General features: G+C 31.6%; 44 protein-coding genes. 36 read left to right on the forward strand and 8 right to left on the reverse strand.

Annotation, left to right across the window (positions count from 1 at the left end):
• From N4A57_RS01725 to N4A57_RS01760, 8 genes are all read left to right on the forward strand, one after another.
• On the forward strand, positions 1–461 hold a 461-nt coding region (locus tag N4A57_RS01725), incomplete at its 5' end, for a transposase (RefSeq protein ID WP_293655674.1).
• Between the two features lie 47 nt (positions 462–508).
• A complete protein-coding gene (locus N4A57_RS01730; RefSeq protein WP_293655676.1) occupies positions 509–1,279 on the forward strand; it encodes an inositol monophosphatase family protein in 771 nt (256 codons plus the stop codon).
• A 140-nt stretch (positions 1,280–1,419) separates the two neighbouring features.
• Positions 1,420–1,563, forward strand: a complete 144-nt coding sequence (locus N4A57_RS01735) for a hypothetical protein (protein ID WP_293655678.1) — start codon at positions 1,420–1,422, stop codon at positions 1,561–1,563.
• Between the two features lie 243 nt (positions 1,564–1,806).
• The gene (locus N4A57_RS01740) at positions 1,807–2,325 is read left to right on the forward strand and encodes a peptidylprolyl isomerase (RefSeq protein WP_293655680.1); all 519 of its coding nucleotides are present in this window, start codon (positions 1,807–1,809) and stop codon (positions 2,323–2,325) included.
• A 602-nt stretch (positions 2,326–2,927) separates the two neighbouring features.
• Complete coding sequence (locus N4A57_RS01745; protein ID WP_293655682.1) at positions 2,928–3,821, forward strand: phosphate ABC transporter substrate-binding protein; 894 nt, start codon at positions 2,928–2,930, stop codon at positions 3,819–3,821.
• A 40-nt stretch (positions 3,822–3,861) separates the two neighbouring features.
• A complete protein-coding gene (pstC, locus tag N4A57_RS01750) occupies positions 3,862–4,725 on the forward strand; it encodes a phosphate ABC transporter permease subunit PstC (RefSeq protein ID WP_330671420.1) in 864 nt (287 codons plus the stop codon).
• Positions 4,726–4,740: 15 nt separating this feature from the next.
• Positions 4,741–5,586: a PstA family ABC transporter permease gene (locus N4A57_RS01755; protein WP_293655684.1), complete on the forward strand. Its 846-nt coding sequence runs from the start codon at positions 4,741–4,743 to the stop codon at positions 5,584–5,586.
• Positions 5,555–6,292 (forward strand): phosphate ABC transporter ATP-binding protein, encoded by a 738-nt coding sequence (locus N4A57_RS01760; RefSeq protein WP_293655686.1) that lies wholly within the window; start codon positions 5,555–5,557, stop codon positions 6,290–6,292. Before N4A57_RS01755 ends, N4A57_RS01760 begins: the two co-directional genes overlap by 32 nt.
• A 227-nt stretch (positions 6,293–6,519) precedes the next feature.
• Here the strand turns inward: N4A57_RS01760 and N4A57_RS01765 are convergent, their stop codons facing one another.
• Positions 6,520–6,906, reverse strand: coding sequence for an NUDIX domain-containing protein (locus tag N4A57_RS01765; RefSeq protein ID WP_293655688.1), 387 nt, complete (start codon positions 6,904–6,906; stop codon positions 6,520–6,522).
• Between the two features lie 252 nt (positions 6,907–7,158).
• Here N4A57_RS01765 and pssA point away from each other — a divergent pair, with 252 nt between their 5' ends.
• The 3 genes from pssA (at position 7,159) to N4A57_RS01780 (ending at position 9,860) form a co-directional block, all read left to right on the forward strand.
• The gene (gene pssA / locus N4A57_RS01770; RefSeq protein ID WP_293655690.1) at positions 7,159–7,674 is read left to right on the forward strand and encodes a CDP-diacylglycerol--serine O-phosphatidyltransferase; all 516 of its coding nucleotides are present in this window, start codon (positions 7,159–7,161) and stop codon (positions 7,672–7,674) included.
• 99 nt (positions 7,675–7,773) lie between these two features.
• Positions 7,774–9,126, forward strand: coding sequence for an RsmF rRNA methyltransferase first C-terminal domain-containing protein (locus N4A57_RS01775; protein WP_293655692.1), 1,353 nt, complete (start codon positions 7,774–7,776; stop codon positions 9,124–9,126).
• A gap of 8 nt (positions 9,127–9,134) precedes the next feature.
• Complete coding sequence (locus tag N4A57_RS01780; protein ID WP_293655694.1) at positions 9,135–9,860, forward strand: pseudouridine synthase; 726 nt, start codon at positions 9,135–9,137, stop codon at positions 9,858–9,860.
• Positions 9,861–10,039: 179 nt separating this feature from the next.
• On the opposite strand, the gene N4A57_RS01785 is transcribed toward N4A57_RS01780, so the two are convergent.
• Entirely contained in the window at positions 10,040–10,867 is an 828-nt protein-coding gene (locus tag N4A57_RS01785; RefSeq protein WP_293655696.1) for a hypothetical protein, read from the reverse strand.
• Between the two features lie 154 nt (positions 10,868–11,021).
• On the opposite strand from N4A57_RS01785, the gene N4A57_RS01790 reads away from it, so the two are divergent.
• A complete protein-coding gene (locus N4A57_RS01790) occupies positions 11,022–11,294 on the forward strand; it encodes a hypothetical protein (protein WP_293655698.1) in 273 nt (90 codons plus the stop codon).
• 70 nt (positions 11,295–11,364) lie between these two features.
• Here N4A57_RS01790 and N4A57_RS01795 read toward each other — a convergent pair whose 3' ends face one another.
• Entirely contained in the window at positions 11,365–11,895 is a 531-nt protein-coding gene (locus N4A57_RS01795) for a hypothetical protein (RefSeq protein ID WP_293655700.1), read from the reverse strand.
• 133 nt (positions 11,896–12,028) lie between these two features.
• Between N4A57_RS01795 and N4A57_RS01800 the strand changes: the two genes are divergently transcribed.
• The 6 genes from N4A57_RS01800 (at position 12,029) to N4A57_RS01825 (ending at position 18,348) form a co-directional block, all read left to right on the forward strand.
• A complete protein-coding gene (locus N4A57_RS01800; protein ID WP_293655702.1) occupies positions 12,029–12,997 on the forward strand; it encodes an RluA family pseudouridine synthase in 969 nt (322 codons plus the stop codon).
• Between the two features lie 12 nt (positions 12,998–13,009).
• The gene (locus N4A57_RS01805) at positions 13,010–13,816 is read left to right on the forward strand and encodes a hypothetical protein (RefSeq protein ID WP_293655704.1); all 807 of its coding nucleotides are present in this window, start codon (positions 13,010–13,012) and stop codon (positions 13,814–13,816) included.
• Positions 13,817–13,852: 36 nt separating this feature from the next.
• The gene (lepB, locus tag N4A57_RS01810) at positions 13,853–14,383 is read left to right on the forward strand and encodes a signal peptidase I (RefSeq protein WP_293655706.1); all 531 of its coding nucleotides are present in this window, start codon (positions 13,853–13,855) and stop codon (positions 14,381–14,383) included.
• 154 nt (positions 14,384–14,537) lie between these two features.
• Positions 14,538–16,199, forward strand: a complete 1,662-nt coding sequence (locus tag N4A57_RS01815; RefSeq protein WP_293655708.1) for a nucleoside kinase — start codon at positions 14,538–14,540, stop codon at positions 16,197–16,199.
• A 26-nt stretch (positions 16,200–16,225) separates the two neighbouring features.
• A complete protein-coding gene (locus N4A57_RS01820) occupies positions 16,226–17,053 on the forward strand; it encodes a deoxyribonuclease IV (RefSeq protein WP_293655710.1) in 828 nt (275 codons plus the stop codon).
• A 206-nt stretch (positions 17,054–17,259) separates the two neighbouring features.
• The gene (locus N4A57_RS01825) at positions 17,260–18,348 is read left to right on the forward strand and encodes a hypothetical protein (protein WP_293655711.1); all 1,089 of its coding nucleotides are present in this window, start codon (positions 17,260–17,262) and stop codon (positions 18,346–18,348) included.
• A gap of 218 nt (positions 18,349–18,566) precedes the next feature.
• Here the strand turns inward: N4A57_RS01825 and N4A57_RS01830 are convergent, their stop codons facing one another.
• Positions 18,567–19,010 carry an SMI1/KNR4 family protein gene (locus tag N4A57_RS01830; protein WP_293655713.1) on the reverse strand — a complete coding sequence of 148 codons (444 nt, stop codon included), beginning with the start codon at positions 19,008–19,010 and terminating at the stop codon, positions 18,567–18,569.
• 172 nt (positions 19,011–19,182) lie between these two features.
• Positions 19,183–19,587, reverse strand: coding sequence for a RusA family crossover junction endodeoxyribonuclease (locus N4A57_RS01835; RefSeq protein WP_293655715.1), 405 nt, complete (start codon positions 19,585–19,587; stop codon positions 19,183–19,185).
• Positions 19,588–19,730: 143 nt separating this feature from the next.
• On the opposite strand from N4A57_RS01835, the gene N4A57_RS01840 reads away from it, so the two are divergent.
• Positions 19,731–22,076: a Lon protease family protein gene (locus N4A57_RS01840; RefSeq protein ID WP_293655717.1), complete on the forward strand. Its 2,346-nt coding sequence runs from the start codon at positions 19,731–19,733 to the stop codon at positions 22,074–22,076.
• A gap of 53 nt (positions 22,077–22,129) precedes the next feature.
• On the opposite strand, the gene N4A57_RS01845 is transcribed toward N4A57_RS01840, so the two are convergent.
• The 3 genes from N4A57_RS01845 to N4A57_RS01855 all read right to left on the reverse strand — a co-directional run bounded on the left by N4A57_RS01845 (position 22,130) and on the right by N4A57_RS01855 (position 27,114).
• Positions 22,130–22,711, reverse strand: a complete 582-nt coding sequence (locus N4A57_RS01845) for a TetR/AcrR family transcriptional regulator (protein ID WP_293655719.1) — start codon at positions 22,709–22,711, stop codon at positions 22,130–22,132.
• 170 nt (positions 22,712–22,881) lie between these two features.
• Entirely contained in the window at positions 22,882–25,989 is a 3,108-nt protein-coding gene (locus tag N4A57_RS01850; RefSeq protein ID WP_293655721.1) for an efflux RND transporter permease subunit, read from the reverse strand.
• 12 nt (positions 25,990–26,001) lie between these two features.
• Positions 26,002–27,114 (reverse strand): efflux RND transporter periplasmic adaptor subunit, encoded by a 1,113-nt coding sequence (locus tag N4A57_RS01855; RefSeq protein ID WP_293655722.1) that lies wholly within the window; start codon positions 27,112–27,114, stop codon positions 26,002–26,004.
• A 142-nt stretch (positions 27,115–27,256) separates the two neighbouring features.
• On the opposite strand from N4A57_RS01855, the gene N4A57_RS01860 reads away from it, so the two are divergent.
• From N4A57_RS01860 to cbiT, 17 genes are all read left to right on the forward strand, one after another.
• Complete coding sequence (locus N4A57_RS01860) at positions 27,257–27,538, forward strand: DUF503 domain-containing protein (protein ID WP_293655723.1); 282 nt, start codon at positions 27,257–27,259, stop codon at positions 27,536–27,538.
• Positions 27,539–27,868: 330 nt separating this feature from the next.
• Entirely contained in the window at positions 27,869–28,516 is a 648-nt protein-coding gene (gene nth / locus N4A57_RS01865; protein WP_293655724.1) for an endonuclease III, read from the forward strand.
• A gap of 160 nt (positions 28,517–28,676) precedes the next feature.
• Positions 28,677–30,539, forward strand: coding sequence for a cell division protein FtsA (locus N4A57_RS01870; RefSeq protein WP_293655726.1), 1,863 nt, complete (start codon positions 28,677–28,679; stop codon positions 30,537–30,539).
• Positions 30,540–30,755: 216 nt separating this feature from the next.
• A complete protein-coding gene (locus N4A57_RS01875; RefSeq protein WP_293655728.1) occupies positions 30,756–32,165 on the forward strand; it encodes a VanW family protein in 1,410 nt (469 codons plus the stop codon).
• Between the two features lie 55 nt (positions 32,166–32,220).
• A complete protein-coding gene (locus N4A57_RS01880) occupies positions 32,221–33,567 on the forward strand; it encodes a lipase family alpha/beta hydrolase (protein ID WP_293655730.1) in 1,347 nt (448 codons plus the stop codon).
• A 261-nt stretch (positions 33,568–33,828) separates the two neighbouring features.
• Entirely contained in the window at positions 33,829–34,383 is a 555-nt protein-coding gene (gene cobU, locus N4A57_RS01885; protein ID WP_293655732.1) for a bifunctional adenosylcobinamide kinase/adenosylcobinamide-phosphate guanylyltransferase, read from the forward strand.
• A 12-nt stretch (positions 34,384–34,395) separates the two neighbouring features.
• Complete coding sequence (cobS, locus tag N4A57_RS01890; protein WP_293655734.1) at positions 34,396–35,145, forward strand: adenosylcobinamide-GDP ribazoletransferase; 750 nt, start codon at positions 34,396–34,398, stop codon at positions 35,143–35,145.
• 11 nt (positions 35,146–35,156) lie between these two features.
• The gene (gene cobC, locus N4A57_RS01895) at positions 35,157–35,744 is read left to right on the forward strand and encodes an alpha-ribazole phosphatase (protein WP_293655736.1); all 588 of its coding nucleotides are present in this window, start codon (positions 35,157–35,159) and stop codon (positions 35,742–35,744) included.
• A gap of 99 nt (positions 35,745–35,843) precedes the next feature.
• Complete coding sequence (locus N4A57_RS01900) at positions 35,844–37,220, forward strand: cobyrinate a,c-diamide synthase (RefSeq protein WP_293655737.1); 1,377 nt, start codon at positions 35,844–35,846, stop codon at positions 37,218–37,220.
• A 4-nt stretch (positions 37,221–37,224) separates the two neighbouring features.
• The gene (locus N4A57_RS01905) at positions 37,225–38,739 is read left to right on the forward strand and encodes a cobyric acid synthase (protein WP_330671423.1); all 1,515 of its coding nucleotides are present in this window, start codon (positions 37,225–37,227) and stop codon (positions 38,737–38,739) included.
• A gap of 1 nt (position 38,740) precedes the next feature.
• Positions 38,741–39,679, forward strand: a complete 939-nt coding sequence (gene cbiB, locus N4A57_RS01910) for an adenosylcobinamide-phosphate synthase CbiB (RefSeq protein WP_293655738.1) — start codon at positions 38,741–38,743, stop codon at positions 39,677–39,679.
• A gap of 12 nt (positions 39,680–39,691) precedes the next feature.
• A complete protein-coding gene (gene cobD / locus N4A57_RS01915) occupies positions 39,692–40,768 on the forward strand; it encodes a threonine-phosphate decarboxylase CobD (protein ID WP_293655740.1) in 1,077 nt (358 codons plus the stop codon).
• Positions 40,758–41,630, forward strand: a complete 873-nt coding sequence (locus N4A57_RS01920; RefSeq protein ID WP_293655742.1) for a GHMP family kinase ATP-binding protein — start codon at positions 40,758–40,760, stop codon at positions 41,628–41,630. The genes cobD and N4A57_RS01920 overlap by 11 nt, the downstream gene beginning before the upstream one ends.
• A gap of 10 nt (positions 41,631–41,640) precedes the next feature.
• Entirely contained in the window at positions 41,641–42,261 is a 621-nt protein-coding gene (locus N4A57_RS01925; protein WP_293655744.1) for a precorrin-8X methylmutase, read from the forward strand.
• A gap of 8 nt (positions 42,262–42,269) precedes the next feature.
• Positions 42,270–43,382, forward strand: coding sequence for a cobalt-precorrin-5B (C(1))-methyltransferase CbiD (cbiD, locus tag N4A57_RS01930; RefSeq protein WP_293655745.1), 1,113 nt, complete (start codon positions 42,270–42,272; stop codon positions 43,380–43,382).
• Positions 43,383–44,012, forward strand: coding sequence for a precorrin-6y C5,15-methyltransferase (decarboxylating) subunit CbiE (gene cbiE, locus N4A57_RS01935; RefSeq protein WP_293655747.1), 630 nt, complete (start codon positions 43,383–43,385; stop codon positions 44,010–44,012).
• A gap of 46 nt (positions 44,013–44,058) precedes the next feature.
• Positions 44,059–44,580, forward strand: coding sequence for a precorrin-6Y C5,15-methyltransferase (decarboxylating) subunit CbiT (gene cbiT, locus N4A57_RS01940; protein ID WP_293655749.1), 522 nt, complete (start codon positions 44,059–44,061; stop codon positions 44,578–44,580).
• Positions 44,581–44,776 lie beyond the last annotated feature (196 nt).

Here is a 44,776-nt window from a genome sequence, read left to right on the forward strand (position 1 = left end):
AACCCCCTATACTAGAGAAAAATGCTTCACATACTGGTCTAAATATAATAGGAGCTACTGAAGTTTTAAAAAATCATGACACTATAGTTGATGTCTACCCATCTACAGAATCAATTAATTCTGAAAAAACTATAACATTTTTAGAGAATCTAATTAAAATAAATCCATGTAAAAAAGTATATGTGGTTTGGGATAATGCTGGAACACATACTAGTAACAGAACTATAAAGTTTCTTCAAGATAACAAAGATAAAATAGAAGTTATCTGGCTTCCTAAATATTCACCAACAATGAACCCCCAAGAAAACCTATGGAATGACTTAAAAGCTAAGCTATTTAGACCATCTGCTAGAAGTTCCTTAGATGAATTTGTGTATGACATATATAATATATATACCGAATATAGTGAAGATCCAGATAAAGTTTATTCGTTAACAAATGTTAGAAATTTCCTCACATAAAACAAAGTCTTTACCACGAAATCTATAAATAAATAGAGGTGAAAAAGATGGTAGTATTAAAGGAAGTATTAGAAAATGCAAAGAAGTGGGCTAGGGAAATTGGTGAAATACAGAGGAAAAATTATAATAGGGCAGATTTAAAATATAGCACTAAATCAAACCATTCAGATTTTGTGACGGAAGTGGATGAACTTTGTGAAAATGAATTGATTAAATTAATACAGACCACCTACCCTAACCATGGAATTTTAGGAGAAGAGACGGGAAAATCTCCTATAGAATCTGATTATGTGTGGATAATAGATCCTATTGATGGAACTACTAATTTTTTATATGGATCACCTAGATTTTCTGTATGTATTGGCCTTAGATATAAGGATGAGGGTGTACTAGGAGTAGTATATTTTCCTATCCTTGATGAAATGTTTTGTGGGGTAAAGGGGGAAGGGGCCTATTTAAATGGTAAAAAAATTAAGATAGGTACGAAGAAGAAATTAAAGGAATGTGTGGTGGTCACAGGATTTTCCTATGATAAGGATAAAAATCCTGAGAATAATGTGGAATATGCTTCTAAGATAATTCCGAAGGTGAAGGGAATTAGGAGAATGGGAGCTGCTAGTTACGATATAGTTAATGTGGCCTGTGGAAGGATAGACGGCTACTGGGAGATGACTTTAGGCCCTTGGGATGTGGAGGCTGCTAATGTGGTTTTGAAAGAAGCTGGAGGCTCTGTTGAATTTTTAGATAGGAGGCATATATTCGTAGTAGTAGGAAATGAACATGTGGTAGATGAGATATTGAAGGAAATTAAGGAATAGATTAAGAAGACTGCACTAACATGGAGAAATCATGGGAAAAAATCTTTTTTTTGTAAAGAAAATACAAAATAGTTGAAAAATTAATTCAAATTTTGTAAAATTGAATTAATACATTAGGTCTCAACAATAGGGAGAGTGATATGGAGAAGAGCTTTATGATGGCTAATATAGCCATGGGGATTATGATTTTCTTTTTGTTAGGCAAGCTACTAGGTTTGAATGTTATATTTCCAATAAGTTTTCTTATTGGTATCTTGTACAATGTAAGAAAGATAAAAGGTTAGGCATATGAGTATCTGAGAAAAGGGCAGTTATTTAGGAAGACTGTCTTTTTTAGTGGAAAAAATGGAATTAATCCCGGGATTATATTAAATACTAATACTAGTTTACTTGGGGGAGTTGATTTTAAGTGTATAACATATTACAATAAATTAGGAATGAAATATATATCAATATTAGGAAAGTTAGGAAACTTAACTAGTACTATTGAATATAAATTAAAATAAGAGATAGAGAGGAATGTAATTATGAAAAATCCAATAGTAACTATTGAAATGGAAAATGGGAAGGTAATAAGGGCAGAACTTTATCCTGAGGTTGCGCCTAATACGGTGAAGAATTTTGTATCTTTAGCTAAAGAAGGATTCTATGATGGATTAATATTCCATAGAGTAATCTCTGGATTTATGATCCAAGGAGGTTGTCCACAGGGATTAGGTATGGGTGGACCTGGATACAGTATTAAGGGTGAATTTTCAATGAATAATTTTAAAAATGATTTAAAGCATGATAAGGGAGTATTATCAATGGCAAGATCTGGACACCCAGATTCAGCAGGTTCCCAATTCTTTATTATGCACGCAAGATCACCACACTTAGATGGACAATATGCAGCCTTTGGAAAGGTAGTGGAAGGTATAGAGGTAGTTGATGCGATTGCTGGAACTAAGACTAACTTCCAAGACAAACCAAAAGAAGAGCAAAAGATGAAAAAGGTAACAGTTGATACTTTTGGAGAAGAATACGAAGGTCCAGAGAAGATTTAGGCATATGAAAGAAATAAACTAGTCAGTCCTCTGAGGAATTTGGATTATTTTCAAGGCATGGTGAGCGAGCATATTAAACATATGTAAGGGATTCCATAACGAAGAAAATAATTCAAATAACCAGTGAAATGACTAATTTGTTTTTTGAATATGCCTTAATTAAAGATTGAATTATAAAGTATAGATTTCGTAATGATAGATTAGCTTTATGTGAGCCTACTTCAGGAAAATATATTGAAAATTTTTTCCACCCAAGTCCTTGTCACATGCTAAAGTGTGAATATCCGTAGATAGGTTCATGCGTCATGTTCAAGTAGCATAGGATGTTGTGACGTTCCTCAATTCCAAAAATTTTCAATATATTTACCTTCGTAGGCAAATTACTGTATAAAATAATTTTCAAATCAAGAAATCTATATACCAATTAAGATAAATGAAAGCAAAAACATACCTTTATAGTACTTTAAGGGGTATGTTTTTTTTGAATTTTTATTTTAATATTCTATAGATATTATTTAATCATAAAAAAATATTATAATTAATGTAATTAAATGGAATAAATGCTACAATGAACCAGTTATTTACACTTTAGGAGGGAAAGTATGAAAAAAAATATTGCTAATTTATTAATTGTAGTATTAATGGCCATGTTACTTGGTGCATGTGGAGAAAAGGCCCAGGTTGATACGGCAGAATCAGTAGGGCAAGTTATGTTTAAGGGATCATCTACTTTAGCACCAGTAGTTACTACCATAACTAAGGAGTACATGGAAGCTAATGGAACTTGGGATAAGGTAAATGAAGATTTTCCTAAGGAAGAAATAGACATAGCCATAGGGGGCGGTGGTTCTGGAGCAGGAATCAAGGCTCTTTTAGACAAGAGTGCTAATTTTGGTATGGTATCAAGAAATGTAAGCGAAGATGAAAAAAAATCCATAGAAGGATACAAAGAGTATAAACTGGGAACAGATGCTTTAACAATTTCTGTGAATCCAAGTAACAAAATATATGAGATTAAAGATGGACTTAGTACAGAAGAACTAAAAAAAATATTTTCAGGTGAATATACCCATTGGAATCAAGTAGATTCTAGATTATCTAATGAAGAAATTGTCCTAGTAACTAGAGATGTGGGTGGTGGTGCCCATAAGGTATTTAAGAAAAAAATCATGGGAGATGTTAAAGTAAGTGATAATGTGATCCAATCACCATCTATGGGTGCATTAGTTAATAAAATTATTGAAAATAAAAATGCTATTGGATATGCTTCCTTTGGTGTGGTAAATCAAAATAAGGATAAGATCATACCCCTTAATGTGGATGGAGTTAGTCCTAGCGTAGAAAATATTAAAGATGGAAAATACAAAATATCCCGTCCTCTTTTAGTAATAAAATCAGGGGAGTTAAATCCTTATGAGAAAGCAATTATAGATAAATTACTATCAGAAGATGGCCTTAAGGTAGTAGAACAATTAGGTTTTGTGCCACAAAAATAAGTCAGAGAATATTCTCTGACTTTTCTATGGAGGTGGTATTTTGGTTCTGTACAAGGCTATAGATAAAATATTTAGAGCTTTAATTAAGGGGATTACTTCTTTAGTCTTTATGATACTTCTTTTCATAATAATATTTTTGTCAAAGGAAAGTATGGTTTTATTAAAAGAGATTTCCATTATGGATTTTATATTAGGACATGAATGGAATCCAGTAGGAGAGAGTATAAGTTTAGGAATTTCTCCTATGATACTAGGCACATTATATGTATCATTTTTAAGTATAATAATAGGACTTCCTGTGGGAGTTGGAGTTAGTATTTTCATAAGTATAATAGTTAAAAAAAGTACTAGAGAAAAAATTAAGGCCCTAATAGATTTAATGGCGGGAATTCCTTCTGTAGTATATGGATTTGTAGGTCTTTTATGGCTAGTTAAGTTCATAGAAGAAAATTTTAAAATAGGATCAGGTGAATGTATACTAGCTGGAGGAATTGTATTATCTATAATGGCACTTCCCTATATAATAAGCACCTGTAGTGAAACTATGACTAAGGTCTTTGAAAAATACAGTATTCATTCAAGGGCATTGGGTGTTTCTAAATATTATATGATAAGAAATTTAATACTGCCTGGGTCTAAAAAAGGTATACTAGTGGGAACTTTATTAGGAGTTAGTAGAAGTATAGGGGAGACTATGGCCGTTATGATGGTCATAGGTAATAGTCCAATGTATCCTAGTTTATTAAAAAAGGGAGAAACTATACCAGGACTTATAGCCTTAGAAATGTCTAGTGCTACCTTGGGAAGTTATCACTATCATAGCCTTTATTTAGCAGGTCTAGTATTAATACTCATATTGATGCTCATAAATATTATTTTTTATTTTATAAGAAAGTTTATTTAGAAAGAAGGCGCAGGGGTGAAAGATTTAGTAATTAAGCTTTGGTGGAGTATAAGCACCGTTTTAGTAATATGCATAATATTAGGTATGTTTGGATTTGTTTTTATAAATGGATATGAGGGCATTAGTCTGAAATTTTTAATTGAAAGTCCTAGTGGTACTCCCATAGGTAGTGAAGGTGGTATATATAATTGTATTATAGGAAGCCTATACTTTACTACACTAAGTACTTTCATAGGGCTTTTATTTAGTATATGCGTAAGTGCCTATTTAGCATTTTACAATAGAAATAAGAGAATAAAGAGTATAATTAGATTGGTTATAGGGGTTATAGGTGGAATTCCATCTATTGTACTAGGTTTATTTGGATATGGCTTTTTAGTAGTATATATGAAGTTGGGAATAAGTATTATTGCAGGAAGTATAGTTTTAGGTACTTTAATATTTCCATTTATGACCTTAAGGTTTGAAAAAATATTTGGGGAAGTGGATAAATTATTATTTTACAGCTCCTTAAGTTTAGGAATAGATAAGACATATACCTTTTTCAAAATAATATTACCCATAACATATAAGGAAATAACAAGGACAATTTGTCTAGGTGCAAGTTTTAGTATGGGAGCCACCGCACCTATTTTACTAACAGGAGCTGTTTATTATGCTAAAGTACCCCGTAGTATATTTTCACCAGCCATGGCATTGCCTCTTCAGTTGTATGGACTAATATCAGAAGGAATATGTGTTGAAAATGCTTATAAAACTGCATTGGTTTTAATAGGAATATTATTATGTTTAAATTTCATACCCATAATATTAATGAGGGAGGATTATTATGGAAAGTATTTTAGAAACAAGAAATCTTAAGGTATCTTTTAATGAAAAAGAGGTTTTAAATGATGTTAATTTATCCTTTGAGAAAAATAAAATAACTGCCATAGTTGGGCCTTCTGGTTGTGGTAAGTCTACCTTGTTAAAGTGTTTAAATACCCTTTTAGAAGAAGAACCTAGTAGCAATATAGGGGGAGAAATATTATTTAAAAATAAAAATGTTAATAATATGGAAAGGGAACACATAAGAGAAAAAATAGGAATGGTTTTTCAAAATCCATCCCCTTTTCCCATGAGTATATATAAGAATATGGACTATCCTCTAAAATATTATAAAAAGAATAAAAGAGATGAAATAATAAAAAAGAAATTAGAAGAAGTATGTCTTTATGAAGAAGTAAAGGATCGGTTAAAAGATAGTGCACTAAATTTATCCGGTGGACAGCAACAGCGTTTATGCATAGGGAGAGCTCTTTGTGTTGAGCCTGAGGTATTACTCTTAGATGAACCTTGTTCATCTTTAGATATTAAAAATAGTAAGCATATAGAAGACTTATTGGTAAATTTAAAGGAGAAATATACCATAATAATAGTTACCCATAATTTGTTTCAAGCAAGAAAAATAGCAGATAATGTGATATTTATTTTAGATGGACGAGTAATAGAGAGTGATAAGACTGTAAATATATTTAATAATCCTAAGCATATGGAGACTAAAAATTATATAAGACATGAATATTAAACATAGATTCTTCATGGGGAGTTCTTTTGTGTGATCCTACTTTAGGTAAATATATTAAAATTTTTTCTGTTGAAGTTACCTGTCACATGGGGAAATATGAATTTTCGTAGATAAGATCACACTTCATGTTAAGGTATTATAAAATGCTGTGACATTCCACAATTTTAAAAATTTTAACATATTTACCTTCCTAGGCAAGTTATTGTGTAAGGAAAGCTTTAGGTAGATTAATCTATTTGATTTTCTACTATTTTAAAGGCTCTTTCAAAAATTTCTACTTTAGGGGAAACTACCTTTGGTAGTTCATCTAATGAAAACCATCCTCCATCTAAACTTTCCTTATCAAAGGATAGCTCTCCAGATATGTATTTGCAAACATATACACTTATATAAGAGTTATAATAGGCATCGCTGTATATAAAGTCATGAATCTTTTCTATTACTTCACACACTATTTCAGTTTCTTCAAATATTTCCCTTTGTACAGTTTCCATTTCACATTCTCCCTTGTCCATAAAACCACCAGGAGGGCCCCAAGTACAAGGAGGCCATCTTCTATGTATAAGAAGGCATTTATCTTTATTTATTACAATTCCCAATACAGCTTTATCCATGAGCATCACCTCTTTTGTTATAATATAATTCTTTCAAAACTTCTGTTTATATAATAATAACAATAGTACCATAAAATTACAAATCTTAAAAAAGGATTAAAAAATATAAAAAAACTTCCATTGTGAAATGTTTTACTGTAAAATATTATTATAGACAGATTGCTATGTTATTTTTTACACAAATGGAATTATCATATTGATATGAATATAGCTTAAGGTTTTAGTAAAGTAACAGGATTGAGGAGGATTAATGTGAAGTATAAAAAGCAAATCCCAAATATGTTTACCTTGTTAAATATGTCTTTGGGTATATTGGCCATTATATATACCTTTTCTGGTCAATACAGTAAATCAGCACTATTTATAATTGCAGCCACAATGCTCGATAGGATGGATGGTCAGCTAGCTAGAAAACTAGATGTGGTTAGTGAGTTTGGAAAAGAGCTAGATTCTTTGTGCGATTTAATTTCTTTTGGAGTTGCACCAGCACTTTTAATGTGGAATTTAAGTTTAATAAAAATGGGAACACTAGGAATTTTAGTAACATTAATATTTGCCCTATGTGGAACAGTAAGATTAGCAAGATACAACATAACTGAATTTGAAGGGGTGTATATGGGTATACCCATAACGGCTTGTGGTGGATTAGTTGCCTTAATGGCTCTTTACTCTACTAAATATGCCACAAATCTTATGTTAGTATTTGGAATGATGATATTTTTATCTTATGCTATGGTTAGTAAAAAAATAAAATTAAAAAAGAGATAATTTTTTAAGCCCACCTATTATAGGTGGGTATAGTTTCGTTTAAAGGGAAAGATTATGGAGATGGTTCATATATATTTAATGAAGAAAGGAACATAGTAGATGAATTTACCTAAGATATATTTAGATAAGATGAAAGAATTATTAAAGGATGAATATGATGAATTTATGGATTCATATAATTATGGAAAAATACAGGGGCTGAGGGTTAATACTTTAAAAATATCTGTGGAGGAGTTTTTGAAGATAAGTCCCTTTAAATTAGTTAAAATTCCCTGGTGCGAAACGGGATTTTATTACGAAGAAAATGAAAGGCCTGCAAAACATGCCTATTATCATGCTGGACTCTATTACATACAAGAGCCAAGTGCCATGTTATCAGCAGAAGTTTTAAAGGTAGAACCGGGAGATAGGGTACTAGATTTGTGTGCTGCTCCTGGAGGAAAAACTACCCAAATAGGAGGAAAGTTAAAGGGAGAAGGAATACTTATTACTAATGATATAAAGCATAGTAGGACAAAGGCCCTCTTAAAGAATGTGGAACTTTGCGGTATAAAAAATGCCATAGTCATTAATGGAGTCATAGAGGACTTAAACAACAGTTGTAAAAACTTTTTTAACAAGGTTTTAATAGATGCTCCCTGTTCTGGAGAAGGTATGTTTAGAAAGGATCCGTCCATGGTGAAGAGTTGGGAAAAAACTCCTACTAGTGAATATAGTAATATTCAAAAGGATATATTATCCCATGTGGATAAAGTTATGAGTGGAGATTCAAGGCTTGTTTATTCAACTTGTACCTTTTCTCCAGATGAAAACGAAGAAATAATCCACCACTTTCTAGAGGAAAACACGGAATATGATACGATAGAGATTGAAAAAAATCATGGTCTTATGGATGGATTAAGTGAATTTGTAAGTGGTGATAAGAGGATAGAAAAATCTATTAGATTGTGGCCCCATAAGTTAAAGGGAGAAGGCCATTTTGTAGCAGTACTTAAAAAGGATAGTAATGAAGTATGGAAGGTAAAAAATAAAGATAAAAAACATAAACCATTAGAGTCCTTTAACAAGTTTGTGGAAGATAATCTCAATTGTGAAATTAATGGTGAGTTTAGAGAAATAAATGAAAATCTATATATGGTACCTGATAATATGCCTAATTTAGCAGGTATAAGAGTAATTAGATCTGGATGGTTATTAGGTAAATATAAAAAAAATAGATTTGAACCATCTCAGGCCTTTGCCATGGGCCTTACATGGAAAGATGCTAAGAGGGTAGTAAATTTTAGTTGTGATGATCCTAATACAATTAAGTACCTAAAGGGTGAGACTATAAATGTGGAATCAGAGAAGGGTTGGACCCTAGTGTGTGTAGATAACTATCCAATAGGTTGGGCTAAACAAATGGGAAATACTTTAAAAAATTATTATCCAGCTCCTTGGAGATGGATGTAGGAGGAGAAATGTTGAAAAAACAAAGGATAGATAAGGTACTATCTAGTATAGGCTATGGAACTAGAAAGGAAATAAAGGAATATTTAAAAAGGGGATATATTACAGTTAATGGGGAAGTGATAAAACAAGGGAAAACCCATGTAAACCCCTATGAAGATGTGATAAAGGTAAATGATGAAGAAATAAATTATAGGGAATTTGTATACATAATGTTAAATAAGCCTGGGGGAGTAATATCAGCTACCTATGACAATTTACATGAAACGGTGGTAGATTTATTAGAAGATGAATTTAGAGTATTTGAACCATTTCCTGTGGGCAGGTTAGATAAGGATACGGAGGGACTCCTTATTATTACTAATGATGGTAAATTGTCCCATGAAGTTCTATCTCCAAAGAAACATGTACCTAAGACCTATTATGCCCATATAGATGGATATGTAAGGGATGAGCATGTGAAAAAGTTTAAAGAGGGAGTTTATATAGATGAGGACTATAAAACTCTTCCTGCGGACTTGAGGGTCTTAGAAACAGGAGATACTTCTAAAATAGAGGTTACCATATATGAAGGGAAATTTCATCAAGTTAAGAGAATGTTTAAGGCCATTGGTATGGAAGTTGTTTATTTAAAGCGCATTCAAATGGGTAGATTAAAAATTGATGAGACTTTAGAATTAGGCCAATATAGGGAAATAACAAAAGAAGAAATAGAGATTTTAAAGGATAGGGATTAAGGTATATGAAAAAAATAAACTAGTCAGTTTCCTGAGGAATTTGGATTATTTTCAAGGCATGGAGAGTGAGCATATTAAACATATGCAAGGGACTCCATAACGAAGAAAATAATTCAAATAACCAGTAGAATGACTAATTTATTTTTTGAATATGCCTAATCCTTTAAAGGCTCTATTTTTCATTGTGATTCCTCAATATCCTTTATGGTACTCAGCTTTTCAAAAATGTCATCATGGTCCATATCCTCCATACTATCTGTAGGAATTTCTTCTTGGGAACTTTCTAGTTCTTTAAAATCTTCTTCAACTTCTATTTCATCATCTAGAGTTGAAATGTCCACATGAGTATCAGCGGCTAAATCGTCCTCCTCCTCATCATCATCCATATTTAAAGCTGACATGACCTTCATCATTTGGGCCATCCTTCTAATGTTATCCACATTTTTAAATTGTTGCTTAGAAAGCATTGGTTTTATAGTTTCAACTACTGTATTCATTTGGTCATTAAAATTAGCTGAATCTGATGTAAATACTTTTTTCAAATTTGCAATATTTTTTATGTCTCTAGCTCTGTCCATTAAAGTGACTATGTTAGATACACTTTGCATAACTTCCTTTGATTGGCTTCCTCCTAATATGTCCACAGCTTCTTTTACGAAGTTAAAATTAGTTTTATGGGTTTTGTTAGCTTCCTTTTTTGCATCGTTTAAGGAAGAAGCCTTTTCAAGGGTATCTAATAAGTAAGATACTTTGTCTATTGATTTTTGGTCAAGTATACTTGCGCGCTCCTTTTTAACCTTTGGTCTAGGTTTTCTTTTTCTACGTTCACTTCCATTATTAGATCTATTAGGACCCTTTATATTTTTATTAAATGCCATGAAAGCAAAGGGAATAAGGACCAAAGCGGCAGGATTTGAAGCAGCTATAGGAAGTAGGCGAGTTAAGCTAACTTCTTCCTGGATGGGAGCAATTAATTGGTTATTTTCCCTAGGAACAATATTGTTCATAATAAGCCTCCTATAATAAACTCTTGATTTATCATATGCTATAGAAGAAATTCTGTTACTAGGTTGTTATGGCATATGAAAAAATTATAAGTAATAAAAATTAAGTAAAAGTCATAAGTTGTAATGAACTTAAATTTATTAAGGAGGCCTATTGATGGATAAGAAAAAAATGCAAGCAATGATGAAAGCAATGAAGAATGCAAAGCCAGACGATGATCAAATGAAAATGCTAAGTGACTTATCTGATAAATATAAAGATAAAAGTGAAGAGGAAATCATGAAAGAATTAAAGAAGATAAAAAATAGTATGATGAAAAATACTAGCAAATATAAAAAGCAGATGAAGGCCATAGAAGAATTGAAAGGATTTTTAGATGATGAACAAAGGAAAAAATTAGAGAAGGTAATGGAACATTTAAAAGACTAAATAAAAAGAGCCATGAACCCAATAAGGGTTTGTGGCTTTTTTCAGTGGATATGCCCAATTTGGTTTTATACTATCTTTTCTTTCCAGCAATGATGTAAATCATATCATCAATAGAATGGGATGTATTTATTGTATAAGTACCTGATTTTAATTTAGAGTCCATTTTTAGTTCGGATACTCTTTTTACAAAATCACTACTATCCTTTATTAATCCAGAGTTTTTTAAGATATTTGCAATTTTAACTCCAGGACTTCCACTAGGAATGGTTATCTTAACATCCTTAGAAACAGGTTTTGGTGGAGGAGTCTCCCTTTTAGGTTCTTCAGGAGTGATTTGGATTTCATCACTAGGAGTATTGTTTTCTTCCACTATGATAGAAGGTTCTTCTACGGGTTTTTCTATTGTTTCTTCCACTGGTTCTGTAGATAGGGTTTCAGTAACAGGTTGTTTTTCAACAGTAATTGAATTTGCCTGTTCCTTTGAAAATGCCAGAGTGTCTGTCACTTGCCATACTATGACTCCACTAACTAGGATAACTATTAGGGTGGCTACTAGTATGTCACTAATTTCATATAGTAAATCTTTTAATCTATCAATCATCTAAGCACCTCTTTTCTCGTGTATAATAAGGATAGTTTTAGGATATCATAATAGATTGTTATTTTAAAGATAGAAATAGAAAATAATGCAAAATAACTAGGTATTATGGCATAATATAAAAAGAGGTGAAAAAATGAGAGAAATAGTTATAAAAGAAAACGAAGAAGGACAAAGGGTAGATAGATTCTTAAAAAAATATTTAAACAAATCATCCTTAAGCTTTTTATATAAAATGATAAGAAAGAAGAATATAAAAGTAAATAATAAAAGGGTAGAAAAAAATTACATATTAAGCAAAGACGATAAGATTCAATTATATTTAAGTGAAGATACTATAGAGAAGTTCATGGAAAAAAAGGAAATATTCCATTTAAAAAGGGATTTTAAGATAGTATATGAGGATGATAATATTCTCATTGTAAGTAAGCCAGATAATTTGTTAATCCATGAAGATAAAAGTGAAAGTAAAAATACATTAGTTAATCAAGTACTTAGTTATTTACACGAAAAGGGAGATTATAATCCAGATAGTGAGAAGACCTTTGTACCTGCCTGTGTAAATAGACTAGACAGAAATACTAGTGGTTTAGTGATTATTGCTAAGAAATACGAATCCTTAAAAAACCTAAATGTAATGATGAGAAATAAGGATTCTATAGAAAAATACTATATTACAATTGTAAAAGGAAGTATAGTGGGAAAAAAAGAATTAAAGGGATATTTAGTAAAGAATGAAAGAAACAATAAAACTACTTTTACAAACAAAAAAGTAAATGGGGCAAAGGAAATACATACGAAATACAGTGTAATAAGAACTAATAAAAATTATAGTTTAGTACAAGTAAAGTTAATTACGGGAAGAAGTCATCAAATTAGGCTTCATTTATCCTCTAATAACACACCTATAATAGGAGATAGAAAGTATGGAGATAAAAAAATAAATGAGGAATTTAATAAAAAGTATAAGCTCAAAAATCAATTTTTACATGCTTATAAAATAGGTGTTACCCACACTGTAGGGAGTTTAAAATATTTAGAGGGAAAGGAGTTTATAGGAGAGCTTCCTTCAAAGCTTAAGAAGATAGAAAAATCATTGTTTTAACGGGGGGACATTATGGATTTATCAGACAACAGAATAATAATGGAAAGACTTATTGAAAGATATGATTATGGAGGGGCTATAGAAATGATGGAAATAGAAGGGATTCTAAACCATAAGGCCCTAAATATATTATATTCATGTAAACATAGGTTGAATTTTGATTTTAAATCTGCAATGGAAGAAATAGAGAAGATTAAGCCAAATTCTAGGGATAAAACTATTAAAACCTTAGAAGCCTATATAAAGTTATTAGAATATGGTAGTGCAGAAGAAATCTTTTCAGAGTTGATAGAAAATACTAAAATACAGCTTTTAAGTAGTAGATATATAGATTTTTTAAGTAGAGTATATAGATTAAAGGAAGCCATATTAAAATATATATTCATAGTTAATCATACGGGAAAAGATAAATTTTCTTTCATGGATGAGGGAGTTCAGAAAAAAGCCATATTAAAAATATTGAAAAAAAGATATAAGATATATAATCCTAATTTAAGTTTAGGAGTAACTCAATATATAAATAAGCACTTATATTCAGATAAAAGATATGTGAAGGTTTTGAGTATTTTAAATTCAACTAAGATGAATAATATTATAGAATTAAGACATAACAGCATATCTGGACATGGTTTTTTTGGAGTAAGTAGACATTTGTTAAATGATATATATGGAGATCCCTTCGAAGTTATAGATGATTTCATATATATATTAGATTTATTAAATGTAAGGATATATAAAAACCAATTTCATAGGGTAAATAGATATTTAATCAATGAAATAGAAATAGATATGTATTATAATTGTTTAAGGGCTAAATAAGTGCTAAAATTAATATGGAAATGATTTTCAGAGGAGATGGGGAATTTGAGAGAAGAAATATATGAATGGTTAAAGACAATTGTCATTGCAGTTGTTATAGCTATGGTAATAACAGCCTTTGTAAGACCTACTTTGGTGAAAGGATATTCCATGTACCCTACTTTGAATCCATATAATTATTTAATAATAAATAAAGTTCCATATATGATTCATAATCCTGAAAAGGGGGACATTGTAGTTTTTAAGTCCCACTTAAAAACGGATAGGGGTGGAGAGAAGGACTTAATTAAGAGGGTTATAGCTGTAGAGGGTGATCACATAGCTGTTACAGATGGAAAAGTAAGTGTAAATGGAGAAATCCTAGATGAAAACTATATAAATGGAGAATATACATCTGGTGAAATTGACCTAACTGTACCAAAAGAGACCATATTTGTAATGGGGGATAATAGGGAAAATAGTTTAGATAGTAGGGATGAACGAGTAGGATTTGTACCAATAGATACGGTAAGGGGAAAGGTTTTAGTTCGGTTGTATCCTTTTAACAAAATAGGAACAGTGAAGTAGTATAAGGGATGTGACTTGGTATAATCCACTGTCACATCTTTTTAATATGGATCTATAAAGAAAAAAATATAATAAAAAAATTAAAATTATAATTTTATGTCATGTTATTTTGGGTATAATACATATAATTGACTAAAAAGTGGGGGATGTATAAATGACTGACAATAAAAGGATTAATGTTGAATATGAGGGAAAAGTGATAGAAGTAAATAAGGGAACTGAAATATTAGATATTATAGAAAAAATAAAACCAGAAAAAGAATCTGTAATAGTGGTAGCTAAAATAGGAAATGAACTTAGGGAATTAAACTATAGATTAAAAGAATCCTGTGAACTAAAATTATTAGATTTGACAGATTCTGATGGTTATAGAATATATAGAAGAAGTTTATCCTTTGTATTTATAAGGGCTGCTAAAGAAATTTTGTCAGGAGCAAGGATAAGTGTAGAACATTCACTGAGTAAGGGATTATACTGTGAGATTCACTATAAAAGATCTATTACTGAAAATGATGTTTTAAGAATAGAAAAGAGAATGAAAGAGATAGTAGATGAAGGTGTGCCAATTAAAAAGGATCGTGTATCCCTTAATAAGGCTAAGGATATATTTAAAAACCTTGGAATGGAGTCAAAAATCAAATTATTTGAGTTCCAAGATAGGACTGAGTTAAATATATATACCTGTGGTTGGTTACAAGATTATTTCTATGGATATATGGTGCCTAATACTTCTTATTTGAAAAATTTCCAACTAAAATTTTATGAACCAGGGGTAATAATAAGCTATCCAGAGAAGGAAAATCCAAATGAAATTCCTGAGTTTAAGGAACAAAAGAAGCTTTCAAATATATTTAGAGAATCGGAAAAATGGGGAGAAATATTAGAAGTTGCTTATATAGCAAATTTAAATGCCCATATAAAAGATAACACCTATCCTGAATTAATAAGGGTGGCAGAAGGACTACATGAAAAGAAAACTGTGGAAATAGCGGATATGATAAAGGAACAAAATAAAAGGATAGTCCTTATAGCAGGGCCTTCCTCGTCGGGGAAAACTACCTTTGCTAAAAAGTTATCTATTCAACTTAAGGTAAATGGATTAAGACCTATAGAATTATCTGTAGACGATTATTTTGTTAATAGGGAAGATACACCTATTGATGAAAATGGAGAGTACGATTTTGAGGCTGTAGAGGCCGTAGATTTGAAATTGTTTAATGAACACTTAAATAAACTTGTAAAGGGAGAAAGGGTAGAAATACCTACCTTCAATTTTAAAACGGGAAAAAGGGAATATAGAGGTAAGTTTTTACAAATAGATGATGACCAAATAATAATAATAGAAGGTATCCATGGCCTTAACAACAAATTAACAGAGGCAATTTCAGATGATAAGAAATTTAAAATATATATTAGTGCCCTAACACAATTAAATATAGATGGACACAATAGGATTCCTACAACGGATACAAGGCTTATTAGAAGAATAGTTAGGGATTCTAAATATAGGGGACACTCTGCTAAAACTACCTTAGGTCTTTGGAAATCTGTAAGAAGGGGAGAAAAGAGAAATATATTCCCATATCAAGAAGAAGCAGATGTGATGTTTAATTCAGCCCTATTTTACGAATTGGCAGTACTTAAAAAATATGCAGAACCACTACTTAAAGAAATAACTAAGGAGGATAAAGAATTTGTGGAAGCTAAGAGACTTCTTAAATTCTTACACTACTTCTTATCAATAGAAAGGGAAGAAGTAATACCTCAAACTTCAATCCTGAAGGAATTTGTAGGAGGAAGTTGTTTTAGAGAATAATATACAGTGGGAAAAAGGAGAAGAATATGTACATAGGATGTCATTTATCCACTTCTAAGGGATTTAAAAATATGGGGAAGGTTGCTTTAGAAATAGGAGCTAATACCTTTCAGTTTTTCACTAGAAACCCTAGGGGTGGTAAAGCTAGAAAATTAGATTTAAAGGATATAGAAGGATTAAAAAAGATAATGGAGGAAAATGATTTTGGGCCATTGCTGGCCCATGCTCCATATACTTTAAATATGTGTTCACAAAAGGAAGAAACTAGAGAATTTGCAAAGATGATATTTACAGATGATCTAGAAAGATTAGAACAATTACCATGTAGCCTATATAATTTCCACCCTGGTAGCCATACGGGTCAGGGGGTAGATAAGGGGATAGAGTTAATATTAGAAATATTAAATGATGTGGTAAAAGAAGAACATACTACTACTATCCTATTAGAAGCCATGGCTGGAAAAGGTACTGAAGTGGGAAGGTCATTTGAAGAATTAAAAAGAATCATAGATGGAACTAAGTATCCCCAAAAGTTTGGAGTAGTATTAGACACATGCCATATATACTCGGCAGGATATGATATAGTAAATGATTTAGATGGAGTATTAGAAAAGTTTGATGAAATATTAGGATTGGATAAATTAAAGGCTATCCACTTAAATGATAGTAAGATGCCCTTTAATAGTAACAAGGATAGGCATGAATGTATAGGAGAAGGAACTATAGGATTAGATGGAATTATTAACCTTATTAATCATCCTAAGTTGAAAAATATTCCATTATTACTGGAAACCCCAAATGAATTGGAAGGATATGAGAGAGAAATAAAGTTATTGAAGGATTTAAAAAAATAGTAGATAAAATGTAGAGGGATAGATGATTTTTCATCTATCCTTTTACATTATGTTTTGACAATATATTACAAAAATGTTATGGTTTTCGTATGTATAGTGTTTTAGAAATGATACTTCAAAGGAAGAAATAAATACTTAGTTTTTTAAAATTTAATTCTCATGTTCATGGGGTATACGGTGGCATGATTATGACAAGGAGTGATAGTATGAGTAGAATGATAATCCCTTGTACTAAATGTGGCAGGGAAAAGTATTTTGAGGGACTGTGTTATTATTGTAAAATAAATGAGAGAAGATTAGAAATTTCCATGTTAAGTCATGAAGTAGTACAACAAAAAATACAAATCATCATAAATGAAATAAGAGAAGGTAATTTTGACCAAGTAGAAGAACTACTAATGAGTCTTATTTCTATTAGGAACATCAATACGTCTTATATAGCTGAAGCTTGTTTAGAACAGAATATTTTTTTACAAAGTATCGTTTACAAGGATGCCAGTGAAAAAACCCGTGACACACTAATTCATAAATTATTGACTACGGATAATAGCTTAGAGGCAAGTCATTTACTTTGCTGTCTTGCTATGATTGGCGATGATTATGTGCAACAAGTTTTTAAAGAACTCCAAGCTAATCCTTTACCTTGGAGAAAAGAATTATATGTGGATCCTAGTGTGTATGCCCATAATGGTGGCTGGGCATTTAGGGAAGATGGTAATAAAGAGGCACTTATCTACGAGGAATGTCGTACATTTGTAACAGGGGAACGAAAACAATATCCTATCCTAGTTGGGGAGATGAATGGTGGACATTGCCCAAGTTGCGGATGTGATTTACTTGATATATTGACAATTGATGGTAGTGATGAAAAACTTAAGTTTCTAAACTTAGAAGGTATAGTGAAAGTGACAATTTGTCCCAATTGCATATATTACGAAGAAGCAATTTTTTGTAAATATGAGCTAAATGGTGAAAGTCATCTATTAAATATGGAATCTAAGGAAGAGAATATGCTTACACATGATGACGTGAAAAAAATGACTACAAATAGATTAACCCTGAGTCATAAACCAGTCAGTAAATATTATGGCATTACAGATGAAATAAACACTATTGGTGGTATGGCTGAATGGATACAGGATTTTCAATATCTCAATTGTCCAAAATGTAATAAAATCATGAAGTATTTTGCACAAATACACTGGAATACAATTGATGAATATGCAGATGGGACACTTTATTTTGAGATATGCCATGAATGCCAAATTATTGCTATACATCACCAGCAAACATAATAAATATATTCGTAAGAGTGATTTGAAATATTAAGCTATCTCTAATACTATGAAATATATTACGTAAATCTTCATTCATATATTACTGATAGCTGATTAAATATTAAATCCCAATCTGCATAATTTATATTCTATTTCTTTTATATTTGGAATATATTTCAGACTTAACAACCTCATATTTGACTATATTTAATGGTTTTATATGAATATCTTAATTACTAAAACTCATCCCAATTATCCAATGCGTCTTGTAGCCTATCGTAAAAAAAATGATAGAAATTTTCATATTTTTCTTCTATACCTTCAATCCTATTCCATAAGACTATAGAGCAATCCCCATCCTTCATATGTCCTGTATCTAAACAATACACGAATTCTCCAGAACTCTCAATTACAACTAATTTTTCTGGCAATCCAATTTTCCTATATTTTTCAGTTGCCTTTATACAAGAGGGAATTTTCCCTTTTGAGACTCCATAAATTTCAATGCCCATTGTTAATATATATCCATAATTTTTAATAAACCACTTATAACTTTCTGATAGAGTGACATTTAAAGAGTTCTCGATTTGCATTATATTAATGTCATCTACTCCTCCTGTAAAATTAGTGAATTCTTTTTTACTAGAGATAATGTTAATAATTTCTTCTCTTCTAATCATTTTAATCCTCCTATAAAAATACTATATTAGATTGTCAATTTACTATTATCATATCCTAGTAATTTGGATTGTCAACATTTGTTAGAACAACTATAGATAAAATAGAAAGAATAGGGATGAAATTACTTGGCTGAATATAAAAGGGTAGACGAAAATTAAATTGTCTACCCTTTTACTTTTTCTTTATTTCATAGGAAATATCATATTTATCCTTTTCATACAATTCTATTTCTATTCGTGGATTTTCCTTGTCTATGTGGTCAAATATTAAAACTGGTTTTAGTTGTTTATCATTCAATATTATTCCACTTTTTTCTATACCATCACAAATACTTTTAGGGTAATTGTGTATATCTCCCATTCTTCTATCTGAAAAATATAAGTTTAGGATAGTTATTATGTTTCCTTCTAGGGTAGGCCCTGAGTATTGCTTATTTATATGACCTGCAATTGTATTTTCATAGGCAACATATTTACTATGCTTACCTGACTTAGGCATCCAAAAATGACCATGAACGTTTTTAAGTTTAAAATTAGATTTACTAATGGGCTTTCCTGGAACAACTATTTTAATCATTTTTTCACCTCCAAACTTATTTTAGCATATATTAATTTAATAGAAGAGAAAAATTAAAAGGTTAAAAGGAAATTTTATGTAGAAAAAGACAAGGAACTTGAATAATATGGATTAAAAGTCTTTATACTACAAGGGGGATTTTTATGGGATACAAAGAATTAAGTTACAACAAATTAAAGAAAACATATAACCCCGAACATTTTCAATATAGTAAAATAGGTAATTTAGATATGGATTTAGATATTATAGGCCAAGAAAGGGTAGTAAGATCAATGGAATTTGGCCTTAAGGTTAGAAATCCTAAATATAATATATTTGTAATGGGAAATGTAGGAACTGGTAGGAAAACATATGTGAAGAAAATAGTTGAAAATTATGCTAAAACAGAGAATGTAGCCGATGATTGGTGTTATGTATATAATTTCGAAGATCCTTTTTCACCTATGTCCATAAGTATGCCACCTGGAATGGGAAATATGTTTAAAGATGATATGAAAGAATTGTTAGAGGATATTATAGAAAAGGTAAATAGGGCTTTTAGCAAAGGAGAATATGAAAAGGAAAAAACTGAAATAATAAAAGTTTACCAAAATAAGGGTGACTCTTTAATGGAATATTTAAAAGAGTACTGCTTGGAAAATGGATTTTTGCTAAAGAATAGCACTAAAGGATTTACCTTAAGACCCTTAGTTGATGGAAAGCCCATAGATGATGAAGAGTATGAAAAGCTGGAAGATGAAAAAAAGAAACAAATAGAGAGAAAGGCTGTAGAAGTTGAGCTAGAGGCAATTGAATGTGTAAAGAAAATAAAGGTATTAGAGAATGAAGCTAAAGACAAAATAATGGAGTTAGATGATGAAATAGTTAAAAGTATAGTATCTCCTCTTATTAATCATATGAAAGATAAATATAATGAATATGATAAGATAGAAAAATATCTTGGGTTAGTTCAGGTGGATATTTCAAAAAATATTTATGAGTTTGATGGTGGAGAACAAGAGGAAGATATAGTCAATCAAATTAATATATTAAAAAGATATGAGGTAAACGTATGTGTAGACAATAGTAAAGAAATAGGAGCTCCTGTGGTGGTAGTTGAGAATCCTAACTATAGTAATTTAGTAGGTAAAATAGAATATGAAAATGAACAGGGAACTTTGAAAACGGATTTTACCATGATAAAGGCTGGAGATATTCACAGGGCTAATGGAGGTTATTTAATACTACAGGCAAATGATCTTCTTAGTAATGTTCAATCTTGGAATACTATAAAAAGGGTTTTAAAGACTAAAAAGCTTACCATTGAAAGCTTAAAAAATCAGCTAGGTCTTTTTGATATAGTCTCTTTAAAACCAGAAGATATAAAAATGGATTTAAAAATAATAATAATAGGTAGTCCCTATGTATATTATCTACTTTATAATTACGATGAGGAATTTGAAAAGTACTTTAAAATAAAGGTAGATTTCGATTTAAATATGGATGCTAATTTAGGAAATCAAATGAGAATGGCAAAATTTATATATGAATATTGTGAAAAAACAAATCTGAAAAAAATTAATAATAGGGGTGTGGCAAAGATACTAGAGTATAGTCATAAAATCACTGGCAATCAAAAGAAGTTAACTACAGAGTTTGATAAACTTATGGAGTTAATAATCGAAGCTAGTGCTTGGGCAGAGTACGAAGGAGAAAAACATATTAGTTCTAAGCATGTGGAAAAGGCATTTAAAGAAAAGTCCTATAGAAATGGAAAAATAGAGGAAAGAGCTAATGAAATGTATACTTTAGGAAGAATATTAATAGATATAAGGGGTAAAAAGATAGGTAAAATAAATGGTTTATCAGTTATAGACCTAGGAGACCATTCCTTTGGAAAGCCATCTGTAATAACGGTGACTACTTATTCGGGCAGTTGCGGAGTCATAAACATAGAGCGAGAAGCTGATATGAGTGGGAACATACACAATAAGGGAATTATGATTTTGGAAGGATATTTAAATGAGAAATTTGGCAAATATGACCCTTTAGAGGTAACTGCAAAAGTATGTTTTGAGCAAAATTATGGAGGTATAGACGGAGATAGTGCATCTAGTACTGAATTATATGGCATATTGTCTAGCCTAGGCAAGGTTCCTTTAAAACAATCCATTGCCGTTACAGGTTCCATAAACCAAAGGGGGGAGATACAACCAGTAGGTGGTGTGACCCAGAAAATTGAAGGATTCTTTAGTTTATGCAAGGAGCATGGTCTAACGGGAGAACATGGAGTTATAATTCCAGAACAAAATATTATAGATCTTGTATTAGATGATGAAGTCATAAGGGCAGTAAAGGATGGATTATTTCATATATATCCAATAAAAACCATAGAAGAAGGTATGGAAATATTAACAGACCTATCCTTTGAACAAATTGTTAAAGAAGTGAAAAGCAATCTTATTAATTATAAGAGAAGGAAAAAAAGTAATAGGGTTGGAAACAGATAGAAATATATACTATAAAGTTATACATGTGAAAATAAGTAAATGAGTAGGGTAACCTACTCATTTACTATTCCATATAATAACATGTTAAAAAGATATTCTAAATCATTTTCTTCTATATGTCCCTTAGGTCTAATATATTTATTGCTCATATGAAATCTAATGGAACCAATAAAGGCGTTAGTAGCTATCATTGGGCAAATATCTTTAAAGATATTTTCATTCATACCATCTTGGAAGATTTCCATTACTAATTGTGAATCCTTATTTTCATATTCTATTAATGTATCAAACATGGACATACCATTAGAACGAATATCCTTCATGAGAGCAAAAACTATAGAGCCATATTTCTTTGTAAGTTCATCTGAAATATAAAGATATTTCTTTAATTTTTCTAAGGGTGATTTCTCCTCGTCTATGGCTTCCTTAAGATGAGTTTCATAGAGTTCAAATACATATTTAATAGATTCCATATAAAGTTCTTCTTTATTTTTAAAGTATTCATATATGGTTCCCTTACCAACCTTAGCATGGTTTGAAATATCTACCACCTTTGTATTGTGAAACCCGTCCTTTGAAAAAAGCTCTATTGCTGAATTTATTATGGCCTCTTTTTTTAAGTTTAATTTCTTCATATAACCCTCCCTTAATTAGAGATTGTTCTTTTTCTAAGGCATGTGAAAAAAATAAATTAGCCAGGTCTCTGAGGAATTTGGATTATTTTCAAGGCATGGTGAGCGAGCATATTAGACATATGTAAGGGATTCCATAACGAAGAAAATAATCCAAATAACCAGTGAAATGACTAATTTATTTTTTGAATATGCCTAAAGAGGATTCTCTTTATTTTAATATATAGGTCATCAAATAAAGTATAGACAACAGGTATAAATACCAATGTAAGTAGGGTGGATAGGGTTAACCCACAAACTACAACTGTTGCCATAGGAGCTTGAGTTTGACCACCTTCTCCTATTCCTAGTGCTAGGGGAATTAATCCTAGTACTGTAGTTAAAGTAGTCATAATGATAGGCCTAAATCTTGTGTTACCAGCTTCTATTATGGCATCTTTTCTACTCATATCTCTATCACGTAATTGATTAATATAGTCTACTAAGACTATGGCATTGTTAACTACTATACCAGCTAACATTATGATTCCTATGAATGCTGGTACGGATAGGGGTCTATTTGTAACAAAGAGACCAATGAAACTACCAGACAAAGCAAAGGGAACGGATAGCATAACAGTAAATGGATGTAGCAATGATTCAAATTGAGATGCTAAAATCATATATATTAATACTATGGATAAAAGTAAAGCCATAAATAAGCTTTTGAAAGCTTCTGACCTATCTTCTTCCTCGCCAGTAAAGTCATACCTGTAGCCAGATGGGAAGTTATAACTATCTAATTTTTCTTCAATATCTTTCGTTACAGATTTCAAATCACGTCCCTTTAATTGGGAAGATACGGTTACAGTTCTAATTTGGTTAAATCTTTTTATTTGAGTGGGAGCATTAGAATACTCTAAATGGGCTATTTGTCCAATAGGTACATTTTCTCCCTTTGGAGACTTTATTAGTATTTGTTTCATATTTTCAATAGATGATTTAAAGGTATCGTTAATGTATAAGTTAATGTCTATTTCTTCACCATTAGATTTAAAGGTAGTAGCCTTTAGACCATCTATGGAACCCTTTAGTGTAGTAGCTAATTGAGATGCGGTAATACCATAAAAGGCTGCCCTTTTTCTATCAATTACTAATCTTACTTCTGGTTCACCATCTTCCGTATCTAATTTAACATCAGATGTACCAGGGATACTCTTAACTATTTGTTCTACCTCATCACCAATATTTCTTAAGACATTTATGTCATCACCCTTAATTCTTAACTCTATAGGATAAGAAGCTGGCCCTCCCCCTTTCATTGAAGAGGATTCTGTTACAGTGATTTTAGCTCCTGGAATATTGGATAGCTTTTTTCTAATATCATATACTACATCCTTAGTTTCCCTTTCTCTATCCTTAGAATCCACAAGTTTTATAGATACGCTAGATTTATTAGAAGAACTAAAGGTCATATTAGGACTACCTGCAACGGTAGAAGTGATAATGTCCTTCTCTGGAATATGATCTACTATATTCTCCACATGGGTAACTACCTTATCAGCTTCCTCTAAAGTGGTTCCAAAGGGAAGTTCTATTTCTATAGACAGGGAACCTTCATCTTCCTTAGGGAAGAATTCTCCACCTACCATTCCAACTAGGAAAAGGGATACTACTAATATGGTCACTCCTGATAAAACTATAGTTTTTCTATGATTTAGTGCAAAATTTAATATTTTATTGTAAATTTTTAATAAGGTATCTATCAGTTTAGTAAAAAGGTCTAATATGTGACCTATGGATATACCCGTATGTCTCCTTTTTTTAACTTCTCCAACCTTTAATATCTTAGAACTAAGCATGGGTACTATTGTTAGGGATATTACTAAGGATGATAAAAGTGAAAAAGTTACAGTGAAAGATAATTGTTTAAATAGTATGGAAGTAAAACCTTCTACAAATACTATGGGTAAAAAAACTGCTATAGTAGTGGCTGTAGAAGCAAATACTGCCATGGCAACTTCTTTAGCACCTACTATGGCCGAATCAATTCTAGAAAGGCCTTCTTCCCTTTTTCTATAGATACTTTCTAGTACAACAATTGAGTTATCCACAAGCATACCTATACCTAATGCTAAACCACCTAGTGAAATTAAGTTTATACTTAAATCTCCAAAATACATTAGGGCAAAGGTGGATATTATGGATACGGGTATGGATATACCTATTACGAAGGTAGATCGTAAGTTTCTTAAGAATAAAAAGAGTACTATAACAGCTAAAGATCCGCCTGCTAGGGCTGTTTTAGATACATTGTCTATGGACTTATTTATAAACTCTGATTGATCCATTCCCACTGTAATAGTTAAATTAGTATATGTATCTCTTACATTTGATACGGTTTGTAATACTTTTTTTGCAACCTGTACTGTGTTGGCTGTAGATTGCTTTTTTATGCTAATTCCTATGGATCCTTTGTTGTTTACCCTTGTTATACTTTCCTTATCCTTGTAGCCTAAAGTTACATAAGCCATATCAGAAAGGAATATATTTTCTCCACTTTTTAATAGGATAGGAATATCTTTTATATTATCTACAGATTGAAACTCCCCTGTAGTTCTTGCAATAAGTTCCTTTTCTCCTTTTTTTATCTTACCACCTGGCAAGTTTAAATTTTCAGCCATCAATATATTTTTTATGTCATCTAAAGTTAATCCAAAACCTGATAACTTTTCTTGATCTATTATTATTTTAATTTCCTTTTCTACTTTACCCCTTAAATCAACAGAAGCTACCCCGTCTATTCTTTCAAAGTGTGATACTATTTCATCTTCCACTAGAGTTTGAAGTTTGCTCATTTCCATATCTCCATTAATTCCCATTTCAATAATTGGCTGGGAATTTGGATCGATTTTTAATACTAAGGGAGTAGATGCCCCGTCGGGTAGAATTCCCTTTATTAAATCAACCTTTTCCCTCATCTCAAGGGCTGCCATATCCATGTCTGTATTATATTCAAACTCAGCTACTACTAAGGAATTTCCTTCTTTTGTATAGGATGATACTTCCTTTAAATTACTAACAGTAGCTACAGATTGCTCCACCGGCTTGGTGATAAGTGTTTCTATTTCCTCAGGTCCAACGCCTTTATAATCTATGGATACTATGGCTACGGGAATATCCATATCTGGATATAAGTCTACGGGAAGCATTGTTAAAGAAACGGTACCTAATAAGATGGCTATAAACATGAACATTAGCGTGGTAACAGGTCTTTTAACACTTATTTTAGATAAATTCATAAAACCTCACCCCTATTTAATAACTTTTACTTGATTTCCATCTTCTAGATAGTTTTGTCCTTTCATAACTACTTCTTCATTTTCACTAAGACCATGGATAATTTCAACTAAAGTACCATTGTCTAAACCAACTTCTATGTCTTTCATATGAGCTCTATTATCTTTAATTACAAATACTACAGATTTGCCATCTTTTATAACTACAGCTTGAGATGGAATGGTTAAAATATTTTCCTTTTTGTCAGATGATACGACTATTTCTGCAAACATACCTGGCTTTACCAAGGAATCTTTATTTTCTATTGTAATCTGAATAGGATAAGTTAAATTATCCTTCCTTGGAGCAGGTGATATGGCATGTATAGTTCCCTTAAAGGGTTTTGTATCTACTGATTTGATAAATACATCTACTAAGTCTCCCTTGTGTAGTTTGTTAACTAAATAGCCTGATACGGAAGTTTCTACCTTAACAGGATCTATATTGGATATGGAAACTACAGGGATGGAAGGTGATATACTTTCCCCCTTGCTAACATTAACGGATGTAATGAAACCTGAGATGGGAGCTGTAATGTTAGAATCTGAATAAGAATTTTGAACTTTAGTTAAAGTGGCTTGGCTTTGAAGAAGTTTTGCTTTAGCTAATTCTAAATTTGTGTCAGAGGATGCTAGTTCTGCTTCTTCTAATTCCCTTTTAGACAGGGCACCTTGTGAATATAATTCATTCATACGTTTATAGTTTGCTTTAGCCACCTTTATTTTTTCTAAAGTGTTGTTATAGCTTGCTAAAGCCATACTATAAGAAGCCTGCGCCTCTTCTAAAGCTGTTTTAAAATCTGTTTTTTCTAAAGATATTAATATATTTCCCTCTTTTACAAAATCTCCAATTTCCACATTCACATGTTGTACAACGCCACCTACTTTAGATGAAATATCTGCTTCGTCTATGGCACTTATTTTTCCTGACAAAGCTGTTTGCAATGTGAAACTATTGGGAGCCACTAAACTGGTCTCCACATTAATTGGAGCCTCAGATGTGGCATTTGCACTTTTTTCCTTAGAACAACCTACCATTGAGAGGGACAGGATACAAACCATAATTAAAATTAAATACCTTTTATTCATAAAATACCCCCATTTTTAAAACTGACCAGCTGGTCAGAAATGTCTACATAAATATTATATATTTCTAAATCCTTCATATCAAGAAAATATTTTAGTTTAAGCTGTACTATTTTGAGGTATTATTAAGTAGAGGTGATTGTTAGTGGTAATAGGAAGTTGTAATATGGAACTTTTAATATATGAAGTGAATTCCTTAAAGGAGAAAAGGCAAATATTAAAGAGTATAATAGGAAGGATTAAGTCTAGATTTAATGTTTCCATAGGAGAAGTGGGCTTAAATGATTTATGGAGAAGGGCTGAGGTGGGAGTAGTTTGTGTTAGCACTAATACAAGGCATGCTCTACAGATGATAGATAAGGTAGTCGAGTTTATAGAGAATGATGGAAGAGTAGAAATTATTAGTTGCAATAGGGAAACACTATAGATAATTATAGATTTCTGGTGTATAAACTTGCTTTATGTGAGCCTATTTCAGGAAACTATTGAAAATCTTTTCCACCCAAGTCCTTGTCACAAGCGAAAGTGTGAATCTCCGTAGATAGGTTTATGTGTCATGCTCAAGTAGCATAGGATGTTGTGACGTTCCAGGGTTCCAAAAATTTTCAATAGTTTCCCTTATAGGCAACTTACTGTATAAAGAGAGCTTAGTGTTACGAAATCTATATAGATCTATCAATTGGCATGTAGCTTTATGTGTGCCTATTTCAGGTAAGGATTAGAATTGATAAATTTATGTAGAAAGGGTGAAGAATCAGTGAAGAAAAAACTATCTAAAAAAGACATGAACATTGTTTTAAATAAATTAGAAAAATTATATCCAAATGCAGAATGTGAACTTGTTTACAATTCTCCCTTTGAATTGTTAATATCTACCATATTGGCGGCCCAGTGTACAGATGTGAGGGTGAATAAGGTTACTAGTGAGCTTTATAAGGAGTATAATACTCCTGAGAAAATATTAGAATTAAGTCAAGGGGAGTTGGAAAACAAAATACGAAGTTGTGGTTTTTATTCTACAAAGTCTAAGAATATATTGGGAACATGTAAGCTCTTAATAGAAAATTATGATTCCCTAGTGCCAGATGAAAGGGATGAACTTATGAAGCTACCAGGTGTGGGAAGAAAAACTGCAAATGTGGTAATTAGTAATGCATACAATAAGCCAGCCTTTGCTGTAGACACCCATGTGTTTAGAGTATCTAATAGAATCGGTTTAGCTAATGGAAAAAATGTAGATGAAACGGAAAAGGATCTTATGAAAAATATACCTAAAAATCTTTGGACAGATACCCACCACAGGATAATTTTTTTAGGAAGAAGAATATGTAAAGCTAGAAGGCCCCTTTGTGAGGAATGCCCCTTAAAGGACGAGTGCCTTTATTATAAGGGAGAGGTAATATGATTACATATGATCTTGAGTAAAAGTTGTATTTGATAAGATTAAACAAATTTTCCTTGTAAAAGATTACCTTTAAAATGCCTATTAGGAAAAATAAAGAAGGAAATTGTAAAATTATGAAGAATATATGTTAAGTATATTTAGTGATTGAGGTGTATAAGTAATGATGGAAGAAGTTAAAGGAAATGTAAATCCCCATGAGGTGGTCTTTGCCTTAGATATAGGTACTAAGAGTGTAGTGGGTATTGTAGGTAGAAAAACAGATGAAGAATTTGAAATAATAGATTATGATATATTAAAACACCCATCAAGGGCCATGTACGATGGTCAAATTCATGATGTGGAAAAGGTGGCTAAAACTTGTAAGAAAGTAAAGGAAAATATTGAGGACAGATTAGGATTTCAATTAAAGTATGTATCCATAGCAGCTGCTGGTAGGGCTTTGAAGACCTATACAGTTAAAGTGGAAAAGGAAATAGACTTTGTTACAAAAATAGATAAGTCAATTGTAGGGTCAATGGAAATTGAAGGGGTTCAAAGGGCTCAAGAGATCCTAGATTCTGAAAATAAAGATAAGTCATTAAAATATTATTGTGTAGGACATACGGTTGTAAACTATTATTTAGATGATAACATAATGACTTCACTAATTGATCATAAGGGAAGTAAAATTAGTGCTGAAATAATAGCTACTTTTTTACCTTATGTGGTTGTAGATAGTTTGTATACGGTAATGAATAAGATAAATCTTGAAGTTAAAAGTCTAACTCTAGAGCCTATAGCGGCCATGAATGTGGCCATACCGGAAAAATTAAGATTATTAAACATTTGCCTAGTGGATATAGGAGCAGGTACATCGGATATTGTCCTTACTAAAGATGGGAATGTGGTGGCCTACGCCATGGCTTCTGTGGCAGGGGATGAAATAACTGAGACTTTAGCTAAAGAGTTTTTGTTAGACTTTAATATGGGAGAGGAACTCAAAATTCAGCTAAATAAAAAGAATATGCATACCTTTTCAGATATAGTTGGTATTGAGTATACCTTGACTACAGAAGAAATATTAGAACGAATAAAAGGTAGTGTAGAAAATTTAGCAGATAATATTGCTAAGAATATATTAAAGTACAATAAAAAGGCTCCTAGTGCGGTTTTTTGTATAGGAGGGGGAAGTCAAATTCCTTTATTAACAGAATTTTTAGCACAAAAGTTAGACCTAAGACCTGAGAGGGTAGTTGTTAGGGGAACTGAAATTCTTCATAAGGTGAAAGTTAATTATGATGAATTAGGAGGACCAGAATTTATAACACCAATAGGTATAGGAACTATAGGAGATAGTATTCGAAAGGATTTAATTAAGATAACCTTTAATAATAACCTATTTGAAATGTTTAAGACTAAAACTATGAAAGTATCAGATGTACTCATAAAGGCAGGCTTTTCTCCAAATAAACTAATAAGTAAGAGGGGAAAAAACATAGAAGTATTTCTAGGTGATGAAAGGCACATTATAAGTGGTCAAATTGGAGAAAGTGCAAAAATTTATTTAAATGGTAAAGAAGTGGCCATAGATGCAGAAGTATCAGATAAAGATGTAATTCTAGTAAAGGAAGCACTGTCAGGAAAGGATGGTACTAGCACCTTAAGAGATTTTATTCATAAACTAGAGGTAGATGAGGAGAGAATAAAGGATATTAGGGTAAATGATGAAAAATGTGAACTGTCCCATATTCTTAAAAATAAGGATAGAATACATGTGGAATTATTTGAGAGTACCACAATAAACGAAAGTACTAAAGAGAATAAGGAAGGTTCTTTGGAAAAAAAAACTACTAAGGTATATGTGAATAATAGGGAGATAAATATAAAAAAAGATGAAAATCCTATTTTTATAGATATATTTGATTATATAGATTTTGATAGAAGTAGGGTAAAGGGAAAATTAATAATGAAAATAAATGATGAAAAGGGAAGTTTTACAGATGAACTAAATGAAAATGACCAGGTACAAATATATTGGGAATGATATGGTAAAAAAGGTAGAGGAGAGAACAACGTTCTCTCCTAAAATCAAGAGGGAGAAAATAGTTTGTTTGACTCTTTGTCCAGTACAATATATTCATGTACTAGATAGGTGTTCCTATATATTGACAAAAGACTTGAATTATTGGGTCAATTAGTAATATAATAATATTTTGAAAAATAAAATATTATTGGAGAGTTGTGATCAGGAGGGGGAAGGTTGGAAGATAAAAAGCAGGAAGTTAAAGGTGGTATTTTAATTGTATTTTTAGTATTTTTAGTTACTACAACAGGTATAATGTTATTTATGTTGTCTGGAGATACCATATATAGGGGAGTAAGGATAGAGAATGTAGATGTAGGAAGTCTAACTAAAAATGAAGCTAGAAGTTTATTGAAGGAAAAATTACAAAATGCCATAGACGAAAAGAAAATAGAACTTAAATATAATGATGAAAGTTGGGTTATTTCTGGAATAGACATTGAATATGGATATGATTATGATGGGGCCATAAAAAGGGCATATGAATTAGGTAGGGAAGGAAACCCTTTTAAGAGAATAGAAAAAATTATTGGGTTATATAAAAACAAGGAAGATGTAGATTTAGAGACTACATATAATAATGAAAAACTAAGTAATATATTGATTCACATTGAAAAAAATATAAACAAAGATCCTGTAGATGCAAGTATGCATAGGGAAAAGGGACAGTTTATTATAGTCGGAGAAAAACTAGCTTTCCAGTTAGATCGTGAAGAAACAGAAAAAGTAATTAATGATAAACTAAAGGAAAACTCAAATAATATGGTTATTCCTTTAGTTATAAAAACTGTTAACCCCCGCATTACTAAGGAAGACTTAGGTCAAATAAAGGATTTGATAGGATACTATGTTACTAGATTTAATAGGGGAAAAGTACAAAGAAGTAGTAATATTAAAAGAGCAGGAATATCTATTAATGGGATCATATTAATGCCTAATGATGAATTTTCATTTAATGATTCGGTAGGTCCAAGAACTATAGAAAGAGGATATAAACCGGCCCCTGTCATATTAAATGGTGAATTGATAGAAGGTATAGGTGGAGGTATTTGTCAAGTATCTAGTACTTTATATAATGCAGTCTTAATGAGTGGTCTAGAAATTATAGAAAGATATAATCATTCTATTCCATCTACCTATGTGGGGAAGGGAAGAGATGCTACCGTTTCCTATGGAGTATTAGATTTTAAATTTAGAAATAATTTAGCTTATCCCATATATATAGAATCCTATACAAGTAGAAATCAAATGATAGTAAGAATATATGGAAAAAAAACAGATAATAGTATAACAAAGATTAAAACCCATTTAGATGAAATACAGAATATGCCTGTAGAAACAAAGTATGATAATAATTTAATCCAAGGTACTGAAAAAATAGAAAAAAAGGGTAGAAATGGGTATAAAATTAGTACTTATAGAATAATTTATAAAGACGGAAAGATAATTAAAAATGAAAGAATATCAAAAGATTATTATAGGCCAAGTAAGCAAATAATCATAAAGGGAACAAAGGTCGTTTCAAATGAAGAACATAAAGAAGTAGATAATGAAGGTGTAGACCCTGAACAAACTATACAAAACTAAGGAAAAGTTGCTATAAAAATAGCAACTTTTTTGTTTTATGGGGAGGGTAGTATATATGAATTCTCTAATAGCAGCACTAGGATTATTACAACTAAATAGGATGAGAAAGGCAAAGGGGAGAAAAAGACCAATAGTATTTGTACCAGGATTATATGGTTCCATGGGTGATGAAATTATACCTGGAACAGGAGAGTGGCATTTTGGAGTTGCTAAAAGTGTATATGGGCCATTTATAGAACAATTAGAAGAAGTAGGTTACACGAGGGATAAGGATCTTTTCATAGCCTTTTATGACTGGAGAAAGAGCTGTAATATATGTGCTAAAAAGTATTTAAAGGCAACTATAAATAGGGCTAAGAAAAAAAGTGGATATAAGAGGGTAAATATTATAAGTCATAGCATGGGAGGATTAGTGAGCAGAGCTTATGCTCAAGGTAATTATTATGAAAAGGATATAGAAGAGTTAATAATGGTAGGAACTCCCCATGCAGGCTCTGCTAACGCCTATTATTTTTGGGAAGGAGGCATAGTTCCTTCTGATAGAACCCTTGGTTCTACCTTATATAAATCCCTAGTAGATGGTTATTTATGGATTCTTAAAAAGTCCTATGGGACTGAAACGGACATGGAAACCATAAGAAAATATCTAAAGAGCACCAAGGATTTACTTCCATCTAGTAAATATGGAAAATATATATATACTTTAAATAAAAATAACAATAAAGAGTATATGGATTATGAAAAGATGATATTTAAAAATGATTTCTTAGATAATTTGAATAAAAGAGAATATCTTCTAAAAAGAAGAAATATAAAGGTTTTATTAATAGGTGGAAATGGTTATGAAACCAATGAGTATATAAGGGTTGACAGGAATTTTAAAAGTAATAATAAGGAATGGCCAGATGGAAGGGCAATTAGTAGTGATAAATCTAAGAGTGGAGATGGCACTGTAGTGTTAAAAAGCGCCTTTGCCATTGATGGAGATGAAAGGACCTTTTCTGGAAAGCATACGGAGCTATTACAAAAATCTAGTAACTTAATACTTGGTAGACTAGGTATACAAAAGGCATATATTATGCAGAAAAACTTCGTTCAGAACTATATAAGTATACGAATAAATGGAAAGGGAAAGATATCCATAAAGGAATTAGATAGGAATAGGATAAATAGCTTATATAATGAAACCCAGCGGGTTAAGGATGTACAAATAGAATCCTATGGCAAGGATCTAAGGTGGATTATGGTTAGAAATCAGCTGAAAAATAGGGTCTATTTAGAATATGAATCAGCACAAAATGAAGATATGGAAATTCTAATAGAAGATAGCTTAGGTAGACATAAAATAATAAAAGAAAAGAATGTTCCTAAAAATAAAATATATAGAATGAGAATATCCTAGAAGAAATTGAAAGAATCCAAAAAATTTGTTATAGTTTATCCATAGGTCCCTAAGGTCTTAGGGGCCTTTAGTGTGTTAGTATTAAAGGATAAGGTATATGAAATAAATTAGTCAGGTCCCTGAGGGATTTGGATTATTTTCAAGGCATGGTGAGTGAGCATATTAAACATATGTAAACGACTTCATAACGAAGAAAATAGTTCAAATAACCAGTGAAATGACTAATTTGTTTTTTGAATATGCCTAAGGGAGGTGGCGTAAATGAGTATAGTATTAGTAACAGGTGGGGCAAGGAGTGGTAAAAGTTCCTTTGCAGAAGAATACATAAAGGAAAGGTATGAAAAGGTAGCTTATATAGCCACGGCAATTGCCTTTGATGAAGGAATGGTAGATAGAATCAAAAAGCATCAAGATTCAAGGCCAAAGGAGTGGACAACCTATGAACAGTATAAGAATCTACACACACTCATAAGTGAAATGGATGAATCTAATGAAGTGGCACTACTTGATTGTGTTACCATAATGGTAACTAATCTAATGTTTGAAAAAGATGTGGATTGGGACAAGGTGTCTAGGGAGGAAATAGATTCTATTGAAGAGACGGTGAAAAATGAATTTTTATTACTTCTAAGAAGAGCAAAGGAAATGAATTTTAATTTAGTACTGGTAACTAATGAATTAGGTATGGGAATAGTGCCTGAGAGCAGATTGAGTAGGATCTTTAGGGATATGGCTGGAAGGGTAAATCAGCTCATAAGCAAAAGGGCAGATGAAGTATATTTTCTAGTATCAGGAATACCTATGAAGATTAAATAGGAGAGATAAAATATGAAAAAGTTAATATTGATGATTCAGTTTTTAACTAGGATTCCCATAAACATTAACCTAGATGTGGATGAAAGTGATTTTCTAGATGGAATCATGTACTTTCCTTTAGTTGGAATTATAATAGGCCTATTTGTAAGTGGATCCTATTATTTAGGGTATACCCTAGGAGGTCCATTTTTAGGGGCTGTATTTACTGTGGTAGGTGGAGTTTTCATTACTGGAGGACTTCATTTAGATGGATTATCGGATACATTCGATGGAATATATTCTAATAGGGATAAGGAAAGAATATTAGAGATAATGAAGGATAGTAGGCTAGGTGCTAATGGAGCTTTAGCCATGTTAATACTTATAATCTTAAAAGTAAGTTTGATTAAAACCCTAGGTGAAAAGGCAAGTGGAAATGAAATCTATTATTATCTTTTATTAATGCCTGTATTTGCTAGGATGTGTCAAGTTTTTGGAGCTAGATTTTCTGTATATGCAAGGAATAATGGTATGGGTGGATTTTTCATAGGAAAAACAGCTAATAGGCATTTAATTGGGGCACTTGTAACTTGTGTATTAATAAGTTTAATAAAGATAGAAATAATTTGGGTATTTTTAGTAGCTTATTTATTTTCCCTATGGTATATAAAGCATATAAGTTCAAAAATAGGTGGAATGACAGGAGATACTTTAGGTGCCCTTTGTGAGCTTGGAGAAGTATTTTATTTGTTTGTGATTTTGGTTTATGTTGTTATATCTTAGTGAGGTGAATTATGTTAAGACTTATACTAGTAAGGCATGGGGAAGTTAAGGGGAATGTGGATAAGGCTTATTGTGGTTGGATAGATCATGAGCTTACTGAAAATGGCATTGAGCAGGCTAAAGAGGTGGCTTTAAAATTAAAGGATGAGCCTATAGATAAAATTTATGTAAGTGATTTGAAAAGAACCCTAGAAACGGCCCAATATATAAATGAATACCACAAGAGGGATTTAATAAAATCCAATGATTTGAGAGAAATTAATTTTGGCTTATTTGAAGGTAAGACCTATGGTGAACTAAAAGATACACATCCTAAGGAATTAGAGCTTTGGGCAGATGATTGGAAGGGTTATTCTATGCCTGAGGGAGAAAGCTTAGTTAATATGCACAAGCGTGTTACTAAAAAGATTGATGAAATAATAAAAAATGAAGGGGGAACCATACTGGTAGTATCCCATGCGGGTGCCATAAGATCTATTATGGCCCATTTGATTGGTAATGGAATAGATGATTACTGGAAATATAAAATATTAAACTGCACCATAAACCTTATAGAAATGGTAGAAGATTTTCCTGTTCTATTGTATACTAACAAATGAGGTCCATAATTCTACAAAAAACACCATAGGGAAAACCCATTTAATAATATTGAAAAACTAAAAATTCTAAGAGTTAATAATTAAAAATGAGGGATGTACATGAGTAGAATAGTTTTAGGAGGAAGTCAAAGTGGAGTGGGAAAAACTACTATTTCACTGGGGATTATGGCTGCCCTAAAGAAGAGGGGATTAAATGTACAATCCTTTAAAGTAGGGCCTGATTATATAGATCCAGCCTTTCACACTTTTGTTACAGGAAATAAATCTAGAAACTTAGATAGCTTTATGCTTGAAGAAGACAAGATCTTAGATATATTTTGTAAAAATAGCTATGATAAGGATATAAACATAATAGAAGGTGTTATGGGATTATATGATGGGTTTGGAACTAAGAAGGATTGTGGAAGTACAGCCCATATTTCTAAAATTACTAAATCTCCAGTAATACTTATAATAAATGGAAAAGGTATGTCATCAAGTGGAGCTGCTTTAGTTTTAGGATATAAAATGTACGATGAAGATGTGAACATAAAAGGTGTAATAATCAATAATGTTTCTAATGAAGTACACTATAATCTCTTAAGGGAAAGCATTGAAAGGGATACTAATATAAAGTGTGTAGGTTATTTAAAGCCTAATGATAATATTTCATTAGAAAGTAGACACTTAGGATTAGTTCCTAGTGTGGAGGTACAGAATCTAAGAAATAAGATAGAGGAAATAGGTGAAATGGTGTCAGAGACCATAGACTTAGACGAAATAATAAGGATTAGTAAAAGTGCACCTAAGATAGATTATGTACCAAAGAGAAGGGAAAAAATTGACACAGTTAACATTGCCGTTGCAATGGATAAGGCATTTAATTTTTACTACCAGGAAAATTTAGAACTCTTAGAAGAATTAGGAGCCAATTTAATATACTTTAGTCCTCTTAAGGATGAGGGACTGCCTGAAAATATAGATGGCCTATATTTAGGTGGTGGTTTTCCAGAAGTTTTTGGAAAAGAACTTGAGGAAAATGAAAGTATGAGAAAAAGTATATTAGATTGTATTGAAAATGGTTTACCCACTTATGCAGAATGTGGAGGATTTATGTATCTATGCAATGAAATAGAAAATTTAGCTAAGGACACGTATAAGATGGTAGGTCTTTATGATACTAGGGCTAAAATGACTAAGAGATTGCAAAGATTTGGATATGTACATGTGAATATGGTGGAGGATTGTATAATAGGAAATGAAGGCCAAAGGTTTAAAGCCCATGAGTTTCATCGTTCCATAATAGAGGAGAAGGATGAATTTCATTATGTATATAAAGTGGACAAATACAGAAATGAAAGGAAAATAAAATCATGGAAATGTGGCCTAAAAAAATATAATGCCTTTGGTGCCTATGGACATATACATTTTTACACAAATGAAGAAATACCTAAGAACTTTATGAAAAATTGTATAAGGTATAAGAAAGGGGAATAGGGATTTGGCTAAGAACTTGATGTTTCAAGGAACAGGGTCCTCTGTGGGGAAAAGTTTGCTTACAGCAGCCTTTTGTAGAATATACTCACAGATGGGATACAAGGTGGCCCCTTTTAAATCTCAAAATATGGCACTTAATTCTTATATAACAAAGAATGGTTTAGAAATGGGACGTGCACAAGTGGTACAGGCAGAAGCTGCTAAAGTGGAACCTAGTGTACTTATGAACCCTATACTATTAAAACCTTCAAGTGACAAGAAGTGTCAAGTTATATTAAAGGGCAAAGTATATAAAAACATGTCTGCTATGGAATACCATAAATTCAAGCCAGAACTAGCAGATAAGGTTAAGGAAATTTATGATGAACTTCATAATAAGTTTGACGTTGTATTTTTAGAAGGAGCTGGATCTCCTGCTGAAATAAATTTAAGAGAACATGATTTAGTGAATATGGGAATGGCAGAAATGGCAGATTCACCGGTTATCTTAATTGGAGATATAGATAAGGGTGGAGTATTTGCATCACTATATGGAACTATAATGCTTATGAATGAAGAAGAGAGAAAAAGAATCAAGGGTGTTATAATTAATAAGTTTAGGGGAGATGTAAAAATACTAGAGCCAGGAATTAAAATGCTAGAGGATTTAATAAATATTCCTGTACTTGGAGTTATTCCATACTCACACTTAGAAATTGAAGATGAAGATTCCTTAGCAGAAAGATTTAAGAAAAATAAAAATACTAAGGGACAAATAGAAGTGGCAGTACTTTATTTACCCCATGTATCTAATTTTACAGATTTAAACGTATTTGAGACACAAGAGGATGTAAATCTTAGATATGTAATGAGGGGTGAATCTATAGGACACCCAGACATGTTAATAATTCCAGGGTCTAAAAATACTATAGAAGACTTAAAATATTTAAGGGATGCAGGTCTTGAAAAGGAAATTATAAAACTACATAGACAAAATAAGATTATATTTGGTATATGTGGTGGATATCAAATGCTTGGAAAGACCTTAAAAGATCCACATCATACAGAAAGTAGCATACCAGAGATAAATGGTATAGGACTACTAGATATAGAGACTATCTTTGAAACAGAGAAAACTACCACACAGGTAGAGGCACAGGTGGTGGCTCCTATAGACTATATGGAAAAAACATCTATAAAGGGATATGAAATTCATATGGGAAGAAGCTTTCTAGGAAAAGATGCTAAGGTCTTTAGTAATATTAAAGTTAAACTAGGAGAAGAAGTTCTTATAGAAGATGGTGCCATAAATGAAGATGGAACTGTAATTGGTACTTATATTCATGGTGTATTTGACAATATTAAATTCACTAGAAGTATATTGAATCATATAAGAACTAAAAAGGGATTAGATAAGCTAGAAAGTACTATAGAATCCTTCCAAGAGTTTAAAGAACAAGAATATGATAAGCTTGCCAATATAGTAAGAGAAAATATGGATATGGAAACAATAGATAAAATATTAAACGGAGAACTATAATATGCTAAATATAGTAATAGGATATATGGCAGATATAATATTTGGAGATCCCTATAGTATACCCCATCCTATAAGGTTTATAGGAAAGTTAATTAGATTTTTAGAAAATAAGTTGAGGATGTTCTCTAAAAGTAGTGAGGGTGAAAAGGTCATGGGGTGTATATTAACTCTATTAACTGTAAGTATAACTTATATAGTTACCTATTATTTGGTTAATATATGGAACCTATTAGATAATAGTGGTTATATATCTAAGGCCGTTGAAACATTTTTCATATTCCAGATACTAGCCACTAAGAGTTTAGATGTGGAAACTAGGAAAGTATTAAAACCCCTAAAAGAAGAAGATATAGGGGAAGCTAGAAAATTTTTGTCCTACATAGTTGGAAGAGATACTAGGGAACTTAATAAAAAGGAAATGACTAGGGCTTGTATAGAAACCATTGCAGAAAGTACGTCCGATGGAATAATAGCACCACTTCTATTTATTTTCATAGGAGGAGCTCCCTTAGGTATGGCATACAAGGCCGTAAATACTCTAGATTCCATGGTAGGATATAAAAATGATAAATACTACTATTTTGGCTGGGCAAGTGCAAGCTTAGATGATATTGTAGGATTCATACCAGCTAGAATCACAGGAATAGTCACTATAATCACAGCCTTTTTTATGGGGTATGATTATAAAAATGCCTTTAAAATATTCCTAAGAGATAGGTTGAATCACAAAAGTCCCAACTCTGCTCATACAGAGGCAGCTTTTGCTGGAGCACTACAAATTCAAATAGGAGGAACAAACACTTATTTTGGAAAAAAGGTGTACAAACCTACTATTGGAGATAATATAAAAGAGTTAGAGGTAGATCATATAAATGATGCCATAAGATTAATGTATGGAGTATCCTTTGTAGGATTAATAACTTTTTTAGTTGTTTTTTAAGGAGGAGGGAAAATGAATAAAGCAAAACATGGTGGGAACATATATGAAATAGAGAAAAGGTATGGCATTAATAAAGATGATATAATAGATTTTAGTGCTAATATAAACCCACTAGGTGTACCTGAAAGTTTTAAAAAAGCTTTAATAGAAAATATGGATATAATAGAAAATTATCCAGATCCAGATTATATAAGCTTAAAAGAAAGTATAAGTAAACATAATAAAATAGATAGAGAGAAAATTATTGTAGGAAATGGTGCCACAGAGATAATATTTTCTTTAATAGATATAATAAAACCTAAGAAAAGTCTCATATTAGCACCTACCTTTGCAGAATATGAAAGGGCCCTTAAAAAAGTACATGGCTCTGTAGAATATTATTTTTTAAAAGAGGAAAATAACTTTTTATTAGATGAGGAATTTTTAAATTATATAAAAGAGGAAATTGATTGCATTATATTATGTAATCCGAATAATCCCACAGGAAAACTTGTGGGCAGAGGATTAATTGAGGACATACTGAAAAAAAGTAAGAGGAAAAATATAGAGATAATAATAGATGAGGCATTTATAGATTTTGTTGAGGACTATGAGGATAAAAGTCTCATTAAATATATAGATGAATATGAAAACTTGCATATAATAAGGGCTTTGACTAAATTTTTTGCCATACCAGGATTGAGGCTTGGATATGGTATAACTTCAAATAAAAATATAAAAGAAAAATTTGAAGATAGTAGTGAACCCTGGACTATAAACTCCTATGCGGATTTAGGGGGGCAAGTTTTACTAGACGATGAGGAATATATAGAAAAAACTAGACAATGGATTAAAGAGGAAAATAACTATTTATATAAAGAGATAAAAAAAATAGATGGAATAAAAGTCTACGAAAGTACAGTAAACTATCTTCTACTTAAAACGGATAAAATTAATTTAAAAGAAGAGCTAATGAAAAAAAATATATTAATAAGAAGCTGTGATAATTACATTAATTTAGATGAGAGATACTTTAGAGTGGCAGTAAAAAATCGAAATTATAATGATAAATTAATAAAAGCCCTAAAGGAAATATATTATGGAAGTTAATGCCCTATGTCCTGCCTCCTGTGGAGAGTTAATACAGGGCATAATAGGAGATGGAGAAAAACTTATATCCTATGGAGTTGAACTATATACTCATATAAAATTAAAGGAAGAAATAAAGAAAGTTAGACATGAAAGCTTAAATAAATGTTATAGGGCTTTAGAAAAAACATTAGACTATTTCAATGAAGATAAAAGTATACTAGAGAATATTAATGTATATAAAGAATCTCAAATTCCCATAGGAAAGGGAATGGCCAGTTCAACAGCAGATATGGCAGCCGCTGTTGTGGCCTTATCTTCTATGATTAATAAGGAAATAACAGAGGAAGAATTAGCTCAAATTTGTGTTTGTGTAGAACCAACAGATAGTACCATTTTTAAAGAGCTTACCTTATTTGACCACTTGAATGGACGGAAAATAAAAAACTTTTCTTGGATACCTAATGTTTCGGTACTAATTTTAGAGCCTTCCCATATTTTAGAAACTCAAAAATTTAGAAAATTAGACTATAATTATTTAAGAAATAAGAATAAAGGAAAAATTGAAAAGGCCTACGACACCTTTATTAAGGCATATGAAAATAAGGATATTTACTTACTAGGTAAAGCTAGTGAGTATAGTGCCTTAGCCAATGAGATCATATTAAAAAAGAATAAACTTAATGAAATAATAGATTTATCCACTAAATTTGGATGTGCAGGTGTGAATATAGCCCATAGTGGTACGGTTGTGGGAGTATTATATGAAGACTCAAAGGTGGATGGTGATAAATTGTTATTTTCTTTTAAGAAAAGCTTTAACAGGGAATATGAAAAAATATATACTACAAAATTAGTAGAAGGTGGAGTAAGGAGAATCTAGGAGGATATATATGGACAATTATGTGAAAACACCCCATTTAATAGAGGAGAAAAGTTTTGAAATAATTACAGAAGAACTTGGAGATAAGACTTTTCCTGAGGAAATTGGAAGAATAGTAAAAAGGGTTATACATACTACAGCAGATTTTGAATATGCAGATATAACTATTATTTCAGATGGTGCCATAGAGGCAGCTAAGGAAGCTGTAAAAAAAGGATATAATATTGTCACAGATACTAATATGGCTAAATCAGGAATAAATAAGAGAATATTAAAGTCCTTTGGTGGAGAAGTAAGATGCTTCATAGCTGATGAGGATGTGGCAAAACGTGCTAAGGAAGAGAAAACTACAAGGGCAATGGCAGCTATGAATAAGGCCATAGAAGATGAAACAAATAAAATATTTGTTATAGGTAATGCGCCTACAGCTTTATTTAAATTAAAGGAGCATATGGAAGCAGGACGAGTTAAACCAGCATTGATTATAGGTGTTCCAGTAGGTTTTGTAGGAGCAGCAGAGTCTAAAGAGGAACTTGAAAAATTAGATGTACCTTATATAACCATAAGGGGAAGAAAAGGTGGAAGTACAGTGGCAGCTGCCATAATGAATGCCATTTTATACATGATATAGGTGTGACCATGCTAGATAAATATATAGTTAAAAATGGAAAAAAAATGAGATATGGATACACTACAGGTTCTTGTGCAGCCGCCGCTGCCAAGGCTTGTGCCATAATGATTAAGACAGGTGAAATTATTGATCATGTGACTATAGATACTCCAAAGGGGTGGACATTAACCCTAAAAGTCTTAGATCCTAGTATTCATAATGGAGAAGCCACCTGTGCCATTAAAAAGGATGGAGGAGATGATCCTGATAAGACGAATAACATGCTCATTTATGGAAATGTTAAGTTAAATCATAGGGATGAAATTAACATAACAGGAGGAGTTGGAGTTGGATTAGTAACTAAGGATGGACTTCAAATATCTAAAGGTGAACATGCTATAAATCCTGTGCCAAGGAAAATGATAAGAAAAGAAGTAAGGGAAGTCATTGGAGAAAAGACTGGAGCATATGTGAAAATTTATGCACCAGAGGGGGTTGAAATAGGAAAAAAAACATTCAACCCAAGACTTGGTATCATGGGAGGCATATCCATATTAGGAACATCTGGAATTGTGGAGCCCATGTCAGAGGAAGCCTTTAGAGAATCCTTAAACATAGAGCTTAAGGTGGCTGTTAAAGATAATAAGGATTATATAGTATTAGTCCCTGGAAACTATGGAGAAGATTTGGCCCTTAATCATTATAAAATACCTAAAGAGAAAATAGTAAAAACCAGTAACTTTATTGGATATATGTTAGAAAAATGTGTAGAACAAGAAGTTAAAAAAGTATTATTAATAGGCCACATTGGGAAAATGGTAAAGTTAGCAGGTGGGATTTTTTATACCCACAGTAAAATGGCCGATTCAAGAGTTGAGATACTTGCTTCAAATTTAGCCTATTTAGGAGCTCCAACCAACATGATAAAAGAAATTTTTCATTGTGTAACTACAGAAGCTGCTCTAGATATTATAGAAAAAAGCCCTTATAAAGAAGTATATGATCTTTTGATAGAGAAATGTGAAAAAAGAGCTAATATGAGAATATATGATGAATTAGAAGTGGGAGTAATAACCTTTTCCATGACAAAGGGCATCCTTGCAGTAGGGCAGAGAGCTAAAAAAATGTTGGAGGAAATATAAATGTCAAAATTTTATGTCCTAGGAATGGGACCAGGAAACGAAGAATACATTTTGCCCATAACTAAGGAAATTATTAATGAGTGTCATGTATTAATCGGAGGAAAGAGAAATCTACAATATTTTGAACACCTAAATAAGGAAAAACTTTATATATCAGCAGATTTAAATAAAATAGTTGACTATGTTAAAAATAACTATGAGAGTAAAAAAATATGTTTTTTACTTTCGGGGGATACGGGTTTTTATAGTATGACTACATTTATTAAAAAACACTTTTCAAAGGATCACATGATTGTTATCCCTGGAATTAGTTCATTTCAATATATGGCAGCTAAAATTGGGGAAGAATACAATGATGCACTCCTTTCTAGTGTTCATGGAAGAGATTTTGATTATATAAGTAAATTAAAGGAATATAATAAAATATTTTTGTTAACAGATAAAAAAAATTCTCCTAAAAGCATAGCCAAAAATTTAATAGAAAATAAGATGGAAGATTGTATTTTAGCAGTTGGAGAAAATTTATCCTACGAAAATGAGAAAATAACTTTGGGAAGGCCTAAAGATATTTTACATATAGATGAATTTAGTATGTCGGTGGTGATGATAAAAAGACATGTGGAATTATAAGACTTTTGGCATTCCTGATGAAGAATTCATTAGGGGTAAGGTGCCTATGACTAAAGAGGAAGTTAGAACTATTACCATATCAAAACTAAGGTTACAAGAAGACCATACAGTGGTAGATATAGGAGCAGGAACAGGTTCCCTATCCATAGAAGCTGCATTAGTTTGTAAAAGGGGAAGGGTTATTTCTATAGAGAGAAAAGAAGAAGGGATAGACCTTATTAAAAAGAATATGGAAAAGTTCCATATTAATAATTTAATACCTATTAACGGGAAAGCCATAGAGGCTTTAAATGACATAGATTTTTTCCATAGGGCTATCATAGGTGGTAGTGGAGGACAATTGGAAGAAATAGTTAGAATGTGCCATGAGAAACTAGTAGATGGTGGTATTTTAGTAGTAAATGCCATTACCATAGAAACCTTATATAATTCTATAAAGTTTATGGAAAAGGAAGGGTTTGAAAAGATAGAGACCATATGTGTAAATATATCTAGGGGAGATAAGCTAGGGAATTACACATTGATGAAGGGGTTAAATCCCATATATATAATTACGGGAAGAAAATAGTAGAGATGAATATGTTAGCGTATATAGATTTGGTATTTATAAACTTGCTTTATGCGGGCCTATTTCAGGAAAATATATTGAAAATCTTTTCCACCCAAGTCCTTGTCACAAGCGAAAGTGTGAATCTTCGTATATAGGTTCATGTGTCATGTTGGAGTAGCATAGGATGTTGTGACGTTCCAGGGTTCCAAAGATT

This window comes from Anaeromicrobium sp. (assembly GCF_025210435.1).
In the GTDB taxonomy this organism is placed as follows: Bacteria; Bacillota; Clostridia; order Peptostreptococcales; family Thermotaleaceae; genus Anaeromicrobium.

Coding starts and splice junctions, on each gene's coding strand:
- N4A57_RS01730 (WP_293655676.1), top strand. CDS start 509: ATGGTAGTATTAAAGGAAGTATTAGAAAATGCAAAGAAGTGGGCTAGG.
- N4A57_RS01735 (WP_293655678.1), top strand. CDS start 1,420: ATGGAGAAGAGCTTTATGATGGCTAATATAGCCATGGGGATTATGATT.
- N4A57_RS01740 (WP_293655680.1), top strand. CDS start 1,807: ATGAAAAATCCAATAGTAACTATTGAAATGGAAAATGGGAAGGTAATA.
- N4A57_RS01745 (WP_293655682.1), top strand. CDS start 2,928: ATGAAAAAAAATATTGCTAATTTATTAATTGTAGTATTAATGGCCATG.
- N4A57_RS01760 (WP_293655686.1), top strand. CDS start 5,555: ATGGAAAGTATTTTAGAAACAAGAAATCTTAAGGTATCTTTTAATGAA.
- N4A57_RS01765 (WP_293655688.1), bottom strand. CDS start 6,906: ATGGATAAAGCTGTATTGGGAATTGTAATAAATAAAGATAAATGCCTT.
- N4A57_RS01775 (WP_293655692.1), top strand. CDS start 7,774: ATGAATTTACCTAAGATATATTTAGATAAGATGAAAGAATTATTAAAG.
- N4A57_RS01780 (WP_293655694.1), top strand. CDS start 9,135: ATGTTGAAAAAACAAAGGATAGATAAGGTACTATCTAGTATAGGCTAT.
- N4A57_RS01785 (WP_293655696.1), bottom strand. CDS start 10,867: ATGAACAATATTGTTCCTAGGGAAAATAACCAATTAATTGCTCCCATC.
- N4A57_RS01790 (WP_293655698.1), top strand. CDS start 11,022: ATGGATAAGAAAAAAATGCAAGCAATGATGAAAGCAATGAAGAATGCA.
- N4A57_RS01795 (WP_293655700.1), bottom strand. CDS start 11,895: ATGATTGATAGATTAAAAGATTTACTATATGAAATTAGTGACATACTA.
- N4A57_RS01800 (WP_293655702.1), top strand. CDS start 12,029: ATGAGAGAAATAGTTATAAAAGAAAACGAAGAAGGACAAAGGGTAGAT.
- N4A57_RS01805 (WP_293655704.1), top strand. CDS start 13,010: ATGGATTTATCAGACAACAGAATAATAATGGAAAGACTTATTGAAAGA.
- lepB (WP_293655706.1), top strand. CDS start 13,853: ATGGGGAATTTGAGAGAAGAAATATATGAATGGTTAAAGACAATTGTC.
- N4A57_RS01815 (WP_293655708.1), top strand. CDS start 14,538: ATGACTGACAATAAAAGGATTAATGTTGAATATGAGGGAAAAGTGATA.
- N4A57_RS01820 (WP_293655710.1), top strand. CDS start 16,226: ATGTACATAGGATGTCATTTATCCACTTCTAAGGGATTTAAAAATATG.
- N4A57_RS01825 (WP_293655711.1), top strand. CDS start 17,260: ATGAGTAGAATGATAATCCCTTGTACTAAATGTGGCAGGGAAAAGTAT.
- N4A57_RS01830 (WP_293655713.1), bottom strand. CDS start 19,010: ATGATTAGAAGAGAAGAAATTATTAACATTATCTCTAGTAAAAAAGAA.
- N4A57_RS01835 (WP_293655715.1), bottom strand. CDS start 19,587: ATGATTAAAATAGTTGTTCCAGGAAAGCCCATTAGTAAATCTAATTTT.
- N4A57_RS01840 (WP_293655717.1), top strand. CDS start 19,731: ATGGGATACAAAGAATTAAGTTACAACAAATTAAAGAAAACATATAAC.
- N4A57_RS01845 (WP_293655719.1), bottom strand. CDS start 22,711: ATGAAGAAATTAAACTTAAAAAAAGAGGCCATAATAAATTCAGCAATA.
- N4A57_RS01850 (WP_293655721.1), bottom strand. CDS start 25,989: ATGAATTTATCTAAAATAAGTGTTAAAAGACCTGTTACCACGCTAATG.
- N4A57_RS01855 (WP_293655722.1), bottom strand. CDS start 27,114: ATGAATAAAAGGTATTTAATTTTAATTATGGTTTGTATCCTGTCCCTC.
- N4A57_RS01870 (WP_293655726.1), top strand. CDS start 28,677: ATGATGGAAGAAGTTAAAGGAAATGTAAATCCCCATGAGGTGGTCTTT.
- N4A57_RS01880 (WP_293655730.1), top strand. CDS start 32,221: ATGAATTCTCTAATAGCAGCACTAGGATTATTACAACTAAATAGGATG.
- cobU (WP_293655732.1), top strand. CDS start 33,829: ATGAGTATAGTATTAGTAACAGGTGGGGCAAGGAGTGGTAAAAGTTCC.
- cobS (WP_293655734.1), top strand. CDS start 34,396: ATGAAAAAGTTAATATTGATGATTCAGTTTTTAACTAGGATTCCCATA.
- cobC (WP_293655736.1), top strand. CDS start 35,157: ATGTTAAGACTTATACTAGTAAGGCATGGGGAAGTTAAGGGGAATGTG.
- N4A57_RS01900 (WP_293655737.1), top strand. CDS start 35,844: ATGAGTAGAATAGTTTTAGGAGGAAGTCAAAGTGGAGTGGGAAAAACT.
- cbiB (WP_293655738.1), top strand. CDS start 38,741: ATGCTAAATATAGTAATAGGATATATGGCAGATATAATATTTGGAGAT.
- cobD (WP_293655740.1), top strand. CDS start 39,692: ATGAATAAAGCAAAACATGGTGGGAACATATATGAAATAGAGAAAAGG.
- N4A57_RS01920 (WP_293655742.1), top strand. CDS start 40,758: ATGGAAGTTAATGCCCTATGTCCTGCCTCCTGTGGAGAGTTAATACAG.
- N4A57_RS01925 (WP_293655744.1), top strand. CDS start 41,641: ATGGACAATTATGTGAAAACACCCCATTTAATAGAGGAGAAAAGTTTT.
- cbiD (WP_293655745.1), top strand. CDS start 42,270: ATGCTAGATAAATATATAGTTAAAAATGGAAAAAAAATGAGATATGGA.
- cbiE (WP_293655747.1), top strand. CDS start 43,383: ATGTCAAAATTTTATGTCCTAGGAATGGGACCAGGAAACGAAGAATAC.
- cbiT (WP_293655749.1), top strand. CDS start 44,059: ATGACTAAAGAGGAAGTTAGAACTATTACCATATCAAAACTAAGGTTA.